The following is a 57,671-nucleotide window of genomic DNA, read 5'->3' on the forward strand; positions in this document are numbered from 1 at the left end:
TCGCCCCATCTTCGCCTCTCGCAACAACGGGTTGATTCAGTCTAGGCGATCAGTGCGTTTTTACACAGCCTCGGCCATGAAGGGACGTTCGCCGTTATGCCCTAGGCGACGTCCGAACGGCCTCATCAGCCTTGGCAACGGTCATCCGACACGCGGCTCCGTCTAAGGCTGATCACCCATTTTCTGTCACAAGCAGGCTTCATCTCTCAAAGCAGCAACTGGATAGCATTTACGTGGCATTCATCCCGTGCCATAAGCATTGCGGGAGACGGCTGGCAGCTACGTCGCTGAACAGGGAATCGAGATCGGGTGTGACGGCTTTTCAGCCGCACGACGCTGTCGGCTCCGCGGATTTCCATCATCGCGGCTGTCCAACCAGTCGGTCATCGAACGAACCGTCTATTGCGCGCCGACCATCAGCGCCCTGAAAAGCGCCTGATGGTCGAACGGCTTCTGACACCGTGCATACTGTCGGTACCGGCCATCTACTGCTTCGGCGCCATATCCGGTTGCGAACAGGAAGCGGATGTTCCGCGATGCCAGTGCATCTGCGATGCCATATGACTTCTCGCCGTTCAGGTCCACGTCCAGAATCGCGGCGTCAACATGCTCCCTGCCCTGTTCAATCAGGGCGATCGCCTCCTGGGCTCCTGCGATCGGTCCAATCACGCTTGCCCCCGCGTCTTCGAGTGCGCTGGACAGAGCCAGCGCAACCAGGTAGTCGTCTTCGACCACCAGGATTCTCTGGCCCTGCAACAATTTGCCAACACTGCCCATTTTCTACCCTTCATGGAGAGCGCTGCTGCGCAAGAGCGGCGATGGCAACGGTATCTCGATATGACATGAAACCCCGTCCGTATTGAACGCCAGTTCAGTACTCGCCTGCAACGTGAACTGAAGGGCTTTCTCGATCAGGCGCCGGCCGAAGCCTGTTCGCGACGAGTCGGGCACTGTCCGCAGGCCGCTCTCAGTCCAGTCAATCACGAGCAAAGCAGCTCCCGACGCGGCACGCTGCACCTTCCATCTGACTTCGAGTCGTGCTTGTTCATCCCTAAGCGCACCGTACTTGACGGCGTTGGTCGCCAGCTCGTGCAGTACCAGCGCGACCGTCTGTACATTGCGGAATCCTAGCGGTACGGGCGCACCGGTCACCGCTATGCGGTCGCTGTCCGCCACCCCGAGTGCATCGAATTCCAGCCGCACGATGTCGCGCAGGTTGATCAGGTCGCCGTTCCCTTCACCAATGAGCCCCTGCAGACGTCCGAGCGCAGCAAGACGGCTGCTGAACGTCTCGAGCGAAGCATCGGCTGGCAGGGTCTGCTGTGCTATCGACTGGATCACCGCCAGCAGATTGCGCGTGCGATGCTGCAACTCGGCAATGAGGACGTCCTGCCGTTCTTCAGCATGTATCATGCCCGTGACGTCCACAAATGCAACCACCACACCATCGGTTGCGCGTTCGCCGTTGCGATACGGCGCGATCCGTACCAGAAAGTGTGTCGTTCCATCGTTGCTGCTCACGTGTCGTTCGCGCGGCGCATTGCTCTCATAGACCGCCGCGATATCCTCTTTGAGCCCGGGCAGCTCCAGGCGGCTGGCGAGTTCCGTGATGGGGCGCCCCCGATCTGTGGGGCGGATGTGAAAGATGCCGCTCATCGCCGGCGTGAATGAACGGATCACCAGGTCGCGGTCCAGAAACACGGTTGCCACCGACGTGCTTTCGAACAGGTTCTGCAGATCGGTGTTCGCCCGGTCAAGCGCATCGATCTTGCCGTTCAGCTCAAGATTGACGGTGTGCAGCTCCTCGTTGAGCGAAACCAGCTCTTCTTTCGATGCCTCAAGTTCCTCGTTGGACGACTGCAGTTCCTCGTTGACTGAGACGAGTTCCTCGTTCGACGATTTCAGTTCCTCGAGCGCGGTCTCGTATTCCTCGATCATCGACTGCAATCGTTCGCGCGTGTCACGCAGTTCTTTTTCGGCCTCGGCCACCGTGCCATCGCGTGGCACCTGCGCGCGCAGGATGGCCTCCTCGCGCGTTAGCCCCGGTCCCTGGTCAATGAAGACGACGAGATACATCCTGTCGTCGTGGGTGTGTCCGGGCAGCGGTTCGACCGTCAGGCTGATGATCTGTACCCGGCCGTCTTCCCCCTCGACTGCCACCCCCTCACGCGTAGCGGCTCTTCCTGACTCCGCCGCTTCGCGGAAGACCGACCGCAGATCGAGGCCAAGCCCCTTGCGCGCCATCGCAAACAGCTGGCGTGACGGTACGCCCGGCGCGGCCTCCAGGTATTTGCCGGTGCGGGCTGAGAAGTAGAGGATGTCGCCATCGCGCGTGGCCAGCAGGTGCGGGGGCGTGAACCGCTCGAGCATGTGCGTATCCACCATATGACGCAGCGCTCCACTTCCCAGCGCAGGCCGACCCGGCGCGAGCACGGCCGGATGCCCGATGCGCAAGGAAGAAATCGTCAAGGGCAGGCGGATCTGCGGCGAGACATCGGCCCGTCGGCGGAAGATCCGGTGCTTCTTCTCCACGGGCACGAAGAGCTCGTCGAACTGGCTGACGTTCTCCGACGTGCCGAGGAAAAGGTAGCCACCCGGACGCAGCGCATAGTGAAACGTCGGAATCATCTGATTCTGGATGTCGGTGCCCATGTAGATCAGAAGATTGCGGCAGGACACGAGGTCAATACGGGAAAAGGGCGGGTCACGAATGACACTGTGCGGTGAGAAAATGCACAGATCGCGCGCTTCCTTGGCGAGCACATAACTGCTGCCATCGAGCCGGAAGAAGCGCCGCCGCCGCTCTTCCGAGACGCCGTCGAGCAGGGCGAGGGGATAACGGGCCGCGCGTGCAACAGCGAGCGCGGCATCGTCGATATCGGTCGCAAAGATCTGCACACGCGGGGTATCGTCGCGACCGTCAAACTGCTCACGCATGAGCATCGCGATCGAATAAACTTCTTCGCCGGTCGCGCAGCCCGGCACCCACACCCGCACGGTGTCGGCCGAACTACGCCCTTCGAACAGTTCCGGAATAACCTTACTGGCGAGCGCGTCAAACGCCTGTGGATCGCGAAAGAAGCTGGTGACGTTGATGAGCAGGTCGCGAAAGAGGGCCGTAACTTCTTCCGGGTCCGTCGATAGCCGGGCCACGTAGGCTTCAGGCGTCTGGATCTCCAGGACCTGCATGCGCCGCTGCACACGGCGCACGAAAGTCTTGACCTTGTAGCCGCTGAAATCGTGTCCGATCTGGTTGCGCAGGATTGCGTAGATGGCTTCGCGCGCGTCGTCGAATTCCGTCGGTTGAGCCTGCGCACCGGCATTTCCGCCAAGCCCGTCGAGCATGAAGGCACCCGCTGCAAAGGAGGCGAGCTTTGCGCCCATCTGCCCGACGGGCATCGCGAAATCGACCAGTCCCGTGGAGATGGCGCTGCCGGGCATGTCGGGATGCTGCGGACCGAAGCCGTCGGGCGTCTGCGCGATCGTCAGCCCGCCTCGCTCCTTGATGGCCTTGATGCCTAACGTGCCATCTGAGTCTCCGCCGGACAGTACGACACCGACAGAGAGTTCGCCAATGTCAGCCGCGAGGCTGCTGAACAGAACATCGATCAGCCTGCGTTCCCGCCGGTGAATGTCCTGGGGTTGAACGCGGAGCGCCCCTTTCTCGATGCTCAGCACCGCGTCCATCGGTAACAGGTACACATTATTGTTCTCGATCTGCATGCCATCGGTAATGGCGTGCACCGGCATCGAGGTAAACCGCGAGACGATCTCCGGCAGCAGACTTTCCCGGTCCGGGCTCAGGTGCGTGACGATCACGAACGCAAGGCCGGGCTCTTCCGGCATGCCACGGAAAAAACCTTCGAGTGCCTCCACGGCCCCCGCGGAGGCGCCCACGCCTACCACCGGAAAGTTATTGACCTGCATTATGATTTTCCCGCCAGCGCGGCGTGGTCGCCCACACGCGCGCGGTCTTCGGAGCTAAGCGTCGATGTATCACCACTGCTGTCCGAGGCCGTGCCGCCCGGAGCCCCCTCCTGTAGCAGACGCAGCCCTGCACGCACGACCTCGCTGGCCGTGCTGTAGCGACCGGAAGCAACCTCCATTTTGATGAACGAAGCGAGATGCTCCGTCAGGCTGATGCTGAGCGAATGTTTGGGCGGCATGAGTGCCTCGGAGCGGATTGGGTAACGCTTTATACTACCCTTCTGCGGCGTGCGCGACCAATCTTTCAGTGGGGAAGCAAAAGCGGGATCGAGCGGCAAAGCGCGCGTGACGTAGTTCGCGCGGCATGCGATGCGTCGCTCGACGGTCTGCGCCTGCTTGAGCCGCGCATTGAAATTGTCAGGGACTACCGGTCCGGAACAGCCCCCGAATGTTCGGACCCGCCGGTCTGGACGGGTTCTCAAATGACCGCTCGAATTCTGACAGCTGCCGTAGCGCTCGCGTCGCGTCGAAGGACGGCTAGGGGTCGCGTGCGGCCGATCGCCGTCAGGCAGAGGTCGGCCAACCGCGGTGTGGCGGCATTTATGCTCCGAAGTAATCGAGTTCGGGCGTCCCGCGCTGAAGATCTGCGCCCGAGAGCGTTATCCGCTCACCAGTTGCAGATGCTGCTCCATCTCCCAAAACCAGACGAACACGAACAGCACGAATGACATGCGCACGACCCATGGTTGCGTAGGACCGGTAAAGCCTTCGCGCGGCCACGTCGTCCTGAGGGCATCACCACTTTCTTGCGTTACCGGAAGCGCGAACCTCTATTACGCATCGCGGGAAGCCTTTTGTGCGCTACCGAACATAAAAGTCGAGCAAGGTCTCTGATCCGTCTATAGATGCTCTACGGTTCAGCCGACGGTAGATGACACATCGGAAGATCATTCGGCAACTAGTCCGCGCCCAAGCGGAAAGAGGGATGTATGACACGTCCAGTAGTGTCTCGGCCCCCGCGACGCATACCGCATCGTCAGTATTCAGCCCGACCCATCTGGCTCGCGATCGGCATTTCGCTCGCTGAACTCTGCTCGACGCACATGGCATGCGCGGGAGGCATCCTACCAACGGGCGGCCGGTACGTTGCCGGCACCGGTACGATAGCGGGCACGAGCAACGGAGTGGTGATCACACAACCAGGTTCGACACGCGGTGTGATTGACTGGAACAGCTTCTCGATCGGCGCGAACAACAGCGTCACGTTCAATAACGGCAACGGCGCGACGCTGAACCGGGTGACGGGTGGTTCACCCTCCGCCATCCTCGGCAGACTCAGCGCAACGGGCAGCCTGTATGTCATCAATCCGCAGGGCGTCGTCGTGGGGCCATCCGGAACGGTGACGACGGGCGGACGCTTCGTTGCATCCACCCTGGACGCAAGCGACAGCGCGTTCATGAACGGCGGCGCACTTGTTCTGTCGGGCAATTCGGACGCAAGCGTGATCAACCTCGGCAAGATCAGTTCGACCGGCGGCGAGATTTTCCTGATCTCACGACGCGTCGTGATCAACGCGGGCTCTATCACGGCGCCGAACGGCACGGCTGAACTGGCCGCCGGTGAACAGGTGCTATTGCAGGACTCGGCCAGCAGCAAACAGGTGTTCGTTCAGACCGGCAGCCAGGGTACGGTCGTCAACAGCGGAAGCATTGTAGGCGCCCAGATCAGCCTGCAGGCTGCCGACGGCAACGTGTTCGCGCTCGCCGGCGGTGGCACGCGCATCCGGGCGACGGGCACGGCGAATCGCGACGGCCATGTGTGGCTTGTCGCCGACAAAGGTAGGGTCGAGCAGTCGGGCGTGATCACGGCCACCAACGCGAACGGCAGCGGCGGAACGGTCGACACCGACGCGGTGCAGGCGGCGTTCGGCGCCAAGGCAGCCGTGCATGCGGGCGAATGGAATCTTTCGACGCCGGCCTTCACGATCGACCAATCCGCTGCACGCGCACTGGGCGGCAGCCTGAATTCAGGCACTTCCGTCAATGTGACCACGACAGGCGCGACGGGAAACATCAACGTCGCATCGAACCTGAAATGGAGCGGTGCCGCTTCGCTGACGCTCGACGCGTACCGCAACGTGTCGATCGGGAAAGGCGCGACGATCGCGAACCAGGGCGCGGGCAATCTCAGCTTGCGCGCCGACGCAACCGGCATCGACAACGGCGGCACCGTCGCCAATAACGGCACGCTCGACTGGTCGAAGAGCACCGGAGCGCTGAGTGCTTTCTACGACATGAACGGCACATACGTTGCCGGTACCCAGTTGGGTAACCCGACATGGAAACCCTCCGCATTCAGCGGCCTCGTTACGCAGATTACCGCATACAGGCTTGTGAACTCCCTGACCGATCTGACGAAGGTTGGCAACGATCTCACCGGTAACTACGCGCTCGGGAGGAACATCGATGCGAGCGCGACGAGCAACAGCCCCTTCGTTCCGATCGGCAATAGCAACACACCGTTCACGGGGCAGTTCGACGGACAAGGCAATACGATCGCCTCGCTCACACTGGGCGGCTTGTTGTACTCCGTGACCGAACCACAGCCACTAGTGGGCATGTTCGGTGTGATCGGTACTCAAGGCGTCGTGCGCAACCTCGACATTTCGGGCACGGCGAACGCGGCAAACGTGAGCGGGCTCGTATCGACGGCGGACTTCGATATGGGCATACTCGCCGGCCTGAACAACGGTACTGTCCTGCGCGTGAGCACGGCCGGCACGGTCACCGGATATGGCAACCGGAGCCTTTTTGACAGTGGGGCAACCGGTGGGCTCGTGGGCGTCAACGCCGGCTCGGTCCTGCGTTCTTCGAGCAGCGCCGATGTGCTCTCGCCGGGGTCGAGCGGTGGTCTGGTGGGCGTGAATAGCGGCCTGATCAGCCAGTCGTTCGCCACGGGGTCTGTCACAGTGGGGGGTTATTTCAATACGGGCGGTGGCGGCCTCGTTGGCTCTAACAGTGGCACGATCAGCCAGTCTTACGCAACGGGCACGACAAGGTATGGGGGATGCCGCCCCACCAATACGCATTGCGGCGGGGCCGCCCTCGTCGTCGAAAACTCAGGGACAATCACCCAGTCATTCGCAACGGGTCCGGTCATCCAGCCGTTGTATGGATCGTTCGGCATCGCGCGGGACAACGTAGGCACGATTGCGAACGATGTGTACTGGAACACCAGCACCACGGGCGCCACAATAGGCGTCAAATACGGTACGCCGATTCCCACGGCGAACGGGCTGACCACCGCTCAGATGAGCACGCCAACTTCGTTCGTGGGGTATGACTTCAGCCCGACGGGGGTGTGGGCGATGCCTGCCGGCGCGACGCATCCGGTGCTGCGCTGGCAACTGGCGCAATGACACCCGGACTCAGTCAGTAGGGCTGCATGCGTGCTTTGGACGCGGGATGATCTTGCCCACAAACTTGCGTCCTGGGTAGCGCGGCGATGGAGGCAACACCGAGTACGACATCCATGCGTCCGCGCCGCGTCTTCCTGGTCGGCGATCGCGTCAAGCTTGCCTGGGAGGCGTTCCGGGATGGCTTGGCGCGATATAACACGATCGGCGTGCCGATCGCTGTCAGGGCGGGGCCGGCGGCACGGATCCATCCTTATCCGTTGAGTGCGGACGGAGCGCCCCGTGCCATCGACGTAACCACGGCCGCCGTGTGGCCGGTGGGTCTCGTGCGCGTCGCCGCCGTTGACGCACGCCGGGCACGCCACGCGACGCCCATTGTGTCTTGTGCCACTCTGACGCCCTGTGAATGAGGGTTTCGCGATTGTGCGCGGATCTCGCATTCCAAACTTTCTGACATGCCGCAAGGTCCCTGAGGGCCACCGGGGCCTGGTAGCTAAGAGTCGATTGACCGACCCAAAATGCGGCGCTCGACCGCGCAGTGTGCGACGCTTAACCGGGGCTGACGACGGATGACCCGTTGGCGCGGCTAGACGTTGACCATCGACGGTTCACGTTCCGACCGACACATACAACAGCACTATCGGCGCCTTCGAGCCGTTTGACGTCGCCGAGCGTAACGGCGCGCCATACGTACAGCGCAAATCCACAAACCGCGACCATTGGAAGCGCACGCCCGCGCCGACGCCCGCGAGCAGACCGGGGTTATTTTCCGCCGGCTGGTCGATCGTGTTCCATACGCGGCCCGCATCGAAAAACACGAAGGGTTGCACGGCCGCATTGCTCGCGCCGAACGGGATCGCGGGCGTACGCACCTCGGTCTGGATGTTCCAGCCCCGATCACCCAGCGTGACGTATGGATCGTAGCCTCTGACGCTGGATTCCCCGCCGAGGCCCATCTCCTCGCTCGGCAATAACGTGTTCGGAGTCCACTGAAACGTTCCGTTCGTGATCAGCGTGAAGCCAGCCCCAAGCGCGGTGGCGCGGGACGCCGTCAACTGCATATAGATGTACCGGGTCGTCGCGCCCTGCCGCGCGGCGTTGAATGCCGCGTCCTGGTTGTTGCCATCGAATCCGCCCGGACTGGCGACGAGTGTCGCCGCGGCGTGCGCCGTGCCAACCTCGGTCGGCTTGCTGATGTCGTAAGCCAGCACGAACTGATGGATGTGCGTCTTCGAGTTGAAAACCTGCGAGCCGCCGAATTCCAGGTCGTTGTTGCTCCGCTTGAAGTCGTATCCGATCTGGATCAACTGAGCCGTGTCCGTGATGGTCGGCAAGCGCAAGTCGTAGCGAAAGCTAAGCTGCGCGGAAATACCCGTTTGACCATACGTGTCGGGCAGGCGTGGCGTGCTTTGCGCGTAGACACCGAACAACTCGATACTGTCGAGCCATGGCAGCGGCGCCGTGTAGTTCAGCGCGTGCGCGGTGAAGCGGGCGCGGTTGGGGCGGCCTTCGATATCCGGATTGCCGCTAAAGAAATCGTTACTGGCCGTGAATTGATAGGCGATCTGCTGATCGAGACCAAACAGGTTGCCGTAGCCAATGCCTGCAAAAAAACGGTCGCGGCCGAGGTCGGGCACGCCTTCGTTGTCGTAACCCGCGTTGACGCGAAGCGGCAGACGATCTTCGGTTTGCAACACGACGTCGGTGGTATCCGCGGTATCGCCGGGCGCGAACACAGCATCGACCCGTCGATAAGGATTCCCGTTCAGCACTGCGAGCCCCTTCGACACCGCCGCTTGCGGGATCGGTGCGCCGGGCTCGAGCGGCATTTCACGTTCGAGGAGCCTGTTTGAAAAGTAGGTGTTGCCGCTTGCATGAACCCGGCCCAGCTTGAATTCGGCAATGGCGATACGCACGACGCCCGAACTGACGTCCTGTTCCGGCACGTAGACGTCGACGAGCGGTTTTCCCGCCGCCCGGTAGTGCGCGACCACCGCGCGGCGTATTTCGGCGAGGCGGCCGAAAGTCAGCGGCTTGTCGAGGTCCGTCGCGAAGCTCTGCAGGAAGGCGTCGTCGAGTACCGGCAGTCCTCGCGCGACGATGGGTGCTGCCGGCGTCGGCGATGGAGCCGTAGACGCGCCGGCGGATTCGAAGATGAGCCCGGCCAGCCGCTCGACAGCGATCCGCGCGGACTCGATCTGCGTTTCTGATGACGATGATGACGATGCACTTCGCGGCACCGATGGGGTGGGCCGCGGCGCCAGGTCGCGCCATGCCTGCGCCGCCGCCGGCGAGATATGCGTGATGACGGCGATGCACGCCGCGATTATCAGAAGACGCGTGCAGTCGGCGGATCGCGGTTTCATCGAGGTTGCCAAGCCGAAGACCCGTATCCATGAAATACCAACTCGCCAGAATGCAACTCCGCGTTGCGTTTGTTGAAGTGAGCCGTGCAGAAATTGGTGATCTCTTGAGTCGCGTTCGGCCCCAGTTCGCTGAGCCGGGAACGTACTTCCTTTACTCCGATCGAACCGGGCCCAGATTTCTTGGATGTTGGGGGGTGGTCCAATGCATAGGAGAGGTTTCGCCCATCTCTGTTTTCGGCGAGCAACATGGGTGAAACGCTTGCCAGCGCCACCCGGGCGAGCATCTCCAGGCAAATCGTCGATTCAAGTGCGTAGTCCGCACTGGTGACCTCCGATCTGTTCGTTCGTTCCGAGTACAGTCGAACCTTTGTTGGCAACGCGCCGACTGAACAGGGATGTAATTCAACTTGCGTCGTCACGAAGTGAGTCCAGGTAAATGCGGTCAATGCACGGCCTCGGGACTCCTGCGTGACGTTTCCCCGGACATGCAAAGTAAGCCGTTATCGCAGCGATGTGTCTGCTGGGTGTTCCAGGTTCAGCTCGACGCGCAATTCCTGAGCTCTGCCGAGAGTATCGCTTTCGCCAGGAATCGCCGAACCGAGTAGCACGGGGTCCAACAGGCTTAATGAGCCGACCTAGTTATACAAGTGCATTGAAACGAGGTACGTGCCGCTTTGAGCTCTCTTCTGGTTGCGGCGGGCACGATCCAGTGGGCCAGATCTGTATGCGACGGATACTCGCCAAACCCGAAATGCCCATAATATCTGCTGGGGGCCAGTTGATCTGTTGGCTTTGACACTGAGATGCTGAACGTCCGAGTCAGTCAAGCCTGCAAACAGTCGGTGATCAGTGCTTTCGCTCAAGATTGCTGTCACGTCTTTGGTCGAGCTGTCCGGTATCTGTTCCCGAAGATAGACGAAGCCGACTACGTACGCTCACCGATGGACGGATCCGCGGTGGCCATAGTGCATTCCCCGAACTTCCGCACGCGGCCAGTAGCGGTCAGCGGCCACGTTAAACGGAGTGGCCGCTTGTTGGCTCATTGCCGACTCTGAGCATCGTACGTCCTGCTGATTTCCGTTCGGCAGCGCGGTGAATTGCGGAGCCGCTCATCACGGAGCGAATGGTGCCTGCCAGGATCGCGCATTGATCGCGCGACATCACTGGACCACTTACTTGCAAGACGTCTGGCCCGCGTAGGTGACGCACGTTCGACCGTCATCCTCCCTCAGCCTCGCCCCTAGTCGAGAATAAAACGGACGACAGCCGCCCTGATTACCGCTGAACTGGTACGACCTGATCCTGTTCGCCATGTCGACCTCTAGGTCGATCTCACAGGCGTAGTTCACGGGTATCGCTTGCATTGTGGTAGCCGTAGCGTGATACGTTGTCATCCCGAGCGGCCCTGTCGAATAACCGTTCGCATAAGACTGCTGCGGGACAAAGATTGTCCCGTTCCGATCGACGCTCCACACGTATATGTGGTGTCCCGCCACCTGCCGCTCGCCTGATGGATACCCAAACGTTGAGATAGCTTCGTCAATCGGTTCACCGACCAATGTGTTTAGGCGCTCCGAAAATGCCTGATTTGTGATGCAACCGGCGAGAGGCATCGTTAGGAACGCAAACACGCATAAGCTCAACGCCCGAGATTTCATGATTCCCCCGTTTTCTTGGCAGCGATCTGGTTGGCCGCAGCACGGCGAGCGCAGAAATCAACTCAGTGCACCCGCATCGCCGCAACCTTTTCGTTCTCGTCCTTGTTGATGATGTCGTATATCACAAAATTACGACCTTGATACGGGACCACTCTCGAACATATGACGACCTCCTCAGGTGGTAGCCATAGAGAGCTATCAATCTCGTCTCCGGGTAGCACTTTATAAACGGTGCCTGACAGCATAATCAGATAGGAGCCATCCTCGCTCTTACTCTTAAGATCGTCCTCATCGCACGAATCCGCGTGCGCCAGTGATGGAAAAAGAACCGCGACAAGTAGGGACATTACGACGCTTACAAATGCGCTTCTTTTCATGACAATCCCCGTATATGCGCTTCGGTTGCGCGAACCCGGCTGCGCCAGCTTAGAGGCAGTCGCGCGACGCGACAAACTCCGCGGGCAAGGAACTGGCCAAGATCAATGGGACAGGCGCCTTGATGCTAACGGCCGAAGTTCGACCGTCACCCGCCGTTCTGTGCAGTATATCCGCCGACTGCTCAGGGTCGACTGCTGTCCGACGCGGCCGATCTATGGCCGACCACGTCCGCCGATCTACGTCGGGCCGGGTTCGGCCCCCAAGCAGACATATGCGGTGCAAAATGCTACGTCACCTTACCCCCGAACTCCGTCGTCCCGAGCTTAGTAGTCGAAGCTGCGCCGATTAATCACGAATATTTTCCGTGCCTCTTCGCGATCAAAAGTTATCGATTCCTGCGTACGACGGCCAGCGCGCACATCATCACGATCCCGCTTTTGACGCGCGCGCTTAGCCTGCATCAAGGGGCAATGTTCCTACGTTTACCGGCATACAGCGAACGGCACCGTTCAACTAGTGGCCGTATCCCCATGAGGTCGGCATGCGCCTTTTCGTTGATACTGAGTTCACCGATTTCATCGACTGCGATTTGATATCGATTGCGCTCGTTGCGGACGATGGCCGGGAGTTCTACGGCGAGCGTTCGGACTATGACGATGCGACCGCTACCGCTTTTGTGCGGGAGGCAGTGCTACCACAACTCGGCCAATATCCAGGCAGGGTCTTCACGCGCGATGCGCTGCGCACCGATCTGCTGGCTTGGCTGACTCAGTTTGATGGTGAGCAGGAGCGCATGCTGTGCTTCGACTATGCGGGCGATTGGGATCTGTTCGTGGATCTCGTCTGTGACGTGCCGGATGGCTGGTTGGCATGCCACATCGGCCACGCGCTGCGCGCCGAACGCTCAGAAGCGTACTTTCGCCAAAATGGCGGCCGGCATCATGCGCTACACGACGCACGGGTGAATCGATACGCGATGCAGGACTGATCGCACGGCAGTGCCGAAAGGTCAAAACTTTTGGGACGAACCCGAAAGGTCAAAAGTTTTGGGATGCTCGCTGACCTTTTGTATCGAAATATCGGCAGACAAGGCTAAAGGTCAGTGTTTCGGGGATGAATTTTTGTGAAGAAACCCGGCGTGGGAATGATCGGAATCACCACTCGCAGCGAAGGTCCCGTTGGTACGCCACGCCGTCGCCCCTCCTGTCTTTCCACAACCCGAATACATCAGCGCCACGCGCGAGTTTGTGCTGCGCCAAGTACGCCTCGATGGCATCACGAATGACAGCCGCACGTGAACGCCGCTCGGCTTTCGCGATCACCGTCAAGTCATCGACGTGTGAATTAGGCAAATCAATCGAAATTCTATGCATGTATCTATCACCCGTGGAGCGCACGCCCTGCAAAGTGCATATCAAGGCGTAAAGGTCAAGGTTTCGGGGACGGTTTCTCGAAACCTTATGTTTCAGCGCAAAGCCCGCCAATACGGACGAAGCAGCGGCAGAGCAGACCACTAAAGGGCCTTGCTCTGCGAGGCGGTCACACTTAACGTACGGCGCCACTCCGCGCGATGAATCGGATGCCCAGTCAGAACGCCGGCGTAACCCTTTTTTTCGCATCCACAAACTTGAAGCGTGCCTGCTGCCACGAGGGATCCGTGAGCACCAACGACGTCTGCGTCAGCTCAAGGAACGCGTGGCTCGTGTCTTTGGGGCATCCCACGCCAGTGTTCGAATTAGGGTTATCGCACCACTGCATTGGTAGCGTGTTCGGCGCGTTGGACGCTGTGCCATATTTCTCCATGGCCGACTTCACCATACCTGCCGCGTTGTCCTGCGACCACGGCACTTCATAACGGATTAGCCAGACGACAAGCGGTCGTGCCTTGTCGAGCGGAACTCGCCCTTCAAAATATACCGTCAGCCTCGTGCCGTTGCTGTCGTAGACGAACCACTGAGGATCCTTCTTTCCGGTCACTAGGTTAATGTTCGGATACTTCTCAGGCGCGAACTGACTTTTTGGCACGTGCAAGTAGTTCGAAGCCGCTGTAAGTGCCTCGCTGTAGTCCATGCCGGCCTTTACTCCAGCGATATCAAGCTGCCGTGCATCCACTGCGCGCGGCTCAGCCGACACTGCGCTGCATACCGCGAGTAGCCCAGCGCAAACGGCAAATGACATCGATTGCTTTTGCAGTTTCAATCTTTTCTCCATGTTCCGAGCGGTGTGCGGCCTCTCCGTATTCCTGCGTCGTGACGTTACCTGGCCACCGAAGGATGTCGTGCCGACACCCCGGTTTAACGGTCAGTGAACCAAATTCTTAATATCCGATTGGTCCGCTAACCGACTGGCAACATGTCGACGTTCTCGCGCATCCCAGCATGAGCTACCGTCACGAAAATGTCGGTGATTTCGCCTCTGCGATAGACCGGTGCGCGTCCGCGTGTGGAGTTGGTGCCCGGTTCGGCGACTGTCGAACCGGGCCAGCATTCGAGCGCAAGGGTCCGCGACGGCGACTCCGCTAGGTGCGACAGACGCTGACCGCTGCGCGGCGCGGAGCGCTTCTTAGCCCAGCCTGGCGGCTATGTCACTTGCTCGAGGGTGGTAGTACCTCTTTAGCATTTGAACGGTCTTGTGACCTGTGACAGCCGATAGTTCTAATATGTTGTCGAGCCGCTCGGCGATACGGGAAGTAGCTTCGTGACGAAGGTCATGGAAATGGAGGTTTTCAATTCCAGCGCGGTCGCATGCCCGGATGAACACTCGCTTCAGCGCCTCACCAGTTATCGGGAACACACACCCACTCTCGTGTCTCACCATACTCTCCAAGATAAGCACCGCCCGGCTTGACAACGGAACATCACGCGCATCGCCGTTTTTCGTATCGTGAAGCCGTACGAATCGCTCCTTGAGGAACACGTCGTCCCAGCGCAGCGACAGCATTTCGCCTCGACGCATAGCCGTCTCGATGGCAAGGATGACGGCTGGAAGAGCCCACTCATTGCGACAACCTCCTTCGCTAAATCGACCTTGGTTGTCCCGTGGACTGAACGCCAGCGCGGCGAGGAGCAGCTGCTCTTCGCCTGGCATAAGCCGACGGTTGCGAGCGCGATTTTCGCGAGGGCGCCGAATGACAGATACCGGATTGATGTCCAAATGCACGCCCCACTCCCGTCTAGCCACATTGAGCACGTGCGAAAGTAACGTTAGTTCCCGGCTCACTGTTGATCCGGAGACCGGACGTTGATCTGCATTCCCAGCGAGTCGGCGGTCGCGATACTCGGAGAACAGCTTGCCGCTCAGCGCAGCAACCTTGTACTTCGCGATTGAATCCCGACACACCTTGTTGATTCGCAGAATTTCGTCAGCGGCGCCCTTCTTCAGCGGCGAGACCTCATGCGCATAGCGCCGGAGGAGATCCCCAAACGTGTTGCGCTCCGCTTCGGTTCTATCAACGAACGTTCCCCGGTCCATCTCCGATTCGAGGCGTCGCGCCCAAGCCTCTGCCTCGGCCTTGGTGTCGAACGTCCGCCATTGTGACGGGTAGCCGACACGACGGATTTCGGCTCGCCAGTAGTTGCCCCGCTTCCAGATCCCTGCCATCGCTGCTCCAGACGTTGAATATTGGTTGTTGTGTCTGGGGGATTTTCGACTCCGCCACTTCTCCGCCAAATGGCGCATAAAGTGGGGTTTTGGGCGGTGCCCGATCGGAAGCGTGTCTCCGCATGTGCGTTAAACCCCTGATTCGACAGGCATTTACGACGTGGAAGAAGCTCGACATTTGGCGCGCCCGGCTGGGATCGAACCAGCAACCCCTGCCTTCGGAGGGCAGTACTCTATCCATTGAGCTACGGGCGCATCACCACAAAACTGCGGGGAATTTTCACGAAAGCGCGTCAATCAGAACGGACGCCACGCCAACGCGAGAGACCGCAAGGATACCCGGTTTCGGCCGAACCGTCCACCGGACGGCCTCCGACGCCCGCGCCAGGGTCTTCCCCGCGCCCCGCCACTCTCCGTGCCGCTCCGGGTAAACGCCTGCAGAACACCGCCCAGGCCCCCCTCGCCGCCGCCGAAACCTTGCGTCTATAATCGTCCGTGGCTGATAAAGAACAAGAAGTTGCCGTCGCGCTGTACCGCTCACACACCCACGGAGACGAGACAAGCATGAGCGAAGCACCACACGGAGCCCCAATCAAAACCCCAGCACAGCTCATCGCCGCGGTTATCGCCGGGTTTGCTGTGCCGATCGTCATCATCGTTCTGCTCGCCGTCTACGTCGACAATTCGACGCGCACCGGCGCCGGCACCGACTCCCTCTCCGAAGCCGAAGTCACCTCCCGCATTCATCCGATCGCCCAGGTCGAGATTCGCGATGCCAACGCGCCGCGCGTCTACAAGAGCGGCGAGGAAGTCTACAAGGCGGTCTGCTCGGCATGTCACGCGTCGGGCGCCGCTGGCGCGCCGAAATTCACCAACACGGCCGACTGGGCGCCGCGCATCGCGCAAGGCTTCGACACGCTGTGGCACACCGCGCTGTCCGGCAAGGGCGCGATGCCGCCGCGCGGCGGCACGAGCCCCGACGACTACAGCGACTTCGAGATCGCGCGCGCAGTCGCGTATATGGCGAACAATTCGGGAGCGAGCTTCCCCGAGCCGGCACAACCGGCGGCGGGCGCGGCGGCAGCATCCGGTGCGGCAGCGGCAGGCGCGGCCGGTGCATCGGACGCGGGCGCAGCCCAGGCCGCCGCGGCGATGGCCGCAATGGCCAGCGTGCCGCAGACCGCCGCACCGGCAGCAGGCGGCGCGCAAAGCGCGGACGCCTCGCAGGCCGGCAAGGCGCTGTATCAGCAGGTATGCCAAGCCTGTCACGCTGCCGGCGTGCTGAATGCGCCGAAGTTCGGCGACAAGGAAGCATGGGAGCCGCGCCTGAAGGACTCGATGGACACGGTCTACAACTACGCTCTGCACGGCAAGGGCGCGATGCCGCCGAAGGGTGGCTCGAACGCATCGGACGCAGACGTGAAGGCCGCGGTCGACTACATGGTCAGCGCGGTGAAATAAAGCGGGCGGCATCGGCCGTCGCTGAAATGAAAAATCCCTGCATGCGGTAACCCGATGCAGGGATTTTTTTGTGCGCAATGGCCCAATGGCCTTTAGCCGCGCCTGGCAGCCATGCAAAGCCCAGCCCGCTCACGCCTTCTGCAACAGCGCCTTCAAACTCGCGAGCCGATCCTTCGGCGACATCGGCGCTTCTTCCGCTGTCGGCGGCGGCGCATCGTCGAGCAGCATCTCGTTGATAAAACGCGACGGCTCGCAGACGACCGTCTCCCGCGCCCGCTTGCGCTTCTTGCACCAGTTCAGATGCAGACTGCGCTGCGCGCGCGTGATCGCGACGTACATCAGCCGGCGCTCTTCCTCGATGCGCGCATCGTCGATCGGCTCGTCATCCGCGCCGCCGCGATGCGGCATGATGCCTTCCTCGACGCCGACCAGGAACACGTGCGGATATTCGAGCCCCTTCGACGCATGCACGGTCGACAGCCGCACCGCATCCGGATCTTCCTCACGGCCTTCGAGCATCGACATCAGCGCCACCGTCTGGATCAGGCCGAGCAGGTTCTTGCCGGTGTCGCCGAAGCCGTCGGCGGTGTCGTAGCCGGTCGCCTCGCTGGCGCTGCCGGGCTGCGGCTCCTCCTTCGTGCCCTTGCGCTTCAACCACTCGACGAACTCGAGCACGTTCTGCCACTTCGCCTGCGCCTGGCGCTCATCGAACGCGTCGTACAGATACGCTTCGTAGTGGATCGCGTCCATCAACTCGTCGAGTAGCGTGCCCGCCGCGTCCTTCTCCGCGCGCTCGGTCAGGCGCTGCATGAAGTCGCAGAACGCGCGCATCGGCTCGATCTGACGCGGCGACAGACGCGCCTCGATGCCACCCATGTAGACCGCTTCGAACAGCGACACCTTCGCCTGGCCCGCGAACGCGCCGAGCGCCTCCAGCGTCGTATTGCCGACGCCGCGACGTGGTGTCGTGATCGCGCGGATGAACGCGGGGTCGTCGTTCGCGTTGGCGATCAGACGCAGGTACGCGCAGATGTCCTTGATCTCGGCCTTGTCGAAGAACGACTGGCCGCCCGACAGCACGTACGGAATCCGCTCGCGACGCAGCACCTGCTCGAAGATGCGCGCCTGGAAGTTGCCGCGATACAGAATCGCGTAGTCGCGGAAATTCGCGCGCCGCTCGAACTTGTGCGCGGACAGGCGAAACACCACCGACTCAGCCTCGTGCTCCTCGTCGTTGCAGCCCGTCACCGTGATCGTGTCCCCCATGCCGTGCTCGGACCACAGCTTCTTCTCGAACAGCTTCGGGTTGTTCGCGATCACGTTGTTAGCGGCGGTCAGGATGCGCACCGTCGAGCGGTAATTCTGCTCGAGCTTGATCAGGTGCAGGTTCGGGAAGTCCTTGCCGAGTTGGCCGAGATTTTCGAGGGTCGCACCGCGCCAGCCGTAGATCGCCTGGTCGTCGTCGCCGACCGCCGTGAACGCCGCGCGCTTGCCGGCCAGCAGCTTCACCAGTTCGTACTGGCACGCATTGGTGTCCTGATACTCGTCGATCAGCAGGTAGCGCAGCTTGTTCTGCCAGCGGTCGCGCACCTGCTCGTTGCTCGCGAACAGTTCGGCGGGCAGGCGGATCAGATCGTCGAAATCGACCGCCTGATACGCATGCAGCGTCGCCACGTAGTTGCGATAGACGATCGCCGCCTGATGCTCGTCCTCGGTCGATGCGGTCGCGATCGCCTGCTCGGGCATGATCAGGCCGTTCTTCCACAGCGAGATGATCGACTGGATCTTGCGGATGAAGCCCTTGTCCGTCGAGCCGACCTGTTCCTGGATCATGCCGAAGCAGTCGTCGGAATCCATGATCGAGAACTGCGGCTTCAGGCCGACGTGCTCCGCCTCCTGCCGCAGGATCTGCACGCCCAGCGAGTGGAAGGTACACACCGTCAGCTGGTTCACGGGCACCTTACGGCCTTCCTTGCCCGGCGCGGTCAGCGTCTTGCCTTCGAGCAGCTTGCCGACGCGCTCGCGCATTTCCGCCGCGGCCTTGTTCGTGAACGTAACGGCGGCAATGTGACGGGGCTCGAAGCCTTTGGCTTCGATCAGGTGCGCGATTTTCTGCGTGATCACGCGCGTCTTGCCGCTGCCGGCACCGGCGAGCACGAGACAGGGACCGTCGAGATAACGGACCGCTTCACTTTGAGCGGGATTCAGGCCTGCGGACATCGTTTGTGGATGGGTAACACGGTTGAGGGCCGCTGAGGTCGGACGGGCGGGAGGCGCCGGCCGATGGCCCGGGACATGCTGCGCGGCGCAATGCGCGCGAGAGGTGCGATGTTAACACGGACACCGCGATGGACGCCCTCGATGAACACCAGCGCTGAATGCCTCGCTTGACCGAACGCCCCGAAGGACCGCGCGCAAGACCGGCGCCGATGCTGAGCCCCCGGTCCCGCCCACAAATGCCACAATGACGGGATTGCGCGCCGTCGCCGCGGTGGCAAGGCGGCGCGCCGCTCCTCCAGGAAGACTCGCATGTCCGCATCGCTGAAGATTGGATTGATGGGCTACGGCTTCGCCGGCGCGACGTTTCACGCACCGGTGATCGAACATTGCGGACGCGCGAGCGTCGCCGCGATCGCGACCGGGCAATCCGAGCGCGCGCACGCCGACTATCCGCACGCGAAAATCGTCGCCGATCTCGACGCGCTGCTCGCGCTCGACGAGATCGAGTGCATCGTGATCGCGACGCCCAACGACACCCACTTCGACCTCGCGCGCCGCACGCTCGAAGCCGGCAAACACGTGGTCGTCGACAAGCCGGTCACGCTGTCCGCCGCCGACGCCTACACGCTCGCCAATATCGCGCTCGCGCGCGGCAAGCTGTTCGTGCCCTTTCACAATCGGCGTTGGGACGGCGACTTCCTGACCGTGCGCGATCTGCTCGCGCGCGTGGAACTGGGGCGCGTCACGCAGTACGAATCGCATTTCGACCGCTTCCGGCCGGGCGTGCGCCAGCGCTGGCGCGAAGACGTGACGCGCGGCGGCGGTCTGCTGTTCGATCTCGGCCCGCATCTGATCGACCAGGCGCTCGCCCTCTTCGGCGCACCGCAGACCGTATCGGCGACGGTGCGCTCGCATCGCGACGACGCCAGCGCCCCCGACTACGTGCACATCCAGCTCGGCTACGACGACTTCGAGGTCGTGCTGCACGCGAGCGCGCTGACTGCGTTGCCGGGACCGCGCTATGCGATCCACGGCACACGCGGCAGCTACGTGAAGTACGGGCTCGACACCCAGGAAGACCAGCTCAAAGCCGGCCTGCACCCGGGCGACGAAGGCTTCGGCGCCGGCAATACCCCCGGCGTGCTGCGCGTGCTCGAAGGCGACCAGGAAGTCGAGCGCGAATTGCCGACCCGCAACGGCGAGTACGCCGGCTTCTATATTGCATTGGCCGATGCGATCCAGAACGGCGTCGCATTTCCGGTCAGCACGCGCGACGCGGTCGACGTGATGACGATCATCGAACTGGCCGCGCGCAGCTCCGAACAGGGCGTGCGGCTGCCGTTCGAGCGCATTCGCTGAATCCCGCGCCACCGGGCATCACTACCGCGCGACCCGGCCTTGTGTACCAAAAACCCGGCGGCCTTTTCCCTGCGCAAAGGCCGCCGGCGCGGGCTTCCCTGACATTCCAGAAAGGAACATAAAGTTACAAATTCGCCCTCTGCTGAGTCAGCGGGCGCTCGTCGTCATCCGTTGCTAGCGGGTAGCAACTCAATACGACAACGACTCCGGGAGAATCCATGTCTCGAATCATCCGTGCCCTCGCCGCATGCGCGCTGCTCACCTCCGTCGCAGCCTGCGTGGTGACGCCGCCGCCCGCGCCGCATCCGGGCCCGACTCCGCAGCAGATCGCCGACCAGCGCCTGCATCAGGTCGACGGCCGCATCGACAATCTCGCGCACCGTATCGACAATCACGTGAATCAGGGCTATTACCCGCCGCCGCAAGGCGCGTCGCTGCATCACCGTCTCGAGACGATCCGTCAGGAAGCGCACGACATGGCCGCGCAGCATGGCGGCGGCTTGTCCGCGGACGAACAGCGTGTGCTGAATCAGGAGCTGGATAACGCGGCTCATGCGATCGGCGAGTAAGCCGGTAATCGAGCCGGCAAACTGACTCGGTACACGAGCTTCAAGGTGAGCACCCACTCCCGCTAAACATGCGGTGGCGGACAGCATCGAAACAAGCTTCTCAGAAGCGCGGCCCCCGGTCCGCGCTTTTTTCTTTTTGGCGCCCCGACCCGCCGCGCCCGCCCCCACACCGCTCGCGGGCCTTTATTTGACAAGCCCCGGCCCGTCGCGTACATTCGCCGCACGCGTCGGGAGAGCGTGCTGGCAAGCGAAAAATCGCAGGCCGCGCCGCCGAAGGGGCACACCCGCAAACTCTCAGGCAAAAGGACCGACCGCGTCGAAAGAACCCGCCTTCCGGCGGTTTTTTCGCACTCTGGAGAGCGGCAGTAGCCATCCGCGTCGCACGTCGCGCACCGCAGGCAGGCTGCCCACCGAAGGGGCGCGCGTTTCACCGTGACAGATCGGGCTCATCGAGCCAGTCGCGGCGGCGCAATCTCTCAGGTATCGAGGACAGAGGGGTCATGCAGAACCACGCTCGCAGGCACAAGGCCGCGAGGCAGTGCGCCGCATGGCCTTTTTTGTTTCGCGAGACGCCCGAGGCCCCATGACCGAACTCAAACACACCCCGCTCCACGCCGCTCACCGCGCGCTCAATGCCCGCATGGTCGACTTCGGCGGCTGGGACATGCCCGTCAACTACGGCTCGCAGATCGAGGAACATCGCGCCGTGCGCACCGACGCCGGCATGTTCGACGTGTCCCACATGTGCGTGGTCGACTTCATCGGCGAGCGCGTCCGCGCGTTTTTCGAATATGCGCTCGCGAACAACGTCGCGAAGCTGCAAACGCCGGGCCGCGCGCTCTACTCCTGCATGCTGAATCCGAACGGCGGCGTGATCGACGATCTGATCGTCTATTACTTCGCCGAAGACCACTTCCGCGTGGTCGTCAACGCCGGCACCGCCGACAAAGACATCGCGTGGTTCAGCCAACTCAATGCCGAAGGCGGCTTCGGCCTCACCATCACGCCGCGCCGCGATCTGGCGATCGTCGCCGTGCAAGGCCCGAACGCGCGCGAAAAAGCGTGGCAAACCGTGCCGGCCGCGCGCGCCGCGACCGAAGCGCTGAAGCCGTTCAACGCCGCGCGCATCGACGGCACGCCGTTCGGCGAGTTGACCGTTGCGCGCACCGGCTACACCGGCGAAGACGGCTTCGAGATCATCGTGCCGGCCGCCCACGTCGAAGCGCTGTGGAATGCACTCGCCGCCAACGGCGTGCGCCCAGCCGGTCTCGGCGCGCGCGACACGCTGCGCCTCGAAGCCGGCATGAATCTGTACGGCCAGGACATGGACGACAATGTCTCGCCGCTCGACGCCGGCCTCGCATGGACCGTCGACCTCACCTCGCCGCGCGACTTCGTCGGCAAGAGCCGGCTCGAAGCCGACGGCTCGCGCGCCGCGTTCGTCGGCCTGATCCTGCTGAAGGACAACGGCAAGGCCGCGGGCGTGCTGCGCGCGCATCAGAAGGTCGTCACGCCGCACGGCGACGGCGAAATCACCAGCGGCACGTTCTCGCCGACCATGCAGGAATCGATCGCCTTCGCGCGCGTGCCGAAAGGCGTGCAGCCGGGCGACACCGTGCACGTCCAGATTCGCGACAAAGCCTGCCCCGCAAGCGTGGTAAAACTGCCGTTCGTGCGCAATGGCAAGGTGCTGGCGGTCTAAGCGGCCGGCGCACGCCCCCTACATTCAAAACACTACCGAACACACCGTTTAGGAGCATCCGATGAGCATCCCGGCCGATCTGAAATACACCGAATCGCACGAATGGGTCCGCACCGAAGCGGACGGCACGCTGACGGTCGGCATCACCGACCACGCGCAGGAAGCGCTCGGCGACATCGTCTTCTTCGAAGTCCAGGAACTGGGCAAGTCCGTGAGCGCGGGCGACACCGTCGCCGTGATCGAATCGGTGAAAGCCGCTTCCGATATCTACGCGCCGGTTTCGGGCGAAGTGATCGAGGCGAACACCACCGTCGCCGACTCGCCGGACAGCGTCAACAGCACGCCGTACGACAGTTGGCTGTTCAAGATCAAGCCGGCCGCCGATGCGTCGCTCGAGCGTCTGATCGACGCCGACGCGTACGCAAAGTCGATCGGCGCCTGAGTCGCGACCTGACTCACTGCCTGATTCACTTTTCGTTTTAACCGTCAGACGCGGCGCTCGCACCACGGCGCGCGCCGCGCCGCCAGGAACACCCATGAAGCTCGAACACCCGGATCGTCTGATGAACCGCACTCCTCTCTCGCTCGCCGCGCTCGAAGTGCACGACGCCTTCGCCGAACGGCATATCGGCCCGGATGCGGCCGACCAGCAAGCGATGCTCGAAGCCCTCGGCTTCGCGTCGCGCGCGGCATTGATCGACGCCGTCATCCCGAAGACGATCCGCCGCACCGAAACCCTGCCGCTCGGCCCCTTCGCGCAACCGAAGAGCGAAGCCGAAGCGCTCGCCGCGCTGCGCGAGCTCGCGGACAAGAACCAGGTGTTCCGCTCCTACATCGGCCAGGGCTATTACAACGCCCACACGCCGACGGTGATCCTGCGCAACGTGCTGGAAAATCCGGCGTGGTACACCGCGTACACGCCATACCAGCCTGAAATTTCCCAAGGCCGTCTGGAGGCCCTGCTGAACTTCCAGCAGATGGTCACCGACCTGACCGGCCTCGCGATCTCGAACGCATCGCTGCTCGACGAAGCGACCGCCGCCGCCGAAGCGATGACGCTTCTGCAACGCGTCGGTAAGCCGAAGTCGAACGTGTTCTTCGTCGCCGACGACGTGCTGCCGCAAACCATCGAAGTCGTGAAGACGCGCGCGACGCCGGTCGGCATCGAAGTGAAAGTGGGCCCGGCCGCTGCAGCCGCCGACGCCAACGCGTTCGGCGTGCTGCTGCAATACCCGGGCGTGAACGGTGACGTGCGCGACTACCGCGCGCTGACCGAAGCGATTCACGCGGCGGGCGGCCATGTGGTCGCCGCCGCCGACCTGCTCGCGCTGACGGTGCTGACGCCGCCGGGCGAATGGGGCGCCGACGTCGCGGTCGGCAATACGCAGCGTTTCGGCGTGCCGGTCGGCTTCGGCGGCCCGCATGCCGCGTACCTCGCGGTGCGCGACGAATTCAAGCGGCAGATGCCGGGGCGCCTCGTCGGCGTGACCGTCGACGCGCAAGGCAACCCCGCGCTGCGTCTCGCGCTGCAAACGCGCGAGCAGCACATCCGCCGCGAGAAGGCGACCTCGAACGTGTGTACCGCGCAGGCGCTGCTCGCGATCATGGCGAGCATGTACGCGGTCTATCACGGCCCGCGCGGCCTGAAGACGATCGCGCTGCGCGTGAACCGCATCGCCACGCTGCTCGCCGAAGGCGCGAAGCAACTCGGCTACAAGCTCGTCAACGAAACCTTCTTCGATACGCTCACGTTCGACACCGGCGCACGCACGCAAGCGCTGCATGACGCGGCCACGGCGAAGCGCATCAACCTGCGCCGCGTGAGCGCGACGCAAGTCGGCCTGTCGATCGACGAAACCACCACGCGCCAGGATCTGGCCGACCTGCTCGCGGTGTTCGCGCAAGCGGCCTTCTCGAGCGACGTGCCGCAAGTCGACGCGCTCGACGCCGCGCTGAGCGCATCGAACACCGCATCGGTGCCGGCCGCGCTCGAACGCACGAGCGCGTACCTGACGCATCACGTGTTCAACCGTCATCATTCGGAAACGGAAATGCTGCGCTATCTGCGCAGCCTGTCGGACAAGGACCTCGCGCTCGACCGCTCGATGATCCCGCTCGGCTCGTGCACGATGAAGCTGAACGCGACCTCGGAAATGCTGCCGGTCACATGGCCGGAGTTCGGTCAGATCCATCCGTTCGCGCCGGCTGACCAGACCGTCGGCTATCGCGAGATGATCGATCAGCTCGAAGAGATGCTGGTCGCAGCGACCGGCTACGCGGCCGTGTCGCTGCAGCCGAACGCGGGCTCGCAGGGCGAGTACGCGGGTCTGTTGATCATCCACGCGTACCACGCGTCGCGCGGCGAAGCGCATCGCAACGTCTGCCTGATTCCCGCTTCGGCGCACGGCACGAACCCGGCGTCAGCGCAGATGGCCGGCATGCAGGTCGTGGTCGTCGCATGCGACGCGCAGGGCAACGTCGATATCGAAGACCTGAAGAAGAAGGCCGCGCAGCACGCCGACAAGCTCGCGGCGATCATGATCACGTATCCGTCCACGCATGGCGTGTTCGAACAGAATGTCCGCGAAATCTGTGAGATCGTTCATGCGCACGGCGGCCAGGTGTACGTGGACGGCGCGAACATGAATGCGATGGTCGGTCTGTGCGCACCGGGGCAGTTCGGCGGCGACGTCTCGCACCTGAACCTGCACAAGACCTTCTGCATTCCGCACGGCGGCGGCGGCCCGGGCGTCGGTCCGGTCGCGGTCGGCGCGCATCTCGCGCAGTTCCTGCCGAATCAGACTTCGTCGGGCTATGAGCGCGCGCCGCAAGGCATTGGCGCGGTGTCGGGCGCGCCGTACGGCTCGGCATCGATCCTGCCGATCTCGTGGATGTACATCGCGATGATGGGCGCGAAGAACCTGACCGCCGCGACCGAAACCGCGATCCTCAACGCGAACTATGTCGCGAACAAGCTCGCGCCGCACTATCCGGTGCTGTACTCGGGCCCCGGCGGCCTCGTCGCGCACGAGTGCATTCTCGATCTGCGTCCGATCAAGGACACCAGCGGCATCACCGTCGACGACGTCGCCAAGCGCCTCGCCGACTACGGCTTCCACGCGCCGACGATGAGCTTCCCGGTGCCGGGCACACTGATGGTCGAGCCGACCGAGTCGGAGTCGAAGGAAGAGCTCGATCGCTTCGTCGAGGCGATGATCGCGATCCGCGAGGAAATCCGCGCGGTCGAGGAAGGCCATTCGGATCGCGAGGACAATCCGCTGAAGCACGCGCCGCACACGGCGGCGGTCGTGATCGCCGACGACTGGAAGCATGCGTATGCGCGCGAGACCGCCGCCTATCCGCTGAAGACGCTGATCGCGAACAAGTACTGGCCGCCGGTCGGCCGCGCGGACAATGTGTACGGCGATCGCAATCTGTTCTGCTCGTGCGTGCCGATCGCGGATTACGAGTAAGAGCGAGCAGGCGGGACGTCATGCGCGGCGGCCGCCGCCGGCCACGCCGGCGGCACGCGTGGGCGAGCGAAGCGGCGCGGTGAAGGTCCGTCAGCGTCCGCGCGCGGTCCTGTCGTCGAAAGCCGCAACCGGCTAACATCACACACCGAATCAGCCTAATGAGGAGTTCCGCATGGCGCGAAAGGTGCGATTGATGCAATGCCTGGCCGAAGCCGCAGCCGCCCGTTCGTGGCGGCGCGCTTGCGCGGTGCTGCTGGCCGGGGCGGCCGCGTTGCTGCCGCTGCACGAGGCGCAGGCCGCGATGAATTTCTGCGCGGCCCCGGCGCTGCAAACGAGCGAGCGCACCAATGCCGATCCCGGCGTCAAGGCGCTCGTCGCCAACGTGCAGGCGCATCTGAACGAGCCGCCGCATGCGCTCGCGAAACTGCACACCGAGGGCACGCTGCCGCACGAGGGCATCTACGATCAGAGCGTCGAAGCGGAGAAGGATCTCGACCTGCTGCGCGACGCCGCGCTCGCGTGGCGCGCGACCAGCGACGACCGCTTCCTGAAGCTCGTCGACCGCCTGCTGTATGCGTGGGTCACGACCTATCAACCGAGCTTCAATCCGATCGACGAAACGCATTTCGAAGGGCTGATCCTCGCGTACGACATGACCGCGAGCGCGTTGCCCGTGAAGACGCGCAACGCCGCGATGGCCTTTCTGACGAAATTCGCGAACGGCTACATCGCGCAGATCGACGCGCAACCGCGGCCGCTCACGGGCACGTTCCGTAACAACTGGCAAAGCCACCGCATCAAGCTGATCGCGATGGCCGCATTCACGCTCGACAACCGCAAGATGATCAATGCCGCGCAGCGGCTGTTCGTCGAGCACATCGGCGACAACATCGCGCCGGACGGCTCGACGGTCGACTTCGGCGAGCGCGATGCGCTGCACTACGTGACCTACGATCTGCAACCGCTGGTGACGGCCGCGCTCGCCGCGCGCCGGCACAACCGCAACTGGCTGCAGGAGAAGGGCGCGAACGGCGCGACGCTGCTCGCCGCGCTGAACTGGCTGGTGCCGTTTGCTACCGGCAGCCGGACGCATGAGGAATTCGTGCATTCGAACGTCGCGTTCGATGCAAAACGTCGCGAGGCCGGCTTGCCCGGTTATTCGGGTCAGTGGGATCCGAAGAGCGCGACGGAACTGTTTCACCTGGCGGCGCGTCTCGACGGACGCTTTACGCCAGTCGCGCTGCAGCTCGCACCGACGCCGCCCGCATGGCTCGCCGTGTGTTTACCGCTGCCGGCGCGCTAAACTCTTATCTATACGCAGGGAGCAGTACATGGCAGTCAGCGTCTTCGATCTCTTCAAAATCGGCATTGGTCCGTCGAGTTCGCATACGGTCGGGCCGATGCGCGCGGCACTGATGTTCGTCCAGGGGCTCGAGCGCGACGGGCTGCTCGATGCCACCGCATCGGTGAAAGCGGAGCTGTACGGCTCGCTCGGCGCGACCGGCAAGGGGCACGGCACCGATCGCGGCGTGATGCTCGGTCTGATGGGCGATGCGCCCGACACCGTCAATCCCGAGACGATCGCTCAGCGGCTCGAGGCGGTGCGCACGTCGCGCAAGCTCGCGCTGCTCGGCACGCACGACGTGCCGTTCGTGCAGAAGGAGCACATCGCGTTTTATCGCCAGGCACTGCCCGAGCATCCGAACGGCCTGAAGCTCTTCGCGTTCGATGCGCAAGGCGCGACGCTGCGCGAGTCGACCTATCTGTCGGTCGGCGGCGGCTTCGTCGTGACGGCCGGCGCACCGAACACGAAAGTGTTGAGCGCCGTCGATCAGCTTCCGCATTCGTTTCGTACGGCCAACGAATTGCTCGCGCTGTGTGCGTCGAGCGGCAAGAGCATCGCACAGCTGATGTGGGAAAACGAACGCGTCTGGCACAGCGAGGAAGAAACGCGCACGGGTCTGCTGAAGATCTGGGACGTGATGCAGTCGTGCGTCGCGCGCGGGTGCGGCATCAACAATCCCGATGCCGACGGTCACCTGCCCGGCCCCTTCCAGGTGAAGCGGCGCGCGCCGCAGCTGTATCGCGCGCTGACCGGCAACCCTGAGCGCGCGTTGCAGGATCCGCTGTCGATGGTCGACTGGATCAACCTGTACGCGATCGCCGTCAACGAAGAGAACGCCGCGGGCGGGCGCGTCGTGACCGCGCCGACCAACGGCGCGGCCGGCATCATTCCGGCGGTGCTGCACTACTACACGCGCTTCATGCCGGGCGCGAACGAGCAGGGCGTGATCGACTTCCTGATGACGGCCGCCGCGATCGGCATCCTCTACAAGCTGAACGCGTCGATCTCCGGCGCGGAAGTGGGTTGCCAGGGCGAAGTCGGCGTCGCCTGCTCGATGGCCGCGGGCGCGCTCGCCGCCGTGATGGGCGGCACGCCGAAGCAGGTCGAGAACGCCGCGGAAATCGGCATGGAGCATAACCTCGGGCTCACCTGCGATCCGGTTGGCGGGATGGTGCAGATTCCGTGCATCGAACGTAATGCGATGGCCTCGGTGAAGGCGGTCAACGCCGCGCGCATGGCGTTGCGCGGCGACGGTAGTCACTACGTATCGCTCGATTCGGTGATCAAGACGATGCGCGAAACCGGCGCGGACATGAAGACCAAGTACAAGGAAACGTCGCGCGGCGGCCTCGCGGTAAATATCGTCGAGTGTTGAGTCGTTGAGCGCGGCATTCGATTGCATGCGATCTGTTCGGAAAAGCGCGGGCCCTGTGGTCCGCGTTTTTTAATTGAGCGATCGTATTGCGCATCCGCCGATCAAACAGTTGCGCTGCGCCATGACAGCGCCCACATGCTCGGCGTAAGCTGTCGAAGCGCCCATCGGCCGCGCTTGCAGGTTCGGTCGATGCGGCTCCATCCCAACGCACTCATGCACTGCCAGGAGGCTTTTTCGCAATGTCGCTGCCGAATGCTCCCGCTGCCAATTCCGCTTCCAGTTCCGCTGCCCATTCCGCGCCCGCTTCCGATGCGGCGCGCACGACCGGCGCGCGCCTCGTCGTCGGCGCGTTGCTCACGCATGGCGTCGAGCGCGTGTTCTGCGTTCCCGGCGAAAGCTTTCTCGCCGTGCTCGATTCGCTGCATGACGAAACCGGGCGCATCCAGACGATCGTCTGCCGTCACGAAGCCGCGGCCGCGAACATGGCCGAAGCGGTCGGCAAACTGACCGGCCGGCCGGGTGTCGCGCTCGTCACCCGCGGGCCGGGCGCGACGCATGCGTCGATCGGCGTGCACACCGCGTTTCAGGATTCGACGCCGATGATCCTGCTGATCGGTCAGTGCGCGCGCGAGCATCTCGATCGCGAAGCGTTTCAGGAGATCGACTACCGGCGCATGTTCGGTCAGATGGCGAAGTGGGTCGCGCAGATCGACAACCCGAAGCGCATTCCCGAATACCTGAGCCATGCGTTTCATACGGCCACCTCGGGGCGGCCGGGGCCGGTCGTGCTGGCGCTGCCCGAAGACGTGCTGAGCGACGCCTGCGACGCGGTACCCGGCGCGCCCGCTTATCATCGCGTGGCGGCGTCGCCGTCGGCCGCGCAGATCGCGAAGCTGGGCGAGTTGCTCGAAGGCGCGCAACGTCCGATGGTGATCGCCGGCGGCAGCGGCTGGACGGCGGCCGCATGCGCGGACCTGCGGCGCTTCATCGAAAACTGGCAGTTACCGATCGGCCTCGCGTTCCGCTTCCAGGACACCTTCGACAACGAGCATCCGAACTACGCGGGCGACGTCGGTCTCGGCATCAATCCCGCGCTCGCGCAGCGCATTCGCGACGCGGACCTGCTGCTCACGCTCGGCCCGCGCCTCGGCGAAGCGACGACCAACGGCTACACGCTGTTCGACATCCCGAAGACGAAGCAGACGCTGGTGCACGTGCATCAGGGCGCGGAAGAACTCGGTCGCGTCTATGCGGCCGATCTGCCGATCGTCTCCGGCATGCCTGAGCTTGCGGCGATGCTAGCGGAGCTGAAGCCGTCGTCGTCCGGCAAGCTCGCCTGGGCGGGTGCCGCCGAAGAAGCGCATCGCGCATATCTGGAATGGCGCAAGCCGCGCCCGATTCCCGGCGACGTGCAGATGGGCGAAGTGATTCAGCAGTTGCGCGCGCACTTGCCCGACGACGCGATCCTCACGAACGGCGCGGGCAATTACGCGACGTGGCTGCATCGGCATTTCTCGTATCGACAGTTCCGTTCGCAACTCGCGCCGACCAGCGGCGCGATGGGCTACGGCGTGCCGGCGGCGCTCGCGGCGAAGTCGCTGTATCCGCAACGCGCGGTGGTCGCGCTCGCCGGCGACGGCTGCTTCATGATGGCCGCGCAGGAGCTCGCGACGGCGATGCAGTACGACCTGCGCGTGCTGTTCATCGTCGTCAACAACAGTCATTTCGGCACGATCCGCATGCATCAGGAGCGGCACTATCCGCATCGCGTGCATGGCACCGGTCTCACGAATCCGGACTTCGCGGCATTCGCGCGATCGTTCGGCGCGCATGGCGAAACCGTCGAACGTACCGGGGATTTTCTGCCGGCGTTGCAGCGCGCGATCGAATCGCAGTTGCCCGCCCTGATCGAGATTCGCATGCCGCAGGAAGCGAGCACGCCCGCGGCGACGCTCGAGATGATTCGCGAGCAGGGGAGAAAGATGCGCGGGGAGTGAAAATAACCGCGTGATCCGACTGCGCGGCAAATGCGCCGCCCATGAAAAAACCCCGCCGCAGCGGGGTTTTTTCATCACCAAACGTAGTCGGCAAAAACTTACTTGCCGCCCACGCTTTGCAGCGTCGTCCACTTGCCATCGACGACCTTGTACAGCGTGATACCGCCGTTCTTCAGATCGCCGCGCGTGTCGTACGCGAGATCGGCCGTCGTGACGGCCGGCTTCGACGTCTTCGCGAGCACCGGCAGGTACTTGGCCGGATCGGTCGAGTTCGCGGTCTTCATCGCGGTGAACATCGCCATCGCGCCGTCGAATGCGTACGGCGAGTACGTTTGCACGTCTTCGTTGAAGCGCGCCTTGTACTTCTCGACATACGCCTTGCCGCCCGGCATTTCTTCGAGCGGCAGACCGGCGAGCGAAGCCACCGTGCCGTTCGCCGCGTCGCCGGCGAGCTTGATGAAGGTCGGCGTGTGCACCATTTCGCCGCCCATCAGCGGCGCCTTCACGCCGAGTTGCTTCATCTGCTTGACCATCGGTGCCGCTTGCGAATCTGCGCCACCGTAATAGATCAGATCCGGGTTCGTCGACTTCAGCTTGGTCAGGATCGACTTGAAGTCGACTGCCTTGTCGTTCGTGTATTCACGATCGACGATCGTCGCGCCAGCCGCCTTCGCAGCCTTCTCGAACTGGTCCGCCAGACCCTGGCCGTAAGCGGTGCGATCGTCGACGATCGCGATCTTCTTCATGCCGAGGTTCTTCACCGCGAACGTGCCGGCGACCGAGCCTTGCTGCGTGTCGGACGTCATCATGCGGAACGTCGTCTTGAAGCCCTGCTGCGTGTATTCCGGTGCGGTCGCCATCGCGATCTGCGGGATACCCGCGTTCGCGTAGATGCGCGAGGCCGGAATCGTCGTGCCCGAGTTGAAGTGGCCGAGCATGCCCTTGATGCCGTCATCCACGAGCTTCTGCGCGACGGTCGTGCCGGTGCGCGGGTCGGCCTGGTCGTCGGCCGAATCGAGCACGATGTGAACCTGCTTGCCGCCGATCACCGGCTTCGTCGCGTTGAACTCTTCGACCGCGAGCACGATGCCGTTCTGGAAGTCCTTGCCGTAGTGCGCCTGTGCGCCCGTCATCGGACCGGCAAAACCGATCTTCACGTCTTCCGTCGATTGAGCGTTGGCCGTCCCCGCCAGCGACATTGCGGCAACCAGAGCTGCGCCTGCCAGCTGTTTCATTTTGTGTTGCATAGCTTCTCCTTGATACCAGGTGTGGATGAAGCGGTGTCGGGGTCGCCGTGCCGCTTCCTTTCTATTGAAGAAATCGTCGAGGTTCGCTCAACCGATCGTCATCAAATTCGCATTGCCGCCTGCCGCCGCGGTATTCACGCTGACCGAGCGCTCGGTGAGCAGACGCTCGAGCGCGTAGTCCTCGTCGCCGCTCGCGAGCGCACGGGCCGCGACGCCCTGCACCGACACGATCGGCCCCGCGCGCTTCGCGACCTCCTTCACGAGCGCGAGCAGCTCATCGCTGTCGCCTTCGAACAGCACGGCGTCGAACGGCGCGTCGGCGCTCTTCTTCACGCTCGCGTGCGCCTTCAGCGACGCGGGCAGCTGCGCGACCAATTGTTCACCGGCCGCGCCTTCGAACAGCGCACGATTTCCCGTAGCCAACGCCGCCGCGAACTGCACGCGCGCGCCGCTCGCCGTCGATGCGATACACAGCACCGTGCCACGCGGACCCAGCGTGTACGTATTGCGCTCGCCGGTCGGCCCCGACAGTACCGCGGTCGCGCCCGCCGGCACATGCGACAGATAGCCGTCGCAACGCGCGGCAAGCTGCGGCTCGCGCTCGGCGATCAGCCAGTCGCGCAATGCGGTCAGCGCGGCCGCCGGATTGTCGCCCTTTTCTGCAGCCTGCGGTACTTCGACCACCAGCGCTTGCGCTAGCGACTTCGGCAGACCAGCCGGACGCGTTGCGAGCAGACGCTGCAGATACAGCGCGCCGCCGGCCTTCGGCCCCGTGCCCGACAGTCCCTCGCCGCCGAACGGCTGCACCCCGACCACCGCGCCGATCACGTTGCGGTTCACGTAGATGTTGCCCACGTGTGCGCGGCTGATCACGTGCGCGATCGTTTCGTCGATGCGCGTGTGGATGCCGAGCGTCAAACCGTAACCCGTCGCGCGAATCTGTTCGAGCAGCTTGTCGAGCTGGCTGCGGCGATAGCGCACCACGTGCAGCACCGGACCGAACACTTCGCGCTTCAGTTCGTCGATGCTGTCGAGCTCGATCAGCGTCGGCGGCACGAACGTGCCTTGCGTCGCGCCTTCCGGCAGCGCCAGTTGCTCGACCTTGCGGCCCTTGTCGCGCATCGCCGCGATGTGCGCGTCGATGCCGCGCTTCGCGTCGAGGTCGATCACCGGGCCGACGTCGGTCGACAGCCGGTCTGGGTTGCCGAGCGCAAGCTCGCGCATTGCGCCCGTCAGCATTTCGAGCGTGCGGTCCGCGACATCGTCCTGCAAACAAAGAACGCGCAACGCGGAACACCGTTGACCGGCGGAGTCGAAAGACGATTGCAGCACGTCGGCGACGACCTGCTCGGCGAGCGCCGACGAGTCGACGATCATCGCGTTCTGGCCGCCGGTTTCGGCGATCAGCGGAATCGGCTTGCCCTCCGGATCGAGTCGGCCGGACAGCGTCTTGTTGATCAGACGCGCGACTTCGGTCGAGCCCGTGAACATCACCGCACGCGTGCGCGGATCGGCGACCAGCGCGGCGCCGACCGTCTCGCCATCGCCCGGCAGCAGTTGCACCGCGCCCGCGGGCACGCCCGCTTCGCGCAGAATCCGCACGGCCTGAGCGGCGATCAGCGGCGTCTGCTCGGCCGGCTTCGCGAGCACCGTGTTGCCGGCCGCGAGCGCGGCGGCCACCTGGCCCATGAAAATCGCCAGCGGGAAATTCCACGGGCTGATACAGACCACCGGACCGAGCGGCCGATGCGTGTCGTTCGAAAACTCGTCGCGGATCTGGGTCGAGTAGTAGCGCAGAAAGTCGATCGCCTCGCGGATTTCCGCGACCGCGTTGGCGAGCGATTTGCCCGCTTCGCGCACCACGAGGCCCATCAGCGTGTGCATCTGCGCTTCGAGCAGATCGGCGGCACGCGCGAGGCAATCGGCGCGCGCCTCGACCGGCGTCGCCTGCCAGATCGGCGCGGCGGCCACCGCATGACCGAGCGCGGCGCTCACGTGCTCCGCCGTCGCTTCGACTACCGTGCCGACGAGATCACGCTGATCGGCCGGGTTGCGCACATCGCGCCCAGCGCCGACGGCGATCTCGTTGTCTTCGAGCATCGGCGCGGCGCGCCACGGATGATGCGCGCTCGCGAGCAGCGCCGACGACAGCGACGCGAGCCGATGTTCGTTCGACAGATCGAGGCCCATCGAATTGAGCCGCTCCGCGCCGTACAGATTGCGCGGCAGCGGAATGCGCGCGTGCGGCGCGCCGAGCGGCACGATCCGCGACGCTTCCTCGACCGGATCGGCGACCAGATCCTTGATCGCGACGGATTCGTCGGCGATGCGATTCACGAACGACGTGTTCGCGCCGTTCTCGAGCAGCCGGCGCACGAGGTACGCGAGCAGCGTCTCATGCGTGCCGACCGGCGCGTACACGCGGCACGGGCGGTTCAGCTTGTCGCGTCCGGTGACTTCTTCATACAGCGGCTCGCCCATGCCGTGCAGGCACTGGAACTCGTATTGGCCGGGGTAGTAGTTGTTGCCCGCGAGGTGATAGATCGCCGCCAGCGTATGCGCGTTGTGCGTCGCGAACTGCGGATAGACGGCATCGGGCGCGCCGAGCAGCTTTTTCGCGCAGGCGAGGTACGACACGTCGGTGTAGACCTTGCGCGTATAGACCGGATAGCCTTCGAGGCCGTCGACCTGCGCGCGCTTGATTTCCGTGTCCCAGTACGCGCCCTTCACGAGGCGCACCATGATGCGGTGACGGCTGCGGCGCGCGAGATCGACGATGTAGTCGATCACGAACGGGCAGCGCTTCTGATACCCCTGCACGACGAAGCCGATACCGTTCCAGCCTTGCAGCTCCGGATCGAAGCACAGCGCTTCCAGCAGATCGAGCGACAGCTCGAGGCGGTCGGCTTCTTCGGCGTCGATATTGAGGCCGATGTCGTAGCGGCGCGCGAGGATCGCGAGCGAACGCACACGCGGCAGCAACTCGCTCATCGTGCGTTCCTGCTGCGCGCGTGAATAGCGCGGATGCAGCGCCGACAGCTTGATCGAGATGCCGGGGCCTTCATAGATGCCGCGGCCGCCAGCGGCCTTGCCGATCGCGTGAATCGCCTGCTCGTACGAGGCGTAGTAACGCTGCGCGTCGGCCTCGGTGGTGGCTGCTTCGCCGAGCATGTCGTACGAATAGCGGAAACCGCGCGCCTCGTACTTGCGGCTGTTCGCGAGCGCTTCGGAAATGTTCTCGCCGGTGACGAACTGCTCGCCCATCAGGCGCATCGCCATGTCGACGCCCTTGCGGATCAGCGGCTCGCCGCCCTTGCCGATCAGGCGCGTGAGCGCCGACGACAGGTTCGTCTCGCTATTGGTCGTCACCAGCTTGCCGGTGATCATCAGCCCCCAGGTCGCCGCGTTGACGAACAGCGAAGGCGCCTGGCCGACATGCGATTTCCAGTCGCCCTTGCTGATCTTGTCGCGGATCAGCGCGTCGCGCGTCGCGCGGTCGGGAATGCGCAGCAGCGCCTCGGCGAGGCACATCAGCGCGACGCCTTCCTGGCTCGACAGCGAAAATTCGTGAATCAGCCCTTCGACGCCGCCGCCCTTGCTCTTCGAGCGCAGCGTTTCGACGAGCTTGGCGGCCATCGCCTGCACGTCGCCGGCGAGGTTGGCCGGCAGACGTGCCTGGCCGAGCAGGAACGGCACGCACTCGGGTTCGGGGCGGCGATATGCGGCAGTGATCGCCGCGCGCAGCACTGACTGCGGTTGCACGTTTTGCGCGAAATCGAGAAACGGATGGGACGCGCCGTCTTCCTCGTTGTCGACCGCCGCGCCGTCCGCGAGATCGGCCGTGCCGGTTGCGCCCGACAGTTCGGCCGGCAACTGGCCGTGCTCGATCTTTTCGAGGTAGGCGAAAATCGCCTGCTTGATCAACCAGTGCGGGGTGCGCTCGAGGCGAGTGGCGGCATCTTTGAGCCGGGAACGCAGGAGGTCGTCGACCTTGACGCCAAGAGTGGTGCTAGCCATGTTTCCTTCTTTGATACCGGGCGCGAGCCTGGCGAAAGACTAAAAGTTGGGCGAATCGTACGCCTCCAAATAAAAAGGTGCAACCAAACCGACGGAATGGTTGCACCCCGTCAGGAGCCTTAGCGGGCGCGGTTTTCCGGGCGGCGGGCGGCGGCCGCGCCGGTGCATTTGCGATCGGTACTTTCCCTGGCGTGATTCTTTTTGAAATAAGCCTTATCAAACGACTTCGCGCGCCGATATACAGAAGCACGGCGACGGGCGGCCCGAAACATCGATTTTCGGGGCACGCATAAAAGATAAACGGGGTTTCCGAGGGTTGGTGTGATGGAAAAGTGGCTGGTAATACTGGGCATCTGGGCGATGTGCGCGGCCTGTGCCGTGTTTTTCATTCGAGGTGCGACCGGCGGCTCGAACCGGCGCGAAGAGGAGCGCAAGCGTGCGAGCGCGGCCTCGCGTGAATCGGCGGGCAATACGCGAAACGCGCTGAACGACTGAGGTCAGGGAAGCGCGCGCGGCGGCTCGTGATGCCAAATGCGCAGAGAGATCTGCGCAAGTGCGACCGGATTTGACGGGCGGGCTGGCGCGCGAGGATTGCGCTTGAGAATCGCTTCTTTGGGGTCAGCGTGAACCGAGCGGCGGCGCAACCGGCTCGAACCTCGCACAGACGTCGCCTGGCGATACCAACTGGTCGTGCAGACGACACAGCCGGCTATCAGCGACGCTCGCGCCAAACCCCGAACTAAACGTGACGAGCCCCGGGATGCGCTGCTCGAGCACCTCCCGATCGCTCACGCGATGTCGGCATTCCGCGCAGCACGGCGCGCCTGCCGCGCTGCTGCGCTCTACGGCGCCTAAGTACGGGGCGGCGCCTGCGCCACGATCCATCGAGATCTTCATGGGTGTTATCCGAGGCTGTTCCAGTACGACGCGAACAGGTGCGCGGACAACGCATAGCCGATCGCGATATTGACCACGACACCCGCCGTGAACGCGAGGAACGGCTTCAGACCGGTCGCGGCCAGCGAGCGGAAGCGTGTCGTCAAACCGATGCTCAGGAAGCAGAAGGTGAACGCCCACGTGCGCAGCACCGTGATCGGCGCGACGAACTCCGGCGTGACGACCTTGCGGTAATCGGCGAGCGAATAATGGCTTGCGATCCACGTGACCAACGCGGAAGCAATTACGAAACCGATCACGAACTTCGGGAAACGCGCCCAGATCTCGCCGGCATTCGCGCGCGCGGCGACGCCGCTGTCCTGCGCTTCCCAGCGCGTCGTCGCGACGATCGCGAGCACGAACGCCCAGATGCCGATCCAGATGTCGCGGCCGACCACCTTCATCAGCGTGAACGCCTGCAACGACGCTTCCGGCGCGCCGGCGATCGTGCCGCCCGCGTGCCGCGCGAAATCGCCGTAAGCCTGGGCGGCGGCGATGCCGGCGGCGTCGGCGAATTCGGAGGTGCCGATCCATGCGCCGGCGACCGCCGTCGACAGTCCGAGCGAGCGCGACACGAACGGCAGCACGAAGATCATCACGATCGCCCACAGCACGACCAGCGTGATCGCGACCGACGCCTGTTCGCGCTTCGCCCGTACCGCGCCGGCGATCGCGATCGCCGCCGACACGCCGCACACCGCGCCACCGACACCGAGCACGGCGGCGAAACGTCGATCGAGTCCGAACGCGCGCGCCGCGAGGAAAATCACGAAGAACGTCACCAACGACACGATGCTCGCCTGTACGACCGCGACCGGGCCGGCCCACACGAGCAGCGTGAACGGCAGCGTAGCGCCGAGCAGCACGATGCCGACCTTGATGTAAAACTCGACCCGCAGCCCCGCCGCGAGCCATTCCGGCAGCGTGAACAGGTTCGACACGACCAGCCCGAGCGCGAGCGCGACGAGCGGCGGCTCGAGGTTGTACCTCGACGCGTCGACCCACGCGCCGAGCGTCAGGATCAGCGCGGAGGCGATGAACACGACGACGAACGCGGCGAGAAACGTGCCGACGCGCTGCCTGAGCAGCGCGACGCTGGCGCCGAACAGCACCGCGAATGTCGCGAATAGCGCGACGTAGTTGGGCAGATGCCTGCCGATGTCCTGCGCGGCCTGCGCGACGCTCGTCCATTTGGCCGGCGCGACCGCGAGCCACTTGATGCTGCTGCCCGACGCGAACAGCGCCCACGCAATCACGATCACGAGCAGGCCGACGCCTGCGGCGAGCCAATCTTCGGTCAGCGAAAAGCCACTGCCTCGTACGGTTTGCACGTCTTGTGTACCTTGCCGTTGACCCGGCGCGGCGCCGGTCGGTGCGGTGTGATGGGTGTCGCTCATTGCGGATGCCCCGAGAAAGTTGAGTGGCATCGGCGCGAAATTATTGTCGTTTAGCCGCAAAATGCGCCGATTTGGCGACTATAGGCGCGGGAGATCGCAAAGCGAAACGATCATTCGCTCTATGGATATGACTGAAAGAAGTATGGCGGGCGTAATCTCGCCCGTGGCGTCAGATGTCGAGCGGATCGACTTCGAGATTCCAGCGCAATACGCCCTTGAGCGCGCGCAACAGCGGCTGCCACGCGCGCAGCGTCGCCTGCAGCGCCGCGCGCGACGCGCTTTCGATCAGCAACTGCGCGCGATGCACGTGCATTACCTTGACGATCGTCAGCGGCACCGCGTCGTAGACCGTGACGCGCTCGGCGGCTGGAATCTGCGCAAGCTCGGCGGCGGCCTGCTGCAGAAACGCGAGCGCCGCGTCGAGCGTGCGGCCTTCGGCGCGCAGCAACGCCTGGTAGACGAACGGCGGCAGGTGCGCGTCGCGTCGCTCGGCGAGCGTCGCGTTGGCGAAGCCGACATAGTCGTGGCGGCCCAGCGCGTGATAAAGCGCGTGACTCGGATAGCGCGTCTGCACCAGCACTTCCCCCGGCAGACCGGCGCGGCCTGCGCGGCCGCTGACCTGCATCAGCTGCGCGAACAGGCGCTCGCTCGCGCGGAAATCGTGCGAAAACAGCGCGGTATCGGCGTTCAACACGCCAACCAGCGACACGCGCTGGAAATCGTGCCCCTTCGCGATCATCTGCGTGCCGACCAGAACATCGACCTCGCCCGCGTGCACGTCCGAGAACAGGGCCTGCGCGCTACCCTTGCGGCGCGTGCTGTCGGCATCGATACGCAGCACGCGGGCGCCCGGCACCGCGCTCGCAAGCGTTTCCTCGACGCGCTGCGTGCCGCGCCCGAGCGGTGCGATATCGACGTTGCCGCACTCCGGGCACGACCGCGGGATCCGGGACTCCCAGCCGCAGTGATGGCAGCGCAGCGCGCGCTCGGGCTTGTGCAGCACGACGTAGGCGCTGCAGCGCGGACAACCGGCCACCCAGCCGCACGCGTCGCACGCGAGTTGCGGCGCGTAGCCACGACGGTTCAGGAACACGAGGCTCTGCTCGCCGCGTTCGAGCCGCGCCTTCATTGCGGCGATCAACGGCCCCGACAAGCCTTCGAGCGACGCCCGCCCGCGCCGGCGTTCGTCTTCGAGATCGATGAGGCGCACGGTCGGCAATACAGCATCGGCGACGGCCCGGCGCGACAGCGTGAGCCGCTTGTAGCGCCCCTGGTCGGCCTGCCACCAGCTTTCGAGCGACGGCGTCGCCGAGCCGAGCACGACCGGCACGCCAAGCTGCTTCGCCCGATAGATCGCGAGATCGCGCGCCGAATAGCGCAAGCCTTCCTGTTGCTTGTAGGCCGGATCGTGCTCCTCGTCGACGACGATGATCGCCAGCTGCGGCAGCGACGCGAGCACCGCGAGCCGCGTGCCGAGCACGATCCGCGCGCGGCCGGTGTGCGCGGCAAACCAGTTGCGGGCGCGCTCGCCTTCGGCGAGGCCGCTATGCAGCGTGACGATCGCGCTGGCGTCGAGCGCGGCGAAGCGGGCGCGGAACGCCGCCTCGAACTGCGGCGTCAGGTTGATTTCGGGCACCAGCACGAGCGCTTGCGCGTCCGGCTTCGCGGCAAGAATCCCTGCGAGCGCACGCAAATACACCTCGGTCTTGCCGCTGCCCGTTACGCCGTGCAGCAGGAACGGGGCGAAGCCGTCGGCATCGCGGATCGCTTCGACGGCGCCGGCCTGTTCGTCGGTGAGGGTCGGCAGGGCCGGCGCGGGAGCGTCCGGCAGCGACGCGGCGGCCGGCAGCGCAGCGGCGTCGATCACGTCGAGCGTCACCCAGCTTGCGCTCTGCCAGGTGTCGAGTGTCGAGAGCGCCTTCGGATGCAGCGCGCGGGCGTCGGCGGCGAGCAGGAAGTCGGTTTGCGCGAGTGCTTGCGCGAGCGCTCTGAGCGCCGTCGCGCGGGCCGGCAACGCGTCCGGCAATGCCGCGCGACCCTCTGCCGTCAGCCGATAGCGCTCTTCCGGCGCGAACAGCCGCGACCAGCGCGACGCGTCGCGTAGCGCCTGCGGCAACGCGGGCAGCGCCACTTCGCCTAGGCCGCGTTGATAGTAGTCCGCGGCGAAAGCGGCTAGCGCGAGCCAATGCGCCGACACCGGCGGACACGCGCCGCACACTTTATCCACATCACGCAGGCGCTCGGGCGGCACGTCGCTGTGAGCGGCCACTTCGCAGACGAGCCCCACCACGTGCCGCTTGCCGAACGGAACGCTCACGAGCGTGCCCACGACAGCCGCCTCGGATGAGTCGCAGCGGTAGTCGAACAGGGTCGGCAGCGGGTGGTCGAGCGCGACGCGGACGAAGATTTCGCTCACGCGGCGGGGTGCAGAGATGGAGCCAGCATGAGGCGAAGCCGCGGCGCGGGGTGGGTCGCGGAGGACGCTGAGCCGTCGAAGTTAAAGTAAAACCTTAATTTCACCGCTAAGTTTTGGATTCGACTGAACAATTGCGCTCGGCTCGCAGCCCTGTGGATAACTTTGTTGAGAACTTGGCTCCGACGGGCCGCAAACGGCGTCGCGACGGCCTTGTGTGGGCTTCCGCACATTTCGTCGCGCTCCCCGCAAACCCTTGCCCGACAAGGCTTAGATCAAATGCGCCGAGTATGTGCAAGGGTCGGGGCACGATTAAACCCTCTACCGCGCCGCAGCGTGCGAAGTGTGCATAAGTCGACTCTTGACTTTCGTAAGACCACCATCTGACGGCCTCTTCGAGGAACTACGGTCCTTAGGCCGAGAGCCCAATTCGCTGCGACGCAACAAGAAACGGTAACGATTACAGTCTCAAACGGGCGTATGCGCACCGCTACGAATAGCGCGGCTGTGACGATGCACTTCGTCGACCAGTTCGGCAACATGCTCCGGCGGCGTGAACTGCGAAATGCCGTGACCGAGGTTGAAAACGTGGCCGGGGTGATTGCCGAAGCTGTCGAGCACCGCACGCGCTTCCATGCGGATCGCGGCCGGCGGCGCGAACAGCACCGACGGATCGATGTTGCCCTGAAGCGCCACCTTGTCGCCGACGCGCTCGCGCGCGCGGCCGAGGTTCACGGTCCAGTCGAGACCCACCGCGTCGACGCCGCTCGCGGCGATGTCGTCGAGCCACAGCCCGCCGCCCTTCGTGAAGGCGATCACGGGCACTTTTTCGCCGTCGTGCTCGCGCTTCAGCTGACTGACCACCTGCTCGATGTAGCGCAGCGAAAAGCGCTGATAGATGCCGTCGGCGAGCGCTCCGCCCCATGTGTCGAAAATCATCACCGCTTGCGCGCCGGCTTCGATCTGCGCGTTCAGGTATGCCGCGACCGAGCGCGCGTTGACCTCGAGAATCCGCTGTAGCAGATCGGGACGCGCGTAGAGCATCGATTTGACCGTGCGAAAGTCTGCCGAGCCGCCGCCTTCGACCATGTAGCACGCGAGCGTCCATGGACTGCCTGAGAAGCCGATCAGAGGCACACGCTGGCGTCCTTGCGCGTCTTTCAACGCCGAGCGGATTTCACGCACGGCGTCGGTCACGTAGCGCAGGGTCGCGTCGATGTCGGGCACCGCGAGGCGCGCGACGTCGTCTTCGGTGCGCACCGGGCGGGCGAATTTCGGCCCCTCGCCGTTGACGAACTCGAGGCCGAGGCCCATCGCGTCGGGCACGGTCAGGATGTCGGAGAACAGGATCGCGGCGTCGAGCGGATAGCGATCGAGCGGCTGCAACGTGACTTCCGTCGCGAACGCCGGGTTCTTCGCGAGACCGAGGAAACTGCCCGCGCGGCCGCGCGTGGCGTTGTATTCCGGCAGATAGCGGCCCGCCTGCCGCATCAGCCAGATCGGCGTGTAGTCGGTGGGCTGGCGCAGCAGCGCGCGCAGGAAAGTGTCGTTCAGGAGTTGATGGGCCACGTTGCGTGCGACTGAAGAGCTGAGGGCAAAAGAGCATTTTACCGGAGGCGGCTCCGGACATCGCGGGTGGTTGGGTAATCACTGTGGCTTCAGCGCGTCTCGGGAGGTGGGCGGGACGCGGCTCGAGCGCCGCCCGATCAGCTACCGGCCGCCGCTGCGCGCACCGTTCGGGGCTCGCTGTCTCCCGTTGCCCGATTCGCCCTGGCTGAACGGCCGATGTTCAAGCCCGCGCTGCCAAGCTACTATCCGACAGCCTTACCGACGAATTACACACTACATACCACCAGGAGACTCGATGAAGAAGGCAGCACTCGCAATGCTCGGCGCGCTCGCCGGCATCCTCATGCATGTCGGCGTGGCCAGCGCGCAAAACGCCGCGGCGGCGCCATCCAGACTCGACGACATCATCAGCCGCGGCACACTGCGCGCCTGCACGACCGGCGACTACAAGCCGTACTCGTTCTACAAAGGCGATGGCCAGTTCGAGGGTATCGATATCGACATGGCGGAGTCGCTCGCGAAGTCGCTCGGGGTGAAGGTCGAGTTCGTCAAGACGTCATGGTCGAATCTGATGAGCGACTTCGTCGCGAAGTGCGACATCGGCATCGGCGGTGTGTCGCCGACGCTCGAGCGCCAGAAGCGTGCGTTCTTCACGCAGGCTTACATGATCGACGGCAAAACGCCGATCGCCCGTTGCGACGACGTCAACAAATATCAGACGGTCGCGCAGATCGATCAACCGTCCACGCGCGTGATCGTCAATCCGGGTGGCACTAACGAGAAGTTCGCGAAGCAGTACTTCCCGCACGCGAACGTGACCGTTTATCCGGACAACGTGACGATCTTCAAGCAGATCCTCGCGGGCAAGGCAGACGTGATGGTGACGGATGCGTCCGAAACGCTGCTGCAGCAGAAACTCAATCCCGGCCTATGCTCGGTGCATCCGGACAAGCCGTTCCAGTACGGCGAGAAGGCATGGCTGTTGCCGCGCGGCGACGTCGCGTTCCAGCAATACGTCGATCAGTGGCTGCATCTCGCCCGGGCGACCGGCGAGTATCAAGCTATTTCGGATAAGTGGTTGAAGTAAACCGGCCGGATCCGTTGCAGGTCGTCAGCCGTTGACTGGTTGCGGCAAGGGGACGGCCTGCGCAGGCCTGACGATTTCGTGTCGGGATCGCAGGATGATGTAACTAAGGGCCACATCGTCAGTTCGTCATAACCATCCGGATCTGATGAGTGGCGCTGCGATGCACCCGTTTTCGTATGTAGCACGAGGGGATTTGCTTTGCTGCACTGCCGCGCAGGTTTTCGCACGATGGAGACGTATTTAGGGGCAGGGTCACCGCGCCTGTTACAAAGGGAATTCGATGCACAAATGATGCAGATGCAACGATTTCATGCAGAAAGGGAAATCAATTTATAACGCAATATGCGTCAGGAATAGCATTAATCATGCAGATTAAAATGCGCGGGATTCGTCGGTAATTACTACATTTCAGACTTTTTATTTTTGGCAATAAATCCCGCAGCGCCTTATCTGGCGGGCGTTACAACCTGAAACACTTTGTTACGGCGTTCATAAGGTAATTCGCCCACAATGCCCTCAACGGTTTCAACACGGATGTGGCTGTGTGCGTGGTGTGAGCGGATACGATGCACTTGCCGGTCGGCGCTTGCCGAAGCCCTGTGAAGGGGGCATCCCTGCTGGGGCCGTAATCGACGCAGGGTCGTCTTGATAACCGTCCCATCATTGGTCTCCTCGCGCTAACCCCGTAGCGTGTGGTTTTTAGCGGGCTCCAGGCCCGCTTTTTTTTCGCCTGCTCAAACGTTTGCGCGCGACGAACGATCGCCGCGCAGCTCCGATTCCTACCCCTCGCTTTCGCTCATATTTGCGGCTCAGCGTGCCGTGGCGCTGTCATGCCGTCTTGTCCCGCGTGAGCTTCAATTCGCCGATCATCTGTTCGCGCATCACGAATTTTTGCACCTTGCCGGTCACGGTCATCGGCAGTTCGTCGACAAAGCGGATATATCGCGGCACCTTGTAGTGCGCAATCTGTCCCTGGCAGAACTGCTGGATTTCTTCTGCCGTGGCCTGTTCGCCCGTCCGCAACACGATCCACGCGCATACTTCTTCCCCGTACCTGGTATCGGGCACGCCGAACACCTGCACGCTCTGGATCTTCGGGTGGCGAAACAGAAACTCCTCGATCTCGCGAGGATAGATGTTTTCGCCGCCGCGAATCAGCATGTCCTTCAGCCGGCCGACAATGTTGCAGTAGCCTTGCGCGTCGAGCGTCGCCAGGTCGCCTGTGTGCATCCAGCCGTCCACGATGCTCTCGTGCGTTTTCGCGTCGTCCCCCCAGTAACCGAGCATCACCGAGTAGCCGCGCGTGCATAGCTCCCCGGTTTCGCCGACCGGCACGATATTGCCGAGCGGATCGACGATTTTCACTTCGAGATGCGGCTGGATGCGCCCGACGGTCGTCGTACGCTTGTCGAGCGGATCCATCGTCGAACTCTGGAACGATACCGGGCTGGTTTCCGTCATGCCGTAGGCGATCGTGACCTCGCTCAGGTGCATCTTCGAGACGACCTTCTTCATCGTCTCGATCGGGCACGGCGAGCCCGCCATGATGCCGGTGCGCAGCCGCGAGAAGTCATACGAAGCGAAGCTCGGGTGGTCGAGCTCCGCGATGAACATCGTCGGGACGCCGTGCAGCGCGGTGCATTTTTCCTCCGCGGTCGCGGCGAGCGTCGCGGCCGGATCGAAGCCTTCGCCGGGGAACACCATGTTCGCCCCGACCGACACGCACGCGAGCACCGACAGCACCATCCCGAAGCAGTGGTAAAGCGGCACCGGAATACACAGGCCGTCCTGCTCGCTGAGCCGCATCGCCATCGCGATATAGCGAGCGTTGTTCACGACGTTGCGATGCGTCAGCGTCGCGCCCTTCGGACTGCCCGTCGTGCCGCTCGTGAACTGGATGTTGATCGGCTCCCGGCACGACAGCGTCGCGCCAATCTCATCGAGCCGGCTGGCATCGAGCGACACACGACCGCGTTCGATCACGTCGGAAAAGCTCAGCATGCCGGGCGTCTCGGTGTCGCACATCCGGATCACGTAGCGCAGCTCCGGCAGCCGCGCCGCATGCAGTTCGCCCGGCGGCTGCGTCGCCAATTCGGGCGCGAGTTCCTGCAGCATCTCGATGTACATCGACGTCTTGAAGCGCTCGGCACTGATGATCGCCTTGCAGCCGACCTTGTTCAGTGCGTATTCGAGCTCCGCTAGCCGATAGGCCGGATTGATGTTGACGAGGATCGCGCCGATACGCGCGGTCGCGAACTGTGTCAGCAGCCACTCGACTCGGTTCGGCGACCAGATGCCCACACGGTCGCCCTTCGCGATGCCGAGCGAAAGCAGCCCGGACGCGAGCACATCCACTTCCTGCGCGAATTCGCTCCACGTCCAGCGGATTCGCTGCTCGCGAAACACCACGGCCGGCCGGTCGGGAAAGCGTGCGGCGGTGTCGCGCAGAAACTCGCCGGCGGTCGCTTCGCTCAACGGATTTTCAGTCGATCCGCGCACGTACGAGAGTCCATCCGCGGGTTCGATGAGCGCACCTTCGCCCGAGCTATGCGTTGCCATGGTGTTGTCTCCGTGAGCGCGAGCGCGCCCAATTGAAATGAATTTGAAATCGATTGTGCACTGACGCGTATTCGGCCGGCATCAAGTGTTACCCGCACCGCACCGCATTGCGCCTACCGCCGCGCGCGACCGTCTGTGTCTCCAACCTCGTGGATTTTGCCGACCTTTACGTAAACGTCAACTAGATATCAAAAAAAAGCAGCCGTGCAGGCTGCTTTCTTCTCCTACATGCTGCTTAGTGCTGGCCGCGCAGCTTGCGCAGACGCTGGATTGCCGCGAGCTGTGCCGTCGCGTACGCGAGTTCCGCCTGTGCGGTCGCGTACTCGAGGTTCGAGCCCGTGTTCTGCAGCGCCTCTTCCGCACGCTTGCGTGCATCTTCGGCCTTGGCTTCGTCGAGATCCTTGCCGCGGATCGCCGTGTCGGCGAGAACCGTCACTGCGCCCGGCTGGACTTCGAGGATGCCGCCGGCGACGAACACAAATTCTTCTTCGCCGTTTTCAACTTCGATGCGCACCGCACCCGGACGAATCCGCGTGATCAGCGGCGTGTGGCCCGGCAGAATGCCGAGTTCACCCGCTTCGCCTGGCAGCGCGACGAACTTCGCCTGGCCCGAGAAGATTTCCTCTTCCGCGCTGACGACGTCTACTTTAATGGTTGCCATATGTGTCGACTCCTGTCGACGAGAGTTAGCGCTTGGTGCTGACTCCCGTCCCATGCAAGGCGGGTTGAGCGTAATAAGAGACGCCGGCTTTGCGCAACGCTACCGTTTTGGCAGTGATGATGCGCGAGGCCCGCGCCCGCTTCGTTACACCCGACCTTTACTGGATCTTCTTGGCCTTCTCGAAGGCTTCGTCGATCGTGCCGACCATGTAGAACGCTTGCTCCGGCAGGTGATCGCACTCGCCTTCGACGATCATCTTGAAGCCACGGATCGTTTCCTTCAGCGGCACGTACTTGCCCGGCGAACCCGTGAACACTTCAGCGACGTGGAACGGCTGCGACAGGAAACGCTGGATCTTACGAGCGCGCGCGACGGCGAGCTTGTCTTCCGGCGCGAGTTCGTCCATGCCCAGAATCGCGATGATGTCGCGCAGTTCCTTGTAGCGCTGCAGCGTTTGCTGCACGCCGCGCGTGATCGAGTAGTGCTCCTCGCCGATCACGTGCGGGTCGATCTGACGCGAGGTCGAATCGAGCGGATCGACCGCGGGGTAGATACCGAGCGAAGCGATGTCACGCGACAGCACGACGGTTGCGTCCAGGTGGCCGAAGGTCGTAGCCGGCGACGGGTCGGTCAAGTCGTCCGCAGGGACGTAGACGGCCTGCACCGACGTGATCGAGCCGGTCTTGGTCGACGTAATACGCTCTTGCAGCTTACCCATTTCTTCAGCCAGCGTCGGCTGATAGCCCACTGCCGACGGCATACGGCCGAGCAGTGCCGACACTTCGGTACCGGCCAGCGTGAAACGGTAGATGTTGTCGACGAAGAACAGCACGTCGAGGCCTTCGTCACGGAAGTGCTCGGCCATCGTCAGGCCGGTCAGCGCGACGCGCAGACGGTTGCCCGGCGGCTCGTTCATCTGGCCGTACACCAGCGCGACCTTGTCGAGAACGTTCGAGTCCTTCATTTCATGATAGAAGTCGTTCCCTTCGCGGGTACGCTCGCCCACACCGGCGAACACGGAGTAACCGCCGTGTTCCTTCGCGATGTTGTTGATCAGTTCCATCATGTTCACGGTCTTGCCCACACCGGCGCCACCGAACAGACCCACCTTACCGCCCTTCGCGAACGGGCAGATCAGATCGATAACCTTGATGCCGGTTTCGAGCAGCTCGGTCGACGGCGACAGTTGGTCGAACGCCGGAGCCTTCTGGTGGATCGCGCGCGTGGTTTCGCTCGAGATCGGGCCAGCTTCGTCGATCGGACGGCCCAGCACGTCCATGATACGGCCGAGGGTCGGCTTGCCGACCGGCACGCTGATCGGGTTGCCCGTGTTCTTCACGATCGTGCCGCGGCGCAGACCATCCGAAGCACCCAGACAGATGGTACGGACCACGCCGTCGCCCAGTTGCTGCTGGACTTCGAGCGTCAGCTCCGAACCTTCGAGAATGAGCGCGTCGTAAATCTTCGGCATGGTTTCACGCGGAAATTCCACGTCGATCACCGCGCCGATGCACTGTACGATCTTGCCTTCTACCAAAGCAGTAGTACTCATCGCTTTTCCTTTAGATACTCAATTCTTCACTCGCGCAAAGGCGCAGTTTCTCCGATGGGTGCGCCGCTCGGGCGCACACGCAGCGACCTGCCTGACCGAGGTCAGACGGCCGCCGCTCCACCGACGATTTCCGACAGTTCTTTCGTGATCGCGGCCTGACGGCTCTTGTTGTAGACGAGCTGCAGATCGCTGATGACCGTCTTCGCATTGTCGGAAGCGGCCTTCATTGCGACCATGCGGGCCGATTGCTCCGATGCCATGTTTTCCGCGACGGCCTGATAGACCAGCGCTTCGACATAACGCACCAGCAGTTCGTCCACCACTGCCTGCGCATCCGGCTCGTAGATGTAGTCCCACTGCGTGCTCGGCGTCGTGCCGTCTTCTTCCTTGCGCTCGAACTGGTCCGCCGACAACGGCAGCAGCTGCTCGATCACCGGCTCCTGCTTCATCGTGTTGACGAAGCGCGTGTACGCGAGGTACACCGCCGAGATCTTGCCTTCCGAGAACAGGTCGAGCTGCACCTTCACGGCGCCGATCAGTTTTTCCAGATGCGGCGTATCGCCCAGCTGCACGACGTTCGATACGACCTTCGCCTGCAGACGGTTCAGGAAGCCGTAACCCTTGCTGCCGATCGCGGTTGCCTCGATCGTCTTGCCCTGGCCTTCCAGTTCCTTGAACTTCTGCAGCGACGCGCGCAGCACGTTGGTGTTCATCCCGCCGCACAGACCTTTATCGGTCGTGACGAGGATGATGCCGGCCGCTTTCGCGCCTTCGTTCGACACCATGAACGGGTGACGATACTCCGGGTTCGCACGGCTCATGTGCGCAGCGATGTCGCGGACCTTGTCGGCATACGGGCGAGCAGCGCGCATGCGCTCCTGAGCGCGGCGCATCTTCGATGCGGCCACCATCTCCATCGCTTTCGTGATCTTGCGCGTGTTTTGCACGCTCTTGATCTTGCCGCGAATTTCCTTCATTCCAGCCATTGCTTGCTCCTTGATCGAAGCGGCGCGGGGCACTCACGTGCGCTCCGTACCGCTTCAAGGTCCGTTTATGCCTTGCGGATCACTCGCGGATCAATAAGCGCCGGACTTCTTGAAGTCTTTGACGGCCGTGTGCAACAGGCCTTCGTCGTCCTTCGAGAGTTCCTTGGTATCTTCGATACGCTTGACCAGGTCAGCATGGCTCGACTTCAGGTGGTCGCGCAGGCCCTTCTCGAACGGCAGGACTTGAGCAACTTCGAGGTCGTCGAGATAGCCGTTGTTCGCCGCGAACAGCGACACAGCCAGTTCCCACACTTGCAGCGGCTGATATTGCGGCTGCTTCAGCAGTTCCGTCACGCGGCGGCCGCGCTCGAGCTGCTTGCGGGTCGCTTCGTCGAGGTCCGACGCGAACTGCGCGAACGCTGCGAGCTCACGGTACTGCGCGAGGTCGGTACGGATACCGCCCGACAGCTTCTTCACGACCTTGGTCTGAGCCGCGCCACCCACACGCGACACCGACACGCCAGCGTTAATTGCCGGGCGGATACCTGCGTTGAAGAGGTCGGTTTCAAGGAAGATCTGGCCGTCGGTAATCGAGATCACGTTCGTCGGAACGAATGCGGTCACGTCGCCAGCCTGCGTTTCGATGACCGGCAGTGCCGTCAGCGAACCGCTCTTGCCCTTCACTTCACCGTTGGTGAACTTCTCGACGTACTCTTCCGACACGCGAGCCGCACGCTCGAGCAGACGCGAGTGCAGATAGAACACGTCACCCGGGTAAGCTTCACGGCCCGGCGGGCGGCGCAGCAGCAGCGAGATCTGACGGTATGCCCAAGCCTGCTTGGTCAAGTCGTCATAAACGATCAGCGCGTCCTGGCCGCGATCGCGGAAGTATTCGCCCATCGTGCAGCCGGCGTACGGTGCGAGGTATTGCATCGCGGCCGAATCCGAAGCCGAAGCGGCCACGACGATCGTGTATTCGAGCGCGCCCGATTCTTCGAGCTTGCGCACCACGTTCATGATCGACGAAGCCTTCTGGCCGATCGCGACGTAGATACAGACGAGGTTCTTGCCCTTCTGGTTGATGATCGCGTCGACTGCGACTGCGGTCTTGCCGCACTGGCGGTCGCCGATGATCAGCTCACGCTGGCCACGGCCGATCGGCACCATCGAGTCGATCGACTTCAGACCGGTTTGGACCGGTTCCGAAACCGACTTACGCCAGATCACGCCCGGTGCAATCTTTTCGATTGCGTCGGTCATCTTCGCGTTGAGCGGGCCCTTGCCGTCGATCGGGTTGCCGAGCGCGTCGACCACACGGCCGAGCAGTTCCGGACCCACCGGCACTTCGAGAATGCGGCCCGTCGTCTTGACGATGTCGCCTTCCGAAATGTGTTCGTATTCACCCAGAATCACGGCGCCGACCGAGTCGCGCTCGAGGTTCAGTGCGAGACCGAAGGTGTTGCCCGGGAATTCGAGCATTTCGCCCTGCATCACTTCCGACAGGCCGTGGATACGCACGATACCGTCGGTCACGGAGATCACGGTGCCCTGGTTGCGAACGTCTGCGCTCGCGTCAAGGCCCTGGATCCGGCTCTTGATCAGCTCGCTGATCTCAGAGGGATTGAGTTGCATTATTCGCTCCTGATAGTCAATTCTGTTGCGTGCCAGCCGCTAAAAGCGCGAAGCGCTTCAGGCCGTCAGGGCCGTTTGCATGCTGGCGAGTCGCGCGCGGACCGAGGTATCGAGCACTTCGTCGCCGACCGTCACGCGCACGCCGCCGATCAGCGACTGATCGACTTCGACCGTCGGTTTCAGCTTGCGCTTGAACTTGCGTTCGAGGCTTGCGACGAGTTCGTTCAACTGCGCACCTTCGAGCGGGAATGCGCTGACGATCAGCACATCTGCCGCCCCTTCGCGGGCGTTCTTCAACTCTTCGAACTGCGAGGCGATTTCCGGCAGCAGTTGCAGGCGATGGTTGTCCACCAGCATCTGCACCAGATTCTTCGCTTGCGCGTTGTCCTTGAGCGGCGACTGGACCGCGGCCAGCAGCAGATCGCTAACCTGGGCACGGCTTACTTTCGGGCTCGAGGCGACCGACAGCACTTCGGGCAGACGCGCAACCTGTGCCAGCTCCTGCACGAGCGTGGACCAGGCGGCGATGTCACCAGCTTCGGCCACGCCAAACAGCGCTTCCGCGTACGGACGGGCGATGGTTGCAAGTTCGGCCATGATCAGAGCTCGGCTTTCAGTTGATTCAACAGGTCAGCGTGCGCTGCCTGGTCGACTTCGCGCTTCAGGATCTGTTCAGCGCCTTTCACAGCGAGTGCAGCGACTTCGCCGCGCAGCGTTTCGCGCGCCTTCACGACTTGCTGATCCGCGTCGGCCTTCGCCTGCGCGATGATGCGGGCGGCTTCCGCCTGCGCCTGAGCCTTGATTTCGTCGGCGACTGCAACGGCGCGCTTTTCAGCGTCGGCGATGCGTTGCTGACCATCGTTGCGAGCCTGAGCCAGTTCCTGGTCGACGCGCTTGTGAGCGGCTTCGAGTTCCTGCTTGCCCTTTTCCGCGGCGGACAGACCGTCGGCGATCTTCTTCGCGCGCTCGTCGAGGGCGTTGATCAGCGGCGGCCACACGAATTTCATCGTGAACCACGCGAGGATCAGGAACACGACCATTTGCGCAAACAGGGTTGCGTTGAGATTCACGGTGTTTCCTTAAACGTTGCTTGTTCGGAAAGTGAAACGGCAAGGCGCTCATCGATTCTGCTCGATCAGCGCCCCAGTACCCGTTCCGCCCTGCGCCTTTACCTGTTATAGCTCAGGCGCAAACCTCCGAGGAACCTCAGCCTGCCAGCTTCGAGAGCAGCGGGTTCGCGAACGCAAACAGCATTGCCACACCAACGCCAATCAGGAACGCCGCATCGATCAGACCAGCCAGCAGGAACATCTTGGTTTGCAGCGGGTTCATCAGTTCCGGTTGACGGGCGCATGCTTCGATGTACTTGCCGCCCATCAGACCGATACCGATACAGGCGCCGATAGCACCCAGGCCGATGATGATGCCGATACCGATGGCGGTCAGACCCTGGATGTTGGCGATGAAAGCTTGCATGATCACTCCTTTGTGAAAAGTCTTTTAGAACTGGTTGGAACTGGGATTTAAAAACTACGATTCTTTGCCGACAACGCAGGTTAGTGCGTGTCGTGTGCCTGGCCGATGTACACCAGCGTCAGCATCATGAAAATGAACGCCTGCAGCAGAACGATCAGGATGTGGAAGATTGACCACACTGTGCCGGCGACCACGTGGCCGATGAAGCCAAGCACCGTCGTGTCCGCGCCGAAGCTCCAGATGCTGCCGAGCAGGGCAATCAGCAGGAACAACAGTTCGCCCGCGTACATGTTGCCAAACAACCGCATGCCGAGCGAGACCGTCTTCGCGACGAACTCGATGATGTTCAGTGCCAGGTTCGGGATCCACAGCAGCGGATGCGCGCCGAACGGAGCGGACAGCAGTTCATGCACGAAGCCGCCAGCGCCCTTGATCTTGAAGTTGTAGTAAATCATCAGCACGAACACGCCGAGCGCGATGCCGATCGTGCCGTTCAGGTCGGCGGTCGGTACGAGGCGGTGATGCGGGATGACTTCGGAGAGACCCAGCCAGCCGATTACGCGGCCCGGCAGGTCGACGGGAATGAAGTCGAGAGAGTTCATCAGCGCGACCCACACGAACACGGTCAGCGCGAGCGGTGCAATGAAGGTGCGCGAGCCGTGGATCATGGCCTTCGACTGATCCTCGACCATTTCGACCAGCATTTCGATCGCGCATTGGAAACGGCCCGGCACGCCGGACGTTGCCTTGCGGGCTGCCATGTGCAGCACGAGGATCGTGACGAGACCGCACACGATCGACCAGAAAAGGGTGTCGAGATTCCACACATGGATGTCGAAAATCGACGTCTGGTGCGCGGTGGAAAAGTTCTGCAAGTGGTGCGCGATGTACTCGGACGGATCCATTGCGCGCGTGCCTTCGCTAGCTGCCATATCGTTAAAGCCACCCAAATTGTCGAAAATCGTTCGAGGCCGCTCCCGCCGAAATACTGTATTGCGGGAACGCGCCGGGTGCGGGCCCTGTCTCATCCGCACACCCGTGCCAGCGCCACGCGCCGGCCTAAATTCTTTTTGCTGCTATTTTGGTGCTGCTACCTTAGCGCCACGCCAAGGCGATCCAGTAAGTCTTCAGCGCGATGAGGTAGGTCACGAGCAGCGGAATCCAGCGTACGTCGTGGTACCAGAAGGCGATTGCGACAAACATCGCAATCGTTGTCCCCATCTTGAGTGCTTCGCCGATCATCCAGCTCATCGCGGTCTCGGCGCCGCCCTGCTTTTTCAATCGTGCCGCGAACAACGCGCTCGGCACCCAGCAAATCGCGCCTCCCAGGAACGCTGACAGCGCAGCAGCGCCCGGCGGCTTGTAGAACAGCCACCACAACAGCGTTGCAGCCAGGGACAAAACCATTTGCGCCGCGACGACCCTGAACGGCGTCACACGCGATGGACGACCCACGCCGGGACCAAACAGCTTTTCCGCCTCGGCCCGCGTGAGCGGAACGATATTGTTGTCTTCCTGCGCGTCATCCCACGCTTCGGCCGGATCGAACTGCCGACTGGCGGACGTATCGGGTGCGGAGCGTTCAGCGCGGTGTCTGTCGTCACCATTCTCCGGCGACAGATTCGACGTTTTGACCGCCATCGCAATGTTCCGAAAGTCTCGTTCAGCCCGCGAGTTTACGCAGCGCTTACGGGGTTGCCGTGCAATTAAATCCGGGCGATTGTAAGCGATAGTTGCAGGCAATTCAAGACTTTAGGCCAGCCTATAACCGCGTGAAACGTGCCTTCACGATGCGGTAAAACGTATGCTAACCACGCGAAACACGTCAAATGTAAGGCAGGCGGGGGATGGCAAAACCCGTGTGGGTAATCGTATGGATCGAAGCTCGTGGGCGAGGCATTTCGACGCTGCTGCGGACGTCTCGAAAATGCAACAAATGACGCTTTTTTAAGGGCTGAATGGGAGAGCTGATCCATTGCCCTGAACCATCCTGATCGCAAATTTCGATGATGATCGCGCGGCCTTCTGATAGCGGCTCGTAAGGATGATTATCGCGCGGATGTCGCGCGTCTGAAGCTAGGATTCCTGACTATTTCTGCGCGGGGTATTTAGGAATCCACGGTAATCGCTCGAGCTTCGGTAAACCGACTTGCGGCAGTGCCGATGCACACGCCGCCAGCCGTTCACCACCCTTCCCCGCTGAGCGCCAATCTGCGCTCAGACGTTCGCGTTCCCGCGCAAGCGAACCAGAATGCCTTCCAGCGCATCGAGATCGCCGAAATCCACCAGCACCTGGCCCCGGCCACGTCGGCCGAGCTTGATTTTCACCGTCGCGGACAGCAGGTCCGACAGTTCCTCTTCCAGCCGTCGCGTGTCACGCCCGCCATCCGGATTCGCGCGCGCCTTGACCGCCGGCGTCACCTTCGTGGTCATCGCGACCAGCTTTTCGGTCTCGCGCACGGACAGACGCTTGTTGACGACCTGGTTGGCCAGCGTGATCTGCGTCGCTGCATCGACGGCGAGCAACGCGCGAGCGTGGCCCATGTCGAGGTCGCCGGCGAGCAACATCGTCTGTACCGGCGTTGCGAGGTTCAGCAAACGCAGCAGGTTCGACACCGCGCTACGCGAACGTCCGACCGACTCTGCCGCCTGTTCATGCGTGAAATTGAATTCGTCGAGCAAGCGCTGGATACCTTGGGCTTCTTCGAGCGGATTCAGGTCTTCACGCTGGATGTTCTCGATCAGCGCCATCGCCGCGGCCGCCTGATCGGGGACGTCCTTCACCAGCACCGGCACCTCGTCGAGGCCCGCGAGACGCGCCGCACGAAAACGCCGCTCCCCCGCGATGATCTCGTAGCGATCCGCCGCGATCGGACGCACGAGAATCGGCTGCATCAGCCCTTGCGCGCGGATGCTCGCCGCGAGTTCCTGCAGCGCGCCTTCGTCCATGCGCGTGCGCGGCTGGTATTTGCCAGCTTGCATTTTGCCGAGCGGCAGCACGTTCGGCGCGCCGTCGATCACCGCCGCCTCGGTGATATCCGCGGTGCCGCCAAGCAATGCCTCCAGACCGCGGCCCAGTCCCTTCTTTCTTGCTACTGCATTCATCGTGCTTCCTCGATCCGCTTAGGATGCCAGGGGCGCGTCATTCAGCGCGCGCACCCGCTCAATCATTTCGACGCCGAACTGCACGTACGCCTGCGCGCCTCGCGACGCTCTATCGAACACCACCCCGGGCAGCCCGTAGCTGGGCGCCTCGGCCAATCGCACGTTGCGTGGAATCACCGCGTCGAACACCTTGTCGCCGAAGTGCTCTTTCAATTGATCCGAGACTTGCTGTTGCAACGTGATGCGCGGATCGAACATCACGCGCAGCAGACCGATCACCTTGAGGTCGCGATTGAGGTTCGCGTGGACCTGCTTGATCGTGTTGACGAGGTCGGACAGCCCTTCGAGCGCGAAGTATTCGCACTGCATCGGAATGACGACGCCGTGCGCAGCGCATAGTCCGTTGAGAGTGAGCAGCGACAAAGCCGGCGGGCAATCGATCAGCACGAAATCGTATTCGCCGACGACCGCCGCAAGCGCCGTCTTCAGCTGACGCTCGCGATTCTGCATGCTGACGAGTTCGACTTCGGCACCCGCGAGCTCACGGTTCGCCGGCAGCACGTCGTAGTCGAGCGCCTCGGGCCGCACGCGCGCATCGGCCACCGCCACGTTGTCCACGAGCACCTCGTAAACCGTGTTCGTGCATTCGGCCTTGTCGATGCCGCTGCCCATCGTGGCGTTGCCCTGCGGGTCCAGATCGATGAGAAGGACTCGCTGTCCCTGCGCTGCCAGGCTCGCGGCCAGATTGACTGTGGTGGTCGTCTTGCCGACGCCGCCCTTCTGGTTCGCAACGCAGAAGATTTTTGCCATCGTTGGTGTGTCCCTTTTGCTGCTTGGATGAAGAAGAAATCGTTGAGGGTGCTGACAGGCCGCAACGGTCGTCAGCTTTCGGCGTCCACTCGCACCTCGATCAGATGCCGTTCGGCGCCTAGCGACGGCACGTTCAGCCGGATGATCCGTTCCACGTGGGCGCCCGCCGGCAGACGCCCGATTTCGCCATCCGGCCGCACGCCCTTCATCGCCCAGATTGCGCCCTGCTCCGCAACGAGATGACGGGCCAGTGTAACGAAATCCGAGAGTTCTGCGAATGCGCGCGAAACGATTACGTCGAACTTTGCCGGTACTTCGGCGCCAGGCCGCAGCGTCTCCACCCGCCCGGTCACAACCGACAGGTTCGCGAGAGCCAGCTCGGCCTTTGCCTGCGCTTGAAAGGCCGTCTTCTTATGGACGATGTCGTTTGTCGTGACAGTCCAGTCGGGCAGCACGATCGCGAGCACGATGCCCGGCAGGCCGCCCCCCGAACCGACGTCGAGCACCGACGACGGCCCGCGCGGCGCCAGGTGCGGCACGATCGATAGCGAATCGAGGATATGCTGGATCAGCATCTGCCGCGGATCGCGGATCGCCGTCAGGTTGTAAACGTTGTTCCACTTTGCGAGCAGCGCGACGTAATCGAGCAGCTTGCGCTGCTGCGCGTCGCTGAGCTCGAGGCCAAGCTCACGGACACCATCCGCCAGCAATGACGCCAAGGCCAGCTGGTCGATACCCCTCTGCGCAGCCGTCATTGCACCACCGGCGTGCTGTCGGTGCCGGGTTCGGCGGCTTTCGACGGACGACGCCCGAGGCCACGCTTCAGATGAACCATCAGCAGCGAGATCGCGGCAGGCGTGATGCCCGAAATACGCGACGCCTGTCCGATCGTTTCCGGCCGGAACTGCATCAGCTTCTGGCGGGCTTCGAACGACAGCCCACGCACCTCGGTGTAGTCCAGCCCTTCCGGCAGACGCGTATTCTCTTGCGCCTCGTTGCGTTCGATCTCATCGGCCTGCCGGTCGATGTAGCCTTGATATTTGACGCCGATTTCGATCTGTTCCTTGATCTGCGCGAGCAGCACCGGGTCTTCCGAAAGAGCTTCCGGGGCGCCACAAGTGCCGTCACGCAGCCCGCAGACGCCGTCGTAGCTGACGCCCGGACGACGCAGCAGGTCAGCGAGACTGTATTCGTGGTCGATCTGTTTGCCGAGCAAGGCGGTCGCTTCTTCGACAGATAACGTCTTAGGATTGACCCAGGTCGAACGCAAGCGCTGTGTTTCACGTGAAACAGCGTCACGTTTGCGACTGAAGGCGTCCCAGCGAGCATCATCGACGACACCCAGCTCACGCCCGATCTCCGTCAACCGCATATCGGC

The 57,671-nt window shown here is 63.2% G+C and carries 44 protein-coding genes, 1 tRNA gene and 2 riboswitches (1 of these 47 running past the window's edge); of the genes, 12 read left to right on the forward strand and 33 right to left on the reverse strand.

Features of this window, described 5'->3' with window-relative positions:
* Positions 1 to 399: 399 nt before the first annotated feature.
* From EVC45_RS03170 to EVC45_RS03180, 3 genes are read right to left on the reverse strand one after another with little or no spacing between them, the layout of a single operon-like run.
* On the reverse strand, positions 400 to 777 hold the full coding sequence (locus tag EVC45_RS03170) for a response regulator (RefSeq protein ID WP_129956594.1): 378 nt from the start codon (positions 775 to 777) through the stop codon (positions 400 to 402).
* Positions 778 to 780: 3 nt separating this feature from the next.
* On the reverse strand, positions 781 to 3,927 hold the full coding sequence (locus EVC45_RS03175) for a CheR family methyltransferase (protein WP_129956595.1): 3,147 nt from the start codon (positions 3,925 to 3,927) through the stop codon (positions 781 to 783).
* Positions 3,927 to 4,166 carry a type II toxin-antitoxin system ParD family antitoxin gene (locus EVC45_RS03180; protein WP_129956812.1) on the reverse strand — a complete coding sequence of 80 codons (240 nt, stop codon included), beginning with the start codon at positions 4,164 to 4,166 and terminating at the stop codon, positions 3,927 to 3,929. Before EVC45_RS03180 ends, EVC45_RS03175 begins: the two co-directional genes overlap by 1 nt.
* Before the next feature lie 750 nt (positions 4,167 to 4,916).
* Between EVC45_RS03180 and EVC45_RS03185 the strand changes: the two genes are divergently transcribed.
* Positions 4,917 to 7,346, forward strand: coding sequence for a filamentous hemagglutinin N-terminal domain-containing protein (locus EVC45_RS03185; RefSeq protein ID WP_129956596.1), 2,430 nt, complete (start codon positions 4,917 to 4,919; stop codon positions 7,344 to 7,346).
* A 605-nt stretch (positions 7,347 to 7,951) separates the two neighbouring features.
* Here EVC45_RS03185 and EVC45_RS03190 read toward each other — a convergent pair.
* The 3 genes from EVC45_RS03190 to EVC45_RS03200 all read right to left on the reverse strand — a co-directional run bounded on the left by EVC45_RS03190 (position 7,952) and on the right by EVC45_RS03200 (position 11,744).
* Entirely contained in the window at positions 7,952 to 9,709 is a 1,758-nt protein-coding gene (locus EVC45_RS03190; RefSeq protein ID WP_373682976.1) for a ShlB/FhaC/HecB family hemolysin secretion/activation protein, read from the reverse strand.
* Positions 9,706 to 10,128, reverse strand: a complete 423-nt coding sequence (locus tag EVC45_RS03195) for a hypothetical protein (RefSeq protein ID WP_129956597.1) — start codon at positions 10,126 to 10,128, stop codon at positions 9,706 to 9,708. The genes EVC45_RS03190 and EVC45_RS03195 overlap by 4 nt, the downstream gene beginning before the upstream one ends.
* A 1,301-nt stretch (positions 10,129 to 11,429) precedes the next feature.
* The gene (locus EVC45_RS03200; RefSeq protein ID WP_129956598.1) at positions 11,430 to 11,744 is read right to left on the reverse strand and encodes a hypothetical protein; all 315 of its coding nucleotides are present in this window, start codon (positions 11,742 to 11,744) and stop codon (positions 11,430 to 11,432) included.
* Positions 11,745 to 12,286: 542 nt separating this feature from the next.
* On the opposite strand from EVC45_RS03200, the gene EVC45_RS03205 reads away from it, so the two are divergent.
* Positions 12,287 to 12,733, forward strand: coding sequence for a 3'-5' exoribonuclease (locus EVC45_RS03205; protein WP_129956599.1), 447 nt, complete (start codon positions 12,287 to 12,289; stop codon positions 12,731 to 12,733).
* A gap of 166 nt (positions 12,734 to 12,899) precedes the next feature.
* On the opposite strand, the gene EVC45_RS47870 is transcribed toward EVC45_RS03205, so the two are convergent.
* From EVC45_RS47870 to EVC45_RS03225, 4 genes are all read right to left on the reverse strand, one after another.
* Positions 12,900 to 13,364, reverse strand: a complete 465-nt coding sequence (locus EVC45_RS47870) for a CopG family ribbon-helix-helix protein (protein ID WP_373682977.1) — start codon at positions 13,362 to 13,364, stop codon at positions 12,900 to 12,902.
* On the reverse strand, positions 13,333 to 13,944 hold the full coding sequence (locus EVC45_RS03215) for a hypothetical protein (RefSeq protein ID WP_248295020.1): 612 nt from the start codon (positions 13,942 to 13,944) through the stop codon (positions 13,333 to 13,335). Before EVC45_RS03215 ends, EVC45_RS47870 begins: the two co-directional genes overlap by 32 nt.
* A 363-nt stretch (positions 13,945 to 14,307) precedes the next feature.
* Complete coding sequence (locus EVC45_RS03220; protein ID WP_129956602.1) at positions 14,308 to 15,345, reverse strand: site-specific integrase; 1,038 nt, start codon at positions 15,343 to 15,345, stop codon at positions 14,308 to 14,310.
* Between the two features lie 179 nt (positions 15,346 to 15,524).
* Positions 15,525 to 15,600 (reverse strand) — tRNA-Arg (locus tag EVC45_RS03225).
* A gap of 309 nt (positions 15,601 to 15,909) precedes the next feature.
* Here EVC45_RS03225 and EVC45_RS03230 point away from each other — a divergent pair.
* Positions 15,910 to 16,806 (forward strand): cytochrome c5 family protein, encoded by an 897-nt coding sequence (locus tag EVC45_RS03230; RefSeq protein WP_129956603.1) that lies wholly within the window; start codon positions 15,910 to 15,912, stop codon positions 16,804 to 16,806.
* Here the strand turns inward: EVC45_RS03230 and EVC45_RS46130 are convergent.
* Positions 16,790 to 16,939 (reverse strand): hypothetical protein, encoded by a 150-nt coding sequence (locus EVC45_RS46130; protein WP_211193360.1) that lies wholly within the window; start codon positions 16,937 to 16,939, stop codon positions 16,790 to 16,792. The genes EVC45_RS03230 and EVC45_RS46130 overlap by 17 nt on opposite strands.
* Positions 16,936 to 19,026: a UvrD-helicase domain-containing protein gene (locus EVC45_RS03235; protein WP_129956604.1), complete on the reverse strand. Its 2,091-nt coding sequence runs from the start codon at positions 19,024 to 19,026 to the stop codon at positions 16,936 to 16,938. The genes EVC45_RS46130 and EVC45_RS03235 overlap by 4 nt, the downstream gene beginning before the upstream one ends.
* Before the next feature lie 309 nt (positions 19,027 to 19,335).
* Here EVC45_RS03235 and EVC45_RS03240 point away from each other — a divergent pair, with 309 nt between their 5' ends.
* The 8 genes from EVC45_RS03240 to EVC45_RS03275 all read left to right on the forward strand — a co-directional run bounded on the left by EVC45_RS03240 (position 19,336) and on the right by EVC45_RS03275 (position 30,846).
* On the forward strand, positions 19,336 to 20,385 hold the full coding sequence (locus EVC45_RS03240) for an oxidoreductase (protein WP_129956605.1): 1,050 nt from the start codon (positions 19,336 to 19,338) through the stop codon (positions 20,383 to 20,385).
* A gap of 218 nt (positions 20,386 to 20,603) precedes the next feature.
* Complete coding sequence (locus tag EVC45_RS03245; RefSeq protein ID WP_129956606.1) at positions 20,604 to 20,954, forward strand: hypothetical protein; 351 nt, start codon at positions 20,604 to 20,606, stop codon at positions 20,952 to 20,954.
* A gap of 218 nt (positions 20,955 to 21,172) precedes the next feature.
* Positions 21,173 to 21,275: riboswitch (glycine riboswitch) on the forward strand.
* 21 nt (positions 21,276 to 21,296) lie between these two features.
* A riboswitch (glycine riboswitch) is annotated at positions 21,297 to 21,457 on the forward strand.
* A gap of 80 nt (positions 21,458 to 21,537) precedes the next feature.
* Entirely contained in the window at positions 21,538 to 22,656 is a 1,119-nt protein-coding gene (gene gcvT, locus EVC45_RS03250; protein WP_129956607.1) for a glycine cleavage system aminomethyltransferase GcvT, read from the forward strand.
* 61 nt (positions 22,657 to 22,717) lie between these two features.
* Positions 22,718 to 23,098 (forward strand): glycine cleavage system protein GcvH, encoded by a 381-nt coding sequence (gcvH, locus tag EVC45_RS03255; protein ID WP_129956608.1) that lies wholly within the window; start codon positions 22,718 to 22,720, stop codon positions 23,096 to 23,098.
* Between the two features lie 94 nt (positions 23,099 to 23,192).
* Positions 23,193 to 26,129 (forward strand): aminomethyl-transferring glycine dehydrogenase, encoded by a 2,937-nt coding sequence (gene gcvP, locus EVC45_RS03260; RefSeq protein ID WP_129956609.1) that lies wholly within the window; start codon positions 23,193 to 23,195, stop codon positions 26,127 to 26,129.
* A 172-nt stretch (positions 26,130 to 26,301) separates the two neighbouring features.
* Positions 26,302 to 27,432, forward strand: coding sequence for an alginate lyase family protein (locus tag EVC45_RS03265; protein ID WP_129956610.1), 1,131 nt, complete (start codon positions 26,302 to 26,304; stop codon positions 27,430 to 27,432).
* A 28-nt stretch (positions 27,433 to 27,460) separates the two neighbouring features.
* The gene (locus EVC45_RS03270) at positions 27,461 to 28,849 is read left to right on the forward strand and encodes an L-serine ammonia-lyase (protein ID WP_129956611.1); all 1,389 of its coding nucleotides are present in this window, start codon (positions 27,461 to 27,463) and stop codon (positions 28,847 to 28,849) included.
* Positions 28,850 to 29,088: 239 nt separating this feature from the next.
* Positions 29,089 to 30,846 (forward strand): thiamine pyrophosphate-binding protein, encoded by a 1,758-nt coding sequence (locus EVC45_RS03275; RefSeq protein WP_129956612.1) that lies wholly within the window; start codon positions 29,089 to 29,091, stop codon positions 30,844 to 30,846.
* Between the two features lie 98 nt (positions 30,847 to 30,944).
* On the opposite strand, the gene EVC45_RS03280 is transcribed toward EVC45_RS03275, so the two are convergent.
* The 7 genes from EVC45_RS03280 to hemE all read right to left on the reverse strand — a co-directional run bounded on the left by EVC45_RS03280 (position 30,945) and on the right by hemE (position 42,425).
* A complete protein-coding gene (locus tag EVC45_RS03280) occupies positions 30,945 to 32,093 on the reverse strand; it encodes a branched-chain amino acid ABC transporter substrate-binding protein (RefSeq protein ID WP_129956613.1) in 1,149 nt (382 codons plus the stop codon).
* An 87-nt stretch (positions 32,094 to 32,180) separates the two neighbouring features.
* Positions 32,181 to 36,110, reverse strand: a complete 3,930-nt coding sequence (putA, locus tag EVC45_RS03285) for a trifunctional transcriptional regulator/proline dehydrogenase/L-glutamate gamma-semialdehyde dehydrogenase (RefSeq protein WP_129956614.1) — start codon at positions 36,108 to 36,110, stop codon at positions 32,181 to 32,183.
* Between the two features lie 119 nt (positions 36,111 to 36,229).
* Positions 36,230 to 36,499: a hypothetical protein gene (locus EVC45_RS45470; RefSeq protein WP_168991390.1), complete on the reverse strand. Its 270-nt coding sequence runs from the start codon at positions 36,497 to 36,499 to the stop codon at positions 36,230 to 36,232.
* A gap of 229 nt (positions 36,500 to 36,728) precedes the next feature.
* A complete protein-coding gene (locus tag EVC45_RS03290) occupies positions 36,729 to 37,007 on the reverse strand; it encodes a hypothetical protein (protein WP_129956615.1) in 279 nt (92 codons plus the stop codon).
* Between the two features lie 5 nt (positions 37,008 to 37,012).
* Positions 37,013 to 38,443 carry a YeiH family protein gene (locus tag EVC45_RS03295; RefSeq protein ID WP_129956616.1) on the reverse strand — a complete coding sequence of 477 codons (1,431 nt, stop codon included), beginning with the start codon at positions 38,441 to 38,443 and terminating at the stop codon, positions 37,013 to 37,015.
* A 169-nt stretch (positions 38,444 to 38,612) separates the two neighbouring features.
* Positions 38,613 to 40,859, reverse strand: a complete 2,247-nt coding sequence (locus tag EVC45_RS03300) for a primosomal protein N' (protein ID WP_211193361.1) — start codon at positions 40,857 to 40,859, stop codon at positions 38,613 to 38,615.
* A gap of 465 nt (positions 40,860 to 41,324) precedes the next feature.
* A complete protein-coding gene (gene hemE, locus EVC45_RS03305) occupies positions 41,325 to 42,425 on the reverse strand; it encodes a uroporphyrinogen decarboxylase (RefSeq protein ID WP_129956617.1) in 1,101 nt (366 codons plus the stop codon).
* A gap of 295 nt (positions 42,426 to 42,720) precedes the next feature.
* Between hemE and EVC45_RS03310 the strand changes: the two genes are divergently transcribed.
* Positions 42,721 to 43,512, forward strand: coding sequence for a transporter substrate-binding domain-containing protein (locus EVC45_RS03310; protein ID WP_129956618.1), 792 nt, complete (start codon positions 42,721 to 42,723; stop codon positions 43,510 to 43,512).
* An 828-nt stretch (positions 43,513 to 44,340) separates the two neighbouring features.
* Here the strand turns inward: EVC45_RS03310 and EVC45_RS03315 are convergent.
* The 14 genes from EVC45_RS03315 to mnmG all read right to left on the reverse strand — a co-directional run.
* Positions 44,341 to 46,071, reverse strand: a complete 1,731-nt coding sequence (locus EVC45_RS03315) for an AMP-binding protein (RefSeq protein ID WP_129956619.1) — start codon at positions 46,069 to 46,071, stop codon at positions 44,341 to 44,343.
* A 235-nt stretch (positions 46,072 to 46,306) separates the two neighbouring features.
* On the reverse strand, positions 46,307 to 46,732 hold the full coding sequence (locus EVC45_RS03320) for a F0F1 ATP synthase subunit epsilon (protein ID WP_008917918.1): 426 nt from the start codon (positions 46,730 to 46,732) through the stop codon (positions 46,307 to 46,309).
* A 157-nt stretch (positions 46,733 to 46,889) separates the two neighbouring features.
* The gene (gene atpD / locus EVC45_RS03325; RefSeq protein WP_090802401.1) at positions 46,890 to 48,284 is read right to left on the reverse strand and encodes a F0F1 ATP synthase subunit beta; all 1,395 of its coding nucleotides are present in this window, start codon (positions 48,282 to 48,284) and stop codon (positions 46,890 to 46,892) included.
* Between the two features lie 101 nt (positions 48,285 to 48,385).
* The gene (atpG, locus tag EVC45_RS03330; RefSeq protein WP_129956620.1) at positions 48,386 to 49,270 is read right to left on the reverse strand and encodes a F0F1 ATP synthase subunit gamma; all 885 of its coding nucleotides are present in this window, start codon (positions 49,268 to 49,270) and stop codon (positions 48,386 to 48,388) included.
* 90 nt (positions 49,271 to 49,360) lie between these two features.
* On the reverse strand, positions 49,361 to 50,902 hold the full coding sequence (atpA, locus tag EVC45_RS03335; protein WP_129956621.1) for a F0F1 ATP synthase subunit alpha: 1,542 nt from the start codon (positions 50,900 to 50,902) through the stop codon (positions 49,361 to 49,363).
* Positions 50,903 to 50,959: 57 nt separating this feature from the next.
* A complete protein-coding gene (locus tag EVC45_RS03340; protein ID WP_129956622.1) occupies positions 50,960 to 51,499 on the reverse strand; it encodes a F0F1 ATP synthase subunit delta in 540 nt (179 codons plus the stop codon).
* Positions 51,500 to 51,501: 2 nt separating this feature from the next.
* Positions 51,502 to 51,972 carry a F0F1 ATP synthase subunit B gene (locus tag EVC45_RS03345; protein ID WP_129956623.1) on the reverse strand — a complete coding sequence of 157 codons (471 nt, stop codon included), beginning with the start codon at positions 51,970 to 51,972 and terminating at the stop codon, positions 51,502 to 51,504.
* Between the two features lie 136 nt (positions 51,973 to 52,108).
* On the reverse strand, positions 52,109 to 52,378 hold the full coding sequence (gene atpE / locus EVC45_RS03350) for a F0F1 ATP synthase subunit C (protein WP_007180033.1): 270 nt from the start codon (positions 52,376 to 52,378) through the stop codon (positions 52,109 to 52,111).
* Positions 52,379 to 52,458: 80 nt separating this feature from the next.
* On the reverse strand, positions 52,459 to 53,310 hold the full coding sequence (gene atpB, locus EVC45_RS03355) for a F0F1 ATP synthase subunit A (protein ID WP_129956624.1): 852 nt from the start codon (positions 53,308 to 53,310) through the stop codon (positions 52,459 to 52,461).
* Positions 53,311 to 53,473: 163 nt separating this feature from the next.
* On the reverse strand, positions 53,474 to 54,019 hold the full coding sequence (locus tag EVC45_RS03360; RefSeq protein ID WP_129956625.1) for an ATP synthase subunit I: 546 nt from the start codon (positions 54,017 to 54,019) through the stop codon (positions 53,474 to 53,476).
* A 576-nt stretch (positions 54,020 to 54,595) separates the two neighbouring features.
* Complete coding sequence (locus EVC45_RS03365; protein WP_129956626.1) at positions 54,596 to 55,483, reverse strand: ParB/RepB/Spo0J family partition protein; 888 nt, start codon at positions 55,481 to 55,483, stop codon at positions 54,596 to 54,598.
* An 18-nt stretch (positions 55,484 to 55,501) separates the two neighbouring features.
* Complete coding sequence (locus tag EVC45_RS03370; RefSeq protein ID WP_129956627.1) at positions 55,502 to 56,293, reverse strand: ParA family protein; 792 nt, start codon at positions 56,291 to 56,293, stop codon at positions 55,502 to 55,504.
* 71 nt (positions 56,294 to 56,364) lie between these two features.
* Positions 56,365 to 57,048: a 16S rRNA (guanine(527)-N(7))-methyltransferase RsmG gene (gene rsmG, locus EVC45_RS03375; RefSeq protein WP_129956628.1), complete on the reverse strand. Its 684-nt coding sequence runs from the start codon at positions 57,046 to 57,048 to the stop codon at positions 56,365 to 56,367.
* Positions 57,045 to 57,671, reverse strand: partial view of a tRNA uridine-5-carboxymethylaminomethyl(34) synthesis enzyme MnmG gene (mnmG, locus tag EVC45_RS03380; RefSeq protein WP_129956629.1) — the final stretch only. 1,332 nt of this gene lie beyond the right edge of the window; the window shows 627 of its 1,959 coding nt (coding positions 1,333-1,959); its start codon lies beyond the right edge, outside the window; it ends in the stop codon at positions 57,045 to 57,047. Before mnmG ends, rsmG begins: the two co-directional genes overlap by 4 nt.

Source organism: Paraburkholderia sp. UYCP14C (assembly GCF_004197395.1).
Lineage (GTDB): Bacteria > Pseudomonadota > Gammaproteobacteria > Burkholderiales > Burkholderiaceae > Paraburkholderia.

What these genes read in the sequence shown, in the direction of transcription:
- EVC45_RS03220 (WP_129956602.1), bottom strand. Translation starts at nt 15,345, where the DNA reads ATGGCAGGGATCTGGAAGCGGGGCAACTACTGGCGAGCCGAAATCCGT.
- EVC45_RS03275 (WP_129956612.1), top strand. Translation starts at nt 29,089, where the DNA reads ATGTCGCTGCCGAATGCTCCCGCTGCCAATTCCGCTTCCAGTTCCGCT.
- atpG (WP_129956620.1), bottom strand. Translation starts at nt 49,270, where the DNA reads ATGGCTGGAATGAAGGAAATTCGCGGCAAGATCAAGAGCGTGCAAAAC.
- gcvH (WP_129956608.1), top strand. Translation starts at nt 22,718, where the DNA reads ATGAGCATCCCGGCCGATCTGAAATACACCGAATCGCACGAATGGGTC.
- EVC45_RS03200 (WP_129956598.1), bottom strand. Translation starts at nt 11,744, where the DNA reads ATGAAAAGAAGCGCATTTGTAAGCGTCGTAATGTCCCTACTTGTCGCG.
- EVC45_RS03235 (WP_129956604.1), bottom strand. Translation starts at nt 19,026, where the DNA reads ATGTCCGCAGGCCTGAATCCCGCTCAAAGTGAAGCGGTCCGTTATCTC.
- EVC45_RS03170 (WP_129956594.1), bottom strand. Translation starts at nt 777, where the DNA reads ATGGGCAGTGTTGGCAAATTGTTGCAGGGCCAGAGAATCCTGGTGGTC.
- EVC45_RS03270 (WP_129956611.1), top strand. Translation starts at nt 27,461, where the DNA reads ATGGCAGTCAGCGTCTTCGATCTCTTCAAAATCGGCATTGGTCCGTCG.
- putA (WP_129956614.1), bottom strand. Translation starts at nt 36,110, where the DNA reads ATGGCTAGCACCACTCTTGGCGTCAAGGTCGACGACCTCCTGCGTTCC.
- EVC45_RS45470 (WP_168991390.1), bottom strand. Translation starts at nt 36,499, where the DNA reads ATGAAAAACACGGCACAGGCCGCGCACATCGCCCAGATGCCCAGTATT.
- EVC45_RS03265 (WP_129956610.1), top strand. Translation starts at nt 26,302, where the DNA reads ATGGCGCGAAAGGTGCGATTGATGCAATGCCTGGCCGAAGCCGCAGCC.
- EVC45_RS03290 (WP_129956615.1), bottom strand. Translation starts at nt 37,007, where the DNA reads ATGAAGATCTCGATGGATCGTGGCGCAGGCGCCGCCCCGTACTTAGGC.
- atpD (WP_090802401.1), bottom strand. Translation starts at nt 48,284, where the DNA reads ATGAGTACTACTGCTTTGGTAGAAGGCAAGATCGTACAGTGCATCGGC.
- EVC45_RS03175 (WP_129956595.1), bottom strand. Translation starts at nt 3,927, where the DNA reads ATGCAGGTCAATAACTTTCCGGTGGTAGGCGTGGGCGCCTCCGCGGGG.
- EVC45_RS03365 (WP_129956626.1), bottom strand. Translation starts at nt 55,483, where the DNA reads ATGAATGCAGTAGCAAGAAAGAAGGGACTGGGCCGCGGTCTGGAGGCA.
- gcvT (WP_129956607.1), top strand. Translation starts at nt 21,538, where the DNA reads ATGACCGAACTCAAACACACCCCGCTCCACGCCGCTCACCGCGCGCTC.
- EVC45_RS03320 (WP_008917918.1), bottom strand. Translation starts at nt 46,732, where the DNA reads ATGGCAACCATTAAAGTAGACGTCGTCAGCGCGGAAGAGGAAATCTTC.
- rsmG (WP_129956628.1), bottom strand. Translation starts at nt 57,048, where the DNA reads ATGACGGCTGCGCAGAGGGGTATCGACCAGCTGGCCTTGGCGTCATTG.
- atpB (WP_129956624.1), bottom strand. Translation starts at nt 53,310, where the DNA reads ATGGCAGCTAGCGAAGGCACGCGCGCAATGGATCCGTCCGAGTACATC.
- gcvP (WP_129956609.1), top strand. Translation starts at nt 23,193, where the DNA reads ATGAAGCTCGAACACCCGGATCGTCTGATGAACCGCACTCCTCTCTCG.
- EVC45_RS03340 (WP_129956622.1), bottom strand. Translation starts at nt 51,499, where the DNA reads ATGGCCGAACTTGCAACCATCGCCCGTCCGTACGCGGAAGCGCTGTTT.
- EVC45_RS03280 (WP_129956613.1), bottom strand. Translation starts at nt 32,093, where the DNA reads ATGCAACACAAAATGAAACAGCTGGCAGGCGCAGCTCTGGTTGCCGCA.
- EVC45_RS03360 (WP_129956625.1), bottom strand. Translation starts at nt 54,019, where the DNA reads ATGGCGGTCAAAACGTCGAATCTGTCGCCGGAGAATGGTGACGACAGA.
- EVC45_RS03185 (WP_129956596.1), top strand. Translation starts at nt 4,917, where the DNA reads ATGACACGTCCAGTAGTGTCTCGGCCCCCGCGACGCATACCGCATCGT.
- EVC45_RS03245 (WP_129956606.1), top strand. Translation starts at nt 20,604, where the DNA reads ATGTCTCGAATCATCCGTGCCCTCGCCGCATGCGCGCTGCTCACCTCC.
- EVC45_RS03180 (WP_129956812.1), bottom strand. Translation starts at nt 4,166, where the DNA reads ATGCCGCCCAAACATTCGCTCAGCATCAGCCTGACGGAGCATCTCGCT.
- EVC45_RS03310 (WP_129956618.1), top strand. Translation starts at nt 42,721, where the DNA reads ATGAAGAAGGCAGCACTCGCAATGCTCGGCGCGCTCGCCGGCATCCTC.
- EVC45_RS03230 (WP_129956603.1), top strand. Translation starts at nt 15,910, where the DNA reads ATGAGCGAAGCACCACACGGAGCCCCAATCAAAACCCCAGCACAGCTC.
- EVC45_RS47870 (WP_373682977.1), bottom strand. Translation starts at nt 13,364, where the DNA reads ATGCGAAAAAAAGGGTTACGCCGGCGTTCTGACTGGGCATCCGATTCA.
- EVC45_RS03315 (WP_129956619.1), bottom strand. Translation starts at nt 46,071, where the DNA reads ATGGCAACGCATAGCTCGGGCGAAGGTGCGCTCATCGAACCCGCGGAT.
- EVC45_RS03190 (WP_373682976.1), bottom strand. Translation starts at nt 9,709, where the DNA reads ATGAAACCGCGATCCGCCGACTGCACGCGTCTTCTGATAATCGCGGCG.
- EVC45_RS03295 (WP_129956616.1), bottom strand. Translation starts at nt 38,443, where the DNA reads ATGAGCGACACCCATCACACCGCACCGACCGGCGCCGCGCCGGGTCAA.
- EVC45_RS03370 (WP_129956627.1), bottom strand. Translation starts at nt 56,293, where the DNA reads ATGGCAAAAATCTTCTGCGTTGCGAACCAGAAGGGCGGCGTCGGCAAG.
- atpA (WP_129956621.1), bottom strand. Translation starts at nt 50,902, where the DNA reads ATGCAACTCAATCCCTCTGAGATCAGCGAGCTGATCAAGAGCCGGATC.
- atpE (WP_007180033.1), bottom strand. Translation starts at nt 52,378, where the DNA reads ATGCAAGCTTTCATCGCCAACATCCAGGGTCTGACCGCCATCGGTATC.
- EVC45_RS03205 (WP_129956599.1), top strand. Translation starts at nt 12,287, where the DNA reads ATGCGCCTTTTCGTTGATACTGAGTTCACCGATTTCATCGACTGCGAT.
- EVC45_RS03240 (WP_129956605.1), top strand. Translation starts at nt 19,336, where the DNA reads ATGTCCGCATCGCTGAAGATTGGATTGATGGGCTACGGCTTCGCCGGC.